This window comes from Roseovarius pelagicus (assembly GCF_025639885.1).
GTDB classification, from domain to species: domain Bacteria; phylum Pseudomonadota; class Alphaproteobacteria; order Rhodobacterales; family Rhodobacteraceae; genus Roseovarius; species Roseovarius pelagicus.
In genome coordinates, this window is sequence record NZ_CP106738.1 from 1,824,412 (window position 1) to 1,882,082 (window position 57,671).

Here is a 57,671-nt window from a genome sequence, read left to right on the forward strand (position 1 = left end):
GCGCTTTGGCGCGCAGCCGGGTCGCCCTCTCTTCGGAAGGATGCTCTAAATTAACGTTACCGGCTCGGACGACGCCAAGGTTGAATTGGGTATTTGTCCCAAGAAAAAGCCAAAGGATAGGACTTGTAGTGCACGTCCCGCCCGCGTTTGACGTAAGGCAGGACGTGACCGAGAAGCGTGCGGTCTTCGCACGGCTTTTCCTTGGGCGGTCATCGGCTCCCCAGCCTGTACCGCCTGATCAGGCTATCACCATTAAGATTAACGTTCGGTTACTGCGGCCTGTTGCCCGTTTTTCTTAGTCAAAGATCGGTCACTGGGGCGCCACACGCATTTTTTTCTTGGTTAAAATACCCAAATCCCGTCGGTCGCCGCGCAGAGCCTCACTCGCCGAGTTTCGCGTGCACCTCGTCCAGATCAATCTCGCCCACGGGCATTTTGTTGGACGGATCGGCAGCATCGTATTTGAACAGTTCAAAATCACGCTTGTAGATTTCATAGACCAGATGCATCGCCAGATCGTCGAAGTAATCCTCGACCGGGTGGGCGCGTTTGGGTCCGTGCCCTTCGCTTTCGTTGAAGCGCGGGATGCTGGACAGATCAACGGCTTGTGGCGTCTTGATCGCGCTCAGCACATCCTGCATTCCGTCGTTGAACGCCTCGGTCCAGAAAATCCGGTCATAGGTGCCGCCGTTCACGATAAAGGTGCTGACGTGGCCTGCCTGCGCAGACCAGTGGATATCGGGCTCCATGGGGCGCCGCCAGCGAATGGTGTCGCGGGCAAAGAGTAGAAAGCGGCGGAAGCTGGCAATCTGGTCAAATTCTTCCTTGCCGTCCTCGCCGCCGACCTCAATGCCGTATTTCTGCACCAGAAGCGGGACCAGCTTGCCGCGGTACCGCTTGCCGTTGCGCTGAATGCCGCAAATCTTGTCAAAGAACGAACTGAGGATGCGGGTATAGGGATTGCGCACACACGTGAACGCATAGGATTGATGCGCCGTCACGTTGGCTGTGATCAGCGGCTGGCTTTCGTCCAGCGCCCATTTATGCAGGCCTGACTTGGCGTCATGGATGTCGCCATCGAAAAATTCACCGTGATCGGAATAATAGAGTATCTGACCGATGGTCGAACATGCGCATTTGGGGACCACCCGATACACAACGCTTTCGCTTTCGGTCATCCATGTACCCGGAAAACCCATGCCTGCCTCTCCAAACCTCAACTGCCCTGTTTAGAGCCTCTTGCGCCTACCGTAACTCTGGAAACGCGGAAAAGGATCTAACCCCTTCTGGGTTGTGGGCGCTTTGCATCAAATCTGCAACACAGATCAAAAGCAAAACGCTTTAGGGTCTATTGGTCATATTCGCGCTAAAAAACCAGATAATGCCTGTTTATTCAACGCTTCATCACGACTATCACTGTAAACAATCACTCTCACAAGGGCTAGTCTGTTTCCCGCATGGCAAAAATCGCCTACATCCTTTTATGCCACAAAGGCCCCGAGGCAATCATCGGGCAGGCAGAGATGCTGACTGCTGCTGGCGATTACATCGCGATCCATTTCGATGGCCGTGCAAAGCCCGAGGATTTTCAGCAAATCAAGGCGGCGCTGGCGGACAATCCCAACGTTACCTTTGCCCGCAAACGCATAAAATGCGGCTGGGGCGAATGGAGTCTGGTGCAGGCGACACTTCTGGCGGTCGAGGCCGCGGTGCAGGCGTTTCCGCGAGCCACGCATTTCTACATGCTATCGGGTGATTGTGCGGCGATCAAATCGGCCCGCTATGCGCATGACTTTCTCGATGCCGAGGACGTGGATTACATCGAGAGTTTCGATTATTTCGACAGTGATTGGATCAAGACCGGGATGAAGGAAGAGCGGCTGATTTATCGCCACTTCTTTAACGAGCGTAAACACAAGTGGTTGTTCGATACATCCTTTCACCTACAGCAGCGGTTTGGCCTGAAACGCGATATTCCGCATGACATTCAGGTTCAGATTGGCAGCCAGTGGTGGTGCCTGCGCCGCCGCACCGTGGAATGGATTCTGGACTTCACCCGCAAGCGGCGTGACGTGATGCGGTTCTTTCGGACCACCTGGATTCCGGACGAGACGTTCTTTCAAACCGTAGTGCGGCATCTGGTGCCGGACAGCGAGATCCGTACGCGCACGCTGACCTTTTTGATGTTCACTGAATACGGGATGCCCCAGACCTTCTATAACGATCACTATGATCTGCTCTTGGGACAGGATTTTCTCTTTGCGCGCAAGATCAGTCCCGAGGCGATTGAGCTGAAACAGCGGCTGGGCGCGCTGTACTCGAACGACAAGGCAGAGTTCAAGATATCGAACGAGGGCACCAGCCTGTTCAAGTTCTTGACAGGCCGCGGCCGGATCGGCCGCCGCTTTGCCAGTCGGTTCTGGGAAACGGAAAGCACACTGGGACGTCAGCGCGAGCTGATGATCGTGATCTGCAAGAAATGGCATGTGGCTAAGCGGCTGCTGGAGCAGATCCGGCAGGTTACCAACGTTCCTGCGATCGAATATCTCTTTAACGAAGAGCATACCGATCTGCCCGATCTGGGAGGCATTCAGACCAGTCTGGGCAAACGGACACGTCACCGCCGGGCGCTGATGCGTATGCTGTTCGACTATTACGAGACCGATCAGATGATTGTCTGCATGGACCCCAGCGCGCTGGACCTGTTGCAGGATTTCGCCAGCGACCGGTCCACGACCCGCATGTTGGAAGTGCAATGTGTGTTCTCGGACGAGTATCTGATCGGGCACGCCATGCGCGTCGGCCTCGCGGGGGAACAGACCAGCGCCGAAACGCTGGAGCGGTTGCTGCCCACTATCCGAGGTGACATGACGTTCGAGAGCGATAAAATTCGCGATGCCGAGTTCGAGCATCACTACATCATCAATGAAGCGCGCGACGCAGAGGAAAACGCCGCGCCATTGTCAAACTTTCTGGACATCTCGCATGACAAGGCGCGTCAGATTGCGCAGTCCGACCACCTGTTTGCCGATTAGCGCCTTTTGATATGAGGCTTATGGCACGATAGTTTGGCCGCGCGCATGAAACGCTTGTGTATTGCGCGGCGTTTCGCGATGTCTGCGACATCGCTTTTGCAACAGAATACGCATTGAGGACGAACATGCCCTACGCCTATGACGACCAGAACATTTTTGCCAAAATCCTGCGCGGCGAAATTCCCAATACAACTGTGCTGGAAACCGAACATACGCTGGCCTTTGAGGATATCGCACCCGAAGCGCCGGTGCATACGTTGGTAATCCCGAAGGGGCCATATGTCACCTATGACCATTTCGCGTCAGAGGCATCGGACGCCGAGATCGTCGATTTCACCCGCGCGATCGCCGAGGTGTGCCGGATCAAGGGCGTGGTTCCCGGCGACGATCAGGGTGGCTACAGGATGATTGCCAATTCCGGTGAGAACGGCGTGCAGGACGTACCGCATCTGCATGTGCATATTCTGGGCGGGCGTAACATGGGTCCGATGATTCCGCTTAAAACCTAAGGCGTGCGCGCAGCACGTGACCTGTCTGTGGCGCGTCAGCCCTCAGGGCGGCACTGTCAGCGGCTGCGCGTCAGTTCCAGAAATACATCCTGTAGGTCGGCCTGTTCGGTGCGCACGTCGCGGATGCGGATACCTGCATCACGCACACTGGCCAGCACCGCCTCGGCGTTGGTCTGGCCCGCGTGATAGGTCAGAGCAATCGCACCGTCAGGGCGCTCAGTCACCTCGATCCCGTCACCGGTGGGCAGTGTATCGGTTGGGCCTTCGGGCACGATGATCATCATGCGCGCATCAAGCCGCGCCAGCAGATTTGCGGTGCTGTCGCGCGCGACGACCTGACCATGATTGATAATCGCGATCTGGTCGCACATCTCCTCGGCCTCTTCGAGGTAATGCGTGGTCAGGATGATGGTCATGCCTTCGGCGTTCAGCCGACGTATGTTTTCCCACAGCATCTGGCGCAGTTCGATATCGACCCCCGCCGTCGGCTCGTCCAGCACCAGCACATGCGGGGCATGGACCAGCGCCTTGCCCAGCAAGAGCCGCCGCCGCATACCGCCTGACAGCGTACGCGCATACGCCTGCGCCTTGTCCTCCAGCCCGATCAGACGCAGAATTTCGTCGCTGCGACGCTGCGATTTCGGCACACCGTACAGACCCGCCTGCACCTCCAGCGCGCCGCGGGGGGTAAAGAACGGATCCAGATTCAACTCTTGCGGCATGACGCCAATGGCAGCGCGGCTCTGGCGCGGATTGACGTCCTGATCAAAGCCCCAGATGTTCACCCTGCCCGCCGTTTTGATCACCAGCCCGGCAAGGATATTGATCAGCGTCGATTTGCCCGCGCCATTCGGTCCGAGCAGACCGAAAACCGACCCGGCAGGAATATCCAGATCGACGCCGCCCAGCGCCTCCTTGCCCGGCGCGCCACGACGCCCGGCATAGGTCTTGCGCAGGCCCCGGATTTCAATCGCGTTCGCGGTCATGGTGCTCTTGCTCCTGCGGTTCGGATCGCTCATAACTGGACCTAGGATATGTGACGGCAAAAGGAAACGCCCGGATGGTAACGCAAGCCCCCGAAACGCGGATTGTGGACAAATACCGTGTCGCCTGTGACGGCAGTGAAGGTGCGTTGGGTCATCCGCGCGTCTGGCTTCAGATCCCGACCGAACTCGGCTGGGTCGAATGCCCCTATTGCGACTGCAAGATCATCCACGAAGATTTCAAGGACAAGGTCTAGGTCCTGCCGGAACCCAGCACGCCGTCTGATTACGAAAGCCCCCCTACATGAGCAGCAACACCCGCGTCGTCCTGTCCAGTGATCACGCAGGCATCGTCCTGCGTCAGGCGGTGGCCGATCATGTTGCCGCGCAGGGCTGGGAGGTCGTCGATATCGGGCCGACCTCATTTGAAAGTACGCATTACCCTCTACACGGGGCGGCCGCGGCACGGCGTGTGGCCTCGGGCGAATGTCGGTTAGGCATTGTTGTATGCGGCACCGGGCAGGGCATTATGATGGCGGCCAACAAGGTGGCGGGCGTACGCTGCGGCGTGTGTTCAGATACGTTTTCGGCCCGGATGATCCGCGAACATAATGATGCCAACATGCTGTCACTGGGCGCGCGCGTTGTGGGCGAAGGGCTAGCACTAGAGATTGTGGACGCCTTTCTGACCGCCCAGTTCGAAGGCGGACGTCATGCGACACGTGTCGACATGATAGAAGCGCCCGAATAGCCAAGCGCCGAACAACGGATGACCGTATGCCTGAAAATGACGGTGGTCCCCTGACGCGCGCCGTGGCAATACGGTCAGGCACACACCGTGGGAGGGATGCATGTCATTCGGAAAAGGCCATCACCTGCACCTGATCGACGGCTCTGCCTTCATCTTTCGCGCGTATCATGCGTTGCCGCCGCTGACGCGCAAATCGGACGGGCTGCCCATCGGCGCGGTCGCCGGGTTCTGCAACATGCTGCAACGCTACATTGATGATAATGCGGGGCCGGATGCGCCAACACATGTGGCAGTGATCTTTGATAAGGGCAGTCACACGTTCCGCAATGACCTTTATCCCGAGTACAAGGCCAACCGCGAGGCAATGCCAGAGGATCTGCGCCCGCAGATGCCGCTGACGCGGCGCGCGACAGAAGCGTTCAACATCGCCTGCAAGGAAATCGAAGGTTATGAGGCAGACGACATCATCGCAACGCTCAGCTGTCAGGCGCGTGACGCCGGCGGGCGGGTGACGATCATCAGCTCGGACAAGGATCTGATGCAGTTGGTTGGCGGCGGCGTCGAGATGCTGGATGCGATGAAGAACAAGCGCATTGATGTGGAGGGCGTCGAAGAAAAGTTTGGCGTTGGCCCCGACCGGGTGGTGGACGTGCAGGCGCTGGCCGGCGATTCGGTCGATAACGTTCCCGGTGCGCCGGGGATCGGGATCAAGACCGCCGCATTGCTGATCAACGAATACGGCGATCTGGACACGTTGCTGGAACGCGCAGGCGAGATCAAACAGCCAAAGCGCCGCGAGACGCTGATCGAGAAGGCCGACCAGATCCGGCTGTCGCGCCAATTGGTGCAGTTGGATTGTGCCACGCCGCTGGATTTCGGGCTCGACGATCTGGAAGTGCGCGACGCGGAGCCGGATGTATTGCTGGCATTTCTGGCCGAGATGGAATTTCGGACGCTGACCAAGCGTGTCGCCGAAGCGATGGACGCAGAACCGCCGGTTATTGCCGACAACCCACAGCAAGGGGCGAAAGAGGCCGCACCCGAATGGCCCGCGATTGCGCCTGAGAGCTATGAAAAGGTTACCGATATGGCCGCGTTACAGGTCTGGATCGACCGGATTATGGCGCGTGGATATGTGGCGGTGGATACCGAGACGACGTCACTCAATGAAATGCAGGCCGATCTGGTCGGAATCAGTCTGGCCGTGGTGCCGGGACAGGCCTGTTACATCCCGTTGTCTCACAAGGAGGGCGGGGCGGATGATCTCTTTGGCTCGGACAAGCTGGCTGAGGACCAGCTAGGTCTGGAGGCCGTGCTGGCGGCACTGAAGCCGCTGCTGGAGGATGCCAGCATCCTCAAGATCGGCCAGAACATGAAATACGACGCCAAGATTTTTGCCGGTCACGGGATCACTGTTGCCCCCGTCGACGACACGATGTTGATGTCTTATGCGCTGAATGCCGGGTTGCACAATCATGGCATGGACACCCTTGCAGATCGCTATCTGGGACATACGCCCATCCCGATCAAATCACTGCTGGGCACCGGTAAATCCGCGATCACCTTTGACCGTGTACCAGTGGACGAGGCGGTGGGTTACGCTGCCGAGGATGCCGACATCACCTTGCGCCTGTGGCACACGTTCAAACCGATGCTGCACCGCGAAGCGGTCACAACTGTCTATGAAACGCTAGAGCGCCCGCTGGTGCCGGTGCTGGCCCAGATGGAGCGCAACGGAATACTGGTGGATCGCGACGTTCTCAGCCGGATGTCCAATGCCTTTGCCCAGAAAATGGCAGGGCTGGAGGCCGAGATACACGAGCTGGCCGGTCGCAGTTTCAACGTCGGATCACCCAAGCAACTGGGGGAAATCCTGTTCGACGAAATGGCGCTGGAAGGCGGCAAAAAGGGCAAAACCGGCGCCTATGCCACTGGTGCGGACGTGCTGGAGGATCTCGCGACCGAGCATGAGTTGCCCGCACGGGTGCTGGACTGGCGACAGTTGAGCAAGCTGAAATCGACCTACACAGACGCGTTGCAGGATCATATCGACCCGGACACTGGGCGCGTGCACACGTCCTATGTCCAGACCGGGGCCAGCACCGGACGGCTGGCATCGACCGATCCCAACTTGCAAAACATTCCGGTGCGCACCGAGGAAGGACGCCGTATTCGCGAGGCGTTCATCGCCCCCGAAGGGCGCACACTGGTCAGTCTCGACTACAGCCAGATCGAGCTGCGCATTCTGGCGCATGTGGCCGATATTGCCGCGCTCAAGGATGCTTTCCGCGACGGTCAGGACATTCACGCCATGACCGCATCAGAGATGTTCGACGTGCCGATGGACGAAATGACACCAGAGGTGCGGCGTCGCGCCAAGGCGATCAACTTTGGCGTCATCTACGGGATTTCCGGCTTTGGCCTTGCGCGAAATCTGCGGATTCCACGGGCCGAGGCGCAGGGGTTCATCGACCGGTATTTCGAGCGGTTCCCCGGTATCCGGACCTATATGGACGCGACGGTGGAATACGCCAAGGAACACGGCCATGTGCAGACCCTCTTTGGCCGCAAGATCCACACGCCCGAGATTGCCGCCAAAGGGCCGCGCGCCGGGTTCGCCAAACGCGCCGCGATCAACGCGCCGATCCAAGGCACCGCTGCCGATGTTATACGCCGTGCAATGATCCGCATGCCTGCCGCGATTGCGGGATTGCCCTGCCGTATGCTGCTACAAGTGCATGACGAATTGCTGTTCGAGGTCGACAAGGGCGCCGTGGACGACGTGATTGCCGCCGCGCGCGAAGTCATGGAGGGAGCATCTGACCCTGCTGTGCGTCTGGATGTGCCGCTGATCGTTGATGCCGGACAAGGAGCCAACTGGGCCGAGGCACACTAGCCTCGACCGCGCGTTCATCCGAATTCGCGCCGGAGTACTGCGCCGTGCTGATCCAACGCGGGGACTGGCCCGTAATCTGCAACGGCCTCTCCTGCCACGGCGGCACCCGAGGCCAGCATCGCCACTGGTCCGCCCGTCAACGGGATATCTGCAAAACGGCTTTGCGGGTGTTCAACCAGATCCTGCATACTGGACAACCGCCCGTAGGCGATCCGCACAGTATCGAGCAGGGCTGCCGTCTCTTCGCGGCTCTGGCCGCCCAGCAAGTCCTGCACCAGAGCATCCACGGCGGGGCGGTTGGCCACGCGGTCGTCATTGGTGGCGAACCCGTCCGCCGAAATATATTCGGGGACGCCAAACGCACGCATCAAGGCTGCCCATTCGCGATCGTTCTGGATGGAGATCAGCAATTCCTGTCCATCGCCGCAGGTGAACAGCCCGTAGGGGGCAATCGTGGGATGGCGCAGCCCCTCGCGGGCTGGCGTCTTGCCACCGTATCGGTGCTGTAAGTAGGGCACGTTCAGCCACTCGGCCATCACTTGATACATTGATACTTCGATATGCCGCCCCCTGCCCGTCAGGCCACGCCCGATGAGCGCCTCCAGGATAGCGGTGTATGCCGTCATGCCAGCGGTAATATCGACAACAGATGTTCCGACACGCGCCGGACCGTGCGGCGTTCCGGTAATACCTGATAAACCGCTTTCGGCCTGAATCAGCAGATCATACGCCTTTTGCCGGGCGCGCGGCCCGGTCCGACCGTAGCCCGAGATAGAGCACCCGATCAACGCAGGGAATTCAGCACATAGATCATCCAGCCCGAATCCCAGCCGCTCCATCACGCCGGGGCCGAGGTTCTGAATCACGATATCCGCGGCCGCAATCATCCGGCGCAATATCGCCTTGTCCGCGTCTGATTTCAGGTCCAGCGCAATCGATTCCTTACCGCCATTCAGCCACACGAAATATGAGCTTTGCCCGGCGACAAGCGAATCGTAGCCTCGGGCGAAATCGCCCTCGGGCCGCTCCACCTTGATCACCCGCGCGCCCGCATCAGCCAGTTTACGCGAGGCAAATGGTGCCGCCACCGCATGTTCGACCGATACGACTGTCAGACCCTTGAGATCCTGCATGTTCACGCGCTCCATTCTCGATCCTTGCACAATGACCCGGTGTGGGTATGTCGGCAAATACCTTGTTTCTCGTGGCGCAATAGGTTCAACCTATACGGACATCAACACAATTGCAGTCAGAGGCCATTGGTATGGATTCACGGCAGCTGAAACATTTTCGCAAAATTATCGAACACGGATCGATGAGCGCCGCCGCGCGCAGTCTGGGGATCGCGCAGCCCTCTTTGTCGCAACTGGTCCGCACCCTTGAGGGCACACTGGGTGTTGAACTGCTGATGCGCTCGGCCCGTGGTGTTCTGGCGACTGAGGCGGGTGAACAGCTATATCACTATGCTTGCCGCATCGAGACGCTGCTGGAGGATGCGCGCAGCGACGTAGTCAACGTTGGTTCGCGCCCCGCGGGACGGGTCACATTCGGTATGCCGCCATCAATCTCGATGGCATTGTCGATCCCGATGGCCGAAACCCTGCGCGTGGAAATGCCCGACATCCAGTTCTGTGCGACCGAGGCGATGAGCGGGCATTTGCGCGAATGGGTGATGAGCGGCGAAATTGACCTGGCGATCCTTTACGACAATGCCGGGCTGGGTGATTGCGTCTCCGAACTCCTGCTGACCGAAGAGTTGTGGGTTTATTCCGCACCCGAGGACTGGCCGTTCGGGACACCACCGGGCGCACCGGTCGACCTACGCGACGTGATCGCGCAGGATCTGGTGCTGCCATCCCGGCGTCATGGGCTGCGCACGTTCATTGATCAGGCGGCGCGCAGTGAACAGGCCGAGCCCTATGTCACCATTGAGATGGATTCATTGCCGCAAATCCTGTCGTTGGTCGCGCGGGGCAGTGCCTATACGATCATTTCGCCCGCCGCCGTGTTCGAGATGGTCAACGAGGGCAAGCTGATCGGAAGCCCGATCCAGAATCCACGCCTGAGCCGCAAGCTATATCTCGTGCGATCCGCCTCTGCCCGGATCACTGCCGCCAGTCGCGCGACAGAGGCGTGCTGCCGCGAGGTGGTCGGTGATCTGGTCACGCGCGGGTTCTGGCAGGCGCAGCTACCACAGGTGGAATAGGCAGACGCTATTACCCCTCCTTCCGCGCAGTTATTGGCCTTGGCCTGCGCGCGAGCCTAGTATCAAGCCGACCGAGACAAGGAGCACCGCCCATGACGATCCAAACCGGCAAACTAACCGATGATGTGCGCGCCGAGTGCGAGGCTGCCATCGGCCGCACCCGCGTCGTTGCTGACAGCATGGCACCTGAACCGGCTGCGAAAATGGCGGTGCTGATGGGATGCGCCGCCCCCGATCTGGCGCTGCCGCCGATGTGGCACTGGATCTATTTCAACATCGGAATCGCAGCCGAACATCAGGGCCGCGATCTGCACGAGGAAACCGGGCGTTTCCTGCCCGCCGCACCCTTTCCGCGCCGGATGTGGGCCGCTGGGGACGTCACGGTGCATGAACCGCTGAGGATCGGCATGCCCGCCGAGCGGCGCAGCAAAGTGACCGATGTGACATTCAAAGAGGGTAAATCGGGGGCGATGTGCTTTGTCACGATCACGCACAAGATCAGTCAGGACGACGCGCTGGCCATCGAGGAAAAACAGACTGTCGTTTACCGGGATCGCGGGGCACCCGATCCGGGTCTGCGTGGTCCGGGTGATCCGGTGCCCGATGGGTATATGCTTCACACCGAAAGCCAGCTCTACTTTTATTCCGCCGTCACCCATAACGGCCATCGCATTCACTGGGACCGCGACTTTTGCAGGGTCGAAGAAGGCTATCCCGACCTCGTGGTGCATGGCCCGCTGATGGCAACCAGGTTGTGCATGCAGATGCACGAGGGCAGCTATCCCTACCGTTTCAGGTTCCGGGCGCAAGCGCCGGTATTCCTGACGACGCCAGTGCGGTACCTGCCGGGCGAGGCGGGAACCCCGCGCGAGGGTCGCATCGAACGGTCTGATGGTGTCACGTCAATGAGCGGAACACTGACGACGCCTTGAGCAAAGCCACACTTTGGTTACCAGTCGTCCACGACCCGCGTGATACCCACGGCGCTGCCGATCAGACCAAGGATGGTGCGCACGTTGGTTACCGGCGATTCCGTCGCAATAATCGTGTCACCGGGATGTATCTGGAACTGCCGCGCCGCAAAGAGGCCATCGGCGCTGGTGAGGTCGATGGTAAAGACGACCTGTGACCGCGTCGGCCCGTGAACGCCGTTGGCAACCTGTTTCGCGTGATAATCACGCAGCACCAGCACGCCCTTGGGATCGGCCCGCGTATCGGCCAGCCCGCCCATCTCCGAGAGCGCCTCCATCGCGGTCATCCGGTCTTTTTCAAAGTAGATCACTCGTTCACTGCCCGCCGCACCCAGCGCATTGAAACTGCGGGTATCCTCGACCACCGTAATCTGATCGCCGCCGCGCACCAGCGCATTGGCCGATGCCGTGGCCAGCAATCGTTCGGCGCGAATTTCATAGGTGTGCGAGCCTCGAATCAGGCGCACCAGAGGATGCCGTAGATCGCTGTCGATCCCGCCGCCCTGCGCCAGAACGCTGAGGATGCCGGTATCACGGTTTTCCAGCGTGTAGCGTCCTGGCGAACCCACACCACTGACCAGATCGACGGCATTGTTGCGCCCCGATGCCACGTTCAACTGCACCTGCGCAGAGGCCGATATATCAGCCAGCCGTTCCTGTATGCGATCGCGCGCCTGATCGGGCGTCAGACCGCGCACAAGAACTTTGCCCACATAGGGCATAAAAATCTCACCCGTTGCGGAAACCGTCATCTTGGGCAGCGCCGTGTTCCGGCCCCCGGTCCCGATCAGAAGCGAATTTTCGTCCGCGTCCCAGACATAGATATCCAGCGTATCGCCGGTACGGATGATCGCGGAATCAGGGCCACGCCCTGCCTTGAGCCAGTGATAGCCACCCGCCCATCCGGTCATCGGCCATGACTTGATTTGCACCATCGCGGCACGGGTGACAGGCACCACGGCAAAGGTGGGGTCCGGCGCGTCCTTTTCCGTTAATATCTCCGATTGAAGGGCTGCCCCGCGCGGCAGACTGCATGCGGCCAACAGCACGCTCATACCAAGAATGGCAAGCAATCGCAGGAGCGCAGGCACAGGCGAATTTCCCCAAGTCAAAACAACCTTGAGTCAGATAGCCTATACAGCGTCCGAATCACAAATGAAAAATCTTAATAACCTGAGTGTGTTGCAGGTCCCTCTTGCAGCGCGTCAATCGCCCAGATCAATCGGACCCATCTGTGGATAAGCCTCGCCCGGCCCCGGATTGCTGGGGTGGGACTGCCCGCCAAAGTGGTGCATCACGCCCCAGACTGCATTCAGGGCTGTCTGTACCGCGCCCTCGACCCATGCCGGCGTCCAGCTGATCCCATCCCCGGCGAGGAAAAGGCCGCGCTGTTCGGCTGGCATGTCATCTTGCATGAAATGGCCGTACATCCGGTGATTATAGCGATAGTGACCGGGCAGCGCGCCCTTGAAAGCCCCAAGGAAATTCGGGTCATTTTCCCAACTCACGGTGATCGGATTGCCGATAATGTGCCTGCCGATATCGACCCCCGGATAGATTTTCGACAGGGCAGCCAGTGCCAGATCAACCCGCTGTTCGACCGGCAAAGGCGCCATTTTCAGCGCGTCCGACATCCACGAATAAGTCAGGCAGATCACGGCAGGCTTGTCCGGGCCATTCTCGAACAGATACGTCCCCCGCGTCATCCGGTCGGTCAGTGTGACGCTCATAGTCTCGCGGTTCGTCTGCGGATCGCGGTCGCGCCAGAACGGGCGGTCGACCATCACAAAGGTTTTGGACGATTGCATGTAGCGGGTACGATCCAGCGCCATCCACATGTCCTGACTCAGCAGACGTTCATCCACATCCATCGCCGTGGTCAGCAGCCAGCTTTGGCAGGTAGCGACGACAGCGCCATAGCGTTTTGTGCGACCCCAGCGATCGGTGACCTCGAAATCACCCTCTCCGTCACGATGGATGCGCACGACACCCGGCAGCGGCGCGCCGCTGTGGAGTTTCTCCAGCGTGGTGCCCTGCGGCCAGTGCACGATACGTTCCGGCGCATGCGACCACAGCCCGCGCGGTACGCTTTCTACCCCACCGACCATATAGCGTTGATCGTCGTCCAGACGCAGCGCGTTCACCCGCAGGATTTCCAGCATCGAGTTGGGAAAGTCGCTGTCCCAGCCACCAGTGCCAAAGCCCACCTGACCGAATACTTCACGGTGACGAAAGCTCAGTTTCCTGAACGCATCGGATTGGGCGACAAAATCGTAAAAGCTGCGCTCATCCCAGCCTTTGACGATCGGATTCCAGATTTCTTTGACGGCATTTGCATCACGCCGCCCGATCGCCGCCTGAAGGTCCGAGAAACGCGCGCCGTCCTCCAGCGCCTGATCGTAGGCGTCGGCCACTTCGCGAAAGAGGGCCGGCAGATCATCCAGACTTTCAGCATAAAGCGGCTTGCCCTCAAGGTCGATCACGGTCGACCCCGCCGCCGCGCTCAGCGGGTTGGGAAACGGACGTGACTGTACGCCAAGCTTGTCCACGTAGTGATAAAATCCCGTGGACGAGATCGGAAAGCGCATACCGCCCAATTCGGCGATCACGTCCTCTGTGCCCTCGAACGTTTCGGACCGCAGACGACCGCCGAATTTGCCGGATTCGTAGATCACCGGCTTCAGCCCCAGCTTCATCAGTTCATAGGCTGTCACCACCCCGGCCATGCCTGCTCCGATAACCGCGACTTCCTGACCATGCTGATCTGCGGGGACCTGCCCCAGACCGTCTGGGTGGGTGATCCAGTCGTCAAAGGCGAACGTGAAATCCGGGCCAAAGGCGGTGATGGGCGCGTCGGTCATGTTTCTCTCGCGGGTTGGGGCATCGTCAATGCGGCATATAAATCAGGGCGTCTGTCTGCCAGATGTGCCCCTTCGTGGGCGCGTCTATCGGGCAATTCGGCCATGATCAACACCGGGTCACGCGGCAAGGCGCGGGCCAGATCGCGCCCACCCGGATCGACGATACAAGATCTGCCACAATAGATGAAATCCCCCTCTTCGCCGATGTAATTGGCATAAGCGATGGCAATGCCGTTTTCCTCGGCTCGGGCCGGCACGATGCGCGTGCAAACGCTATCGTAGGGAACCATATTAGCCGTCGGAGTGATCACCAGATCAGCGCCGGCCAATGCGTAGGCGCGTACCAGTTCGGGGAACTCAATGTCATAGCAGATTGCCAAGGCGATACGCAGACCGCCCAGTGATACCACCTCTGACAATGTGGCACCGGCGGTGAACTGCATGCGATCCACATCCCCATATAGATGCGTTTTTCGATAGGTCGTCAGCGCCGTGCCGTCGGCGGTCACCAGTTGCACGCTGTTGTAAACCGCGCCGTCCCCGCCGCGTTCGGGGAACCCGTATGCGATGGCGATCTTATTGGCGCGGCATATATCGGCGATAGCGGTATAATAGGCCCCGTCCGCCGGTTCCGCCAGTGCTGCTACGACATCAGGTCCCAGCGCATAGCCGGTCACAGCCATCTCCGGCGTCACTAATACGGTCGCTCCGTCCTTTGCCGCGTATGCTGCGGCATCGGCGATCTGCAACAGGCCGCGTTCGGGGTCGGCGGGCGGTGGTGGGCATTGCAACAGGGCGATTTTCATGGGGCTGCTCCATCATTTCGCTCAGGTTGCCATGCTTTGTGCCGTGGTGCCACAGAGGTGTCAGCGCGAAATCAGTAATCTTTCTGGAAAAAGATGCCCAGCTTACTTTCGTTTTCACTATCGACAGAACCACTCGCTGTCACCGAGGGGCTGAGATCAATGTTCAGGGATACTTCGCCTCCACCACCGCTGGAGGTGGTCACGTCAGTATAAACCTTCTCTGAAATATATTTCCCGACCCGCAATCCCGTGTTGCCCTCTTCGTCCGTCGTGATGTCCAGATCATCCACGCCGATCTTGCGGCGAATAGTACCGACCAGACCCTCGCCCCCCTTACCGGCGAGCGTAGCAACGGCGCTGGCCAGTTGTGCGGCTTGCAATGGGGACAGCTGTGTCAGATCACGCCGGAAGAAAATCTGCGACAGCACCTCGTCTTGTGGCGCATCAGGCACCGCACCGAAACGCACCTCGGGCGAGGATGCAGGACCCTCGATGGTCACGCTGGCGGTGCCTTCGCCAGTCTCTGTTCGAGCAACGAACACCAGATAGGGATCGAAATCCCCCTGCAACAACACGCGGCCTTCATCCAGGTCAAATCGTTTTTCCAGCACATCAAGCCGTCCCCGGATCAGATCGAAGCGTCCGGCCGAAATGATATCGGAGGTGGTGCCTGTTAGGCGCAATTCTCCGCCCAGTTCTGCGTCCAGACCACGCCCGCGCACATAGATACGCGACGGTGCAGAAATCGTTACGTCCAGCGGATAGCCCGGTCCTGAAGCACCTGCATCGCCACCCGAACCCGGCCCGACGCCCGCACGCTTTTGGGTATCGCGGACAGCGGCGGATGTATTCACATGGGTAATCGGCGGCAGCGATCCGAAACTGGTGATGCCTGTCGAGGGAATGCTGATACTGGTTTTGCCCAAGCTCAGCCGCCCAGCGATGCGTGCCCCCCCCAAAAGCGGGCCGTTGATCCCCAGACTACCGGATATCCGCGTGTGATAGATCAGTGCATCGGTCACGACCACCTCGGCCAATGACACCTTTAGATCAGCGGGCATCGCCCCGGACAGTTGCACAGGTCCGCTGACAGACAGCCGCCCACCATTCGAGACATTGGCGCTGAGCGACAGATTTGCGCGGCCATTGGTGATGTCTGCACGCGCGTCGATCCCTGTTAAGGCGACCAGCAGCTTGGGCGCTGAGAACCGCGCACCGGTGGTACTGATCGTGCCGGAGAGCGCGCCAAGCGTCGGCGCACCGTTCAGCGCCAGATCAAAGTTTGCCTGCCCCTGCAGGCTGCGGGGACGCAGGAATGGTTCACTCAGACCCAATGGTGCGGAACCTCGGGCGGTCAGGTTCATCTGGTCGCCACTGGCAATGGTGCCCGCGATCTTGGCATTGGTGCCGCCCGGTCCGGTCAGTGCGGTGTCGATCTGCCACGCGCCTGCGGCCTGTTGCGCCGTTCCATCGAGGGTGAGCGCGCCACCAATTTCGGGAACAAAGGAACGTATATCAGGCAAGCGCGCTGTGTAGCGAAAGGCAGGCGCATCACCTGTCACGGTCCCTTCGACATCGGCCACAATACCGTAGGGTCCGCGAAGATCGGTATCAATCAACCAACCCTGCGACGCCTCTACCAACGTTCCGGTTACGGCGAGTGGACCGGAATACGCCGGCACCAGAGGACGCACATCCGGCAGCTTGGCATCAAAGCGAATGTTTCGCCCGTCGCCAGTTATGCGCCCGGCGACGTCGGCTGTCAGGCTATAAGGTCCGTTGAGATCCGTGTCGATCAGCCATCCCTCCGAGGCCTGTTGCAATGTTCCCGTCATCGCGAGCGGGCCGGTGTAGGCAGGCACGATCGGGCGAATATCGGGCAACCGTGCGTCGTAGCGAAAGTTCGGGTTCTCGCCGGTTAGGCGTCCATCCACCTCGGCCGTTAGCCCATATGGTCCGCTGAGATCGGTATCAATCAACCAGCCCTCGGGCGACTGTGCTAACGTCCCGTTGAGTGCGACAGCACCGGAATACGCGGGCACCAGCGGGCGGATATCTGGCAGCCCCGCATCGAATCGGATGCGAGCATTCGGTCCTGTCACCAGCCCGGCAATTTTGGCGCGCGCGTCCAACGGTCCCGCCGCCGTCAGATCGACACGCCAACCCACTGCATCCTTCACTGCTTTGCCATGTGCGGTCAGCGGACCGGGCAACCGTGGGTCGATCTGCGAAAACTCGGCGATGCGCAACGCATAAGACGCCTCGGACGCTTCGGATGCAAAGGTGCCGGTCGCCGACAGCGTCATCTGGTCGTTGACGATCTCGGCACGCTCCAACGTGATCCCTAGAGTGTTGCGGCGCGCCACGATGTCGAGCTCCGTCTGTCCCCGCAGCAACGGATCAACCTGTGGCTGGCCCAATGCCAGGTCGGTCGAGGTGCCGGACACGGCCATGTCGAACTGCCCGCCCAGCGCGGTGGTGCCCGTCAATGACACCTCTGCCGCACCGGTTAAGGGTTGCCCCACCAGTTTCGAGAATTTTGACAAATCGCTGGTGGTCAGCTTGGCTTGTAAATCGGTCTCGAACCCGCTTTTCAGTGTGTCGACCTCTGCCGCACCGGTCAGTTGCGCAGATGGGCTCCGCAAATCGAGGTCGCTCAGCACCAACGGCTCATCCTCGGTGTAATCCATGCGGAATGTTCCGACCAGACTGCTGCCCACTGCCTCGGCCAGTGCGGGATCGGCGAACGACAGCTCCTCTGCCGCAAAGCGCACATCGGCGGTCACGCGGCCCAGCGTGCCAACATCCCCCTCCAGAACGCCGCCCGCGCTGAGCTGCAACGCACCGATGCCAATTCCCGCCCGAGCAAGCTCGGAAATATCAAAGCGCGCTGTCCATTCATTGGATTGATCGGCGGAATAGGTGATGTTCAGTGCGGCACGGCTGACTTTGGTCTGCGGTCCGGTGATCGGCAGTATCACAGGCCCACGCCCACCCAATTCCGCCTCTAGTGCGATCTGGGTTGGCCATTGGTCCGCATTGAGCGTGATAGCGCCCGACAGCGCCAGTTCCTGCGCCTTCAGAGTCAGTTCACTGACTTCCAACGCCCCGTCCGGTTCTCGCTGACCCGCGACGCGCAGAGACACTTCGTCACCAAAGAAGCGGTGGTATCTGGGTGCAAAAAGAGGCGTCACATCGCCGCCAAGCTCCGCCGAAAACCGGCGCGCCGGATCATCGCCGCCAGCGCGGGCTTTGACTGCGCCCAGCGTTACCTTGCCAGTCAAACGCTCCTGACCGTCGGTCTTTAGCGCGATATCGCTGGTAAATTCGTCCAGCGGCCCGTTACCCGCGATGGTCAAATCTACGCTGGGTTGGCCCGGCAGATCGAGCAACTTAACCGCGATCCCGTCTTCTGCCTCGCCCAGAGCGAGGTCTAGGCCCAACATCTGGGTCGCTTCAACAAAGCTGGCCTTAATGTGAAATGTCCCGCGCTTGTCATCCACCCGCCGGGCCGTGATGTCCACCGATGCGTCACCCCCAGCCAATGCCGCCGACCCTTTGAGGCTCAGGCGCAGTTCTTCGCCCAATATCGGCGCTCCAATCGTGATCTGGTCCACCTTGAGCGTATCCAAATTGATTGCAACCGGAAGTTCGGGCAGTGAAAACGGAGCGGCCTCCGGGGCGGGCAGTCCATCATCCTGTTCCTTGGGGGCACGGGCCAGCGTGATCGTTTTGGCGCTTAGGGTCTGCACGTCGAATTCCCCGCGCAACAAGGCAGAGCGGGTCCATTGCAATGTAAGATCCGTCAGCGTCAGCCAGACGCCCTCTTTGTCCGCGACGGTTATCTTGTCGATCGTCGCTTCGCTGCTCAGTGCGCCTTCGAAACCTGTGATATCGACCACACGTCCTTCACCACCCAGACTGTCCTGTAACAGTCGGGTCAGGTATCCTTTGTCATCGTCGCTATCCTGCGCGGACAGAATACCCGGCACGCACAACACCAGCGCGATCAGTATGTAACGCAGCCAGATCAAAACGCTTGTCCTATTCCAACGTAAATCTCAAAGCCCGAGTTGCTGCCCGGCCCGTCCACCGGCACCGCTACATCCAGTCGCACCGGACCTATCCCCGTGTCATAGCGAATGCCGAGGCCAGCACCGCTTTGCCACTTGCCAGAGCTGCCATCGGGGAAGCCTTCGGCACCGATGTATCCGGTGTCATAGAACCCGACGAGGCTTAGCTTGTCGGTTGTCTGCACACGAACCTCGCCCGACAACCCGAGGAAAGACCGCCCGCCCGTCTCTTGGCCTCCGCCAAGTGTGACACCCAACGACTGATAACTCTGGCCCCGGACTGTACCGCCGCCGCCAGAATAATAGAGGAAATCCGCAGGGGCCTGCGCCAAGTTCGGCCCGATCAACGACCCCACCTGTCCGCGCACAGCAAATGTCAGACGTTTTTGTTCACCGGCGCTGTAATATGCACGCATATCCAGCTTGCTTCGCAAACCATCCTCGGTGCCAAAGAGGTTGACGAAGGGCATTGTGTTGGCCTCAACGAAATAGCCCGATTTTGCGTTAAGAGGATCATCGCGGTAGTCATACTTCGCGCTCAGCGGCAGCGTCAGGATCGAGTAGGATCGCGCACCGAACGCATCCACCGTATCCGAAAGCCGGTACCCCAGACCGTACGAAAATTCGCGATGCTCGGATGCGTAGTGTGTGATGCCGGTTTCCAACGCAAATGTCGTGGCGTTGAACGCCGCTTCGTCCAGTTCTTCGAATTCGAACTCAAGATAAAAATCCATATCCGAATGGAAGGTCGCAGGCCGTTCGAACCGTGCGCCAAGTCGGTAATCTATCCCGCCCGTGTCGCCACCGATCCCGCTGACTTCGCCATCCAGCCGGAACCGTTCTGCCCCGCCAAAGACATTGCGATGCATCCACATCGCCGACATACCCAACCCTTCAAGCGAAGAAAGCTCTGCACCAAAGCGGAATCGGCGCGGCGGTGCCTCTGTGATCTGTGCGGTGACATCAAGAGTGTCACCCGGCCCGACCTCGTCAGCCTCGCGCAGGGTCGCGACGCTGAATGCGCCGCTGCGGCGCAAGCGTTCGGTGGCTTGTTCCAGTGTCTTGGGGGAATAGATCTGGCCCTTTGGCAAACCTGCGATCTCTTTGATCCGCTTGGTGCGCACGTCTTCGTTGCCCGTGACCAACAGATCGCCAAAACGCAGCAGCGGGCCCGGCTCCAGCATGATCGCCGCGTTGATCCGGGCTTGCTCGTGACGGGCTGTGATCTGTTGCGCGCCAACCGTTGCCTTGGCATGTCCAACCGCGCGCCAACTGTCTACACCCGCCTCGGCGGCGTCCTTTAGCAAATCGACGCCGGCCACCTGTCCGGGCACGAACCCCTCCGGCAATTCGGTACGAGGCGCTAACGGAGCAACACGTAACTCACCAAAACGAAACAGCGGGCCGGGGTCGACCCGGATCACCGCCCGCCGCACGTCGCCCAACGGCGCGACCGGTGACACCGCCGCCGCCTCGCGCCCGTCGAGCGTGATATTGATCACCGGCGCATAATAGGCCTGTTCATACAGTGCGGTCAGGATGCGCTGATAATCTGCGCGCGCTGCGGCCACTACATCCTGCGTGGCGATATCCTTGCGCGCCTGCAACGTCATTAATAGCGAAGCAGCACCCAGTGTCTCGTTCAGGGCAGCATTCTCGCGGGGGGTGGATATCTGAACCTCAAGCGCCGATGCCCCCGAAGGCATGCCCACGGACCCGACCACAAGCATCAGAACACAGAGCAAATGTCGGTACACTTTTCGGCGCGCTTCTCGGCGTATGTCGGGCACGTTTCCGTCCTGTTCCGTGTCATCAAGGATGAGCGATTTTTCCATGAGGGCGACGCCGTATGACCAACGCCAATGCCCCATACTTACTAAAGGTGAGTCTAGGGCCATGCGCAGGTAAATCAAACCGTCCTTTTGCCCTCAATTACCTTGATCAGCGACTTTCCGACCATATCCGGCACGCGCACTCCGCAAGAATGTAAAATGACATGCGTTTTGCCCGTGATGAGGTCTGTTTGATGTTGAAAATCGACACTCCGATCGCCGCAGCGTCCCAGCGCATCAGTAATGCAAACGCCCCTACCGCCGCTGTGAAATGACTGTCGCCCAGCGCAACCCGGTGCATGTGGTCGGCCTTTCGCTGCGCGAAAGTCCTTTGGTGCGGTCGGAGAGACTCGAACTCTCACGGGTGTTACCCCACAGCGACCTCAACGCTGCGCGTCTACCATTCCGCCACGACCGCAATCCGTGATGGTCAGAGGCGTTTAGCCGACCGCACGCGGTTTGTGAAGGCCAAATTCGCACTGGCTGCGGTGGCTTTTCAAGCGGCGGTGCGCGCTGTATCAGACAGGCATGGTGGAATGGGTTATCTCTTCGGGTTTGACGGATTACGCGCAGGCGCTGCGCGTGATGGAAGAGCGCGCCGAGGCCATCGCACGTGATGACGCCGACGAGATGATTTGGCTGATCGAGCACCCGCCGCTCTACACCGCCGGCACGTCAGCCAATCCCGCCGATCTGACCGACCCGGACCGCTTTCCTGTCCATGAGGCGCGGCGCGGCGGGCAATATACTTACCACGGCCCCGGCCAACGTGTCGTCTATGTCATGCTCGACGTGGGGCGGCGCGGGCGCGATGTGCGCGCCTTTGTCAAACAGCTGGAGGCATGGGTGATTGCCACGCTTGAGCGTTTCAATGTGCACGGCGAAATCCGCGAGGGCCGCGTAGGCGTCTGGGTCGAACGCCCCGAGAAGCCGCGCATGGCATCCGGCACAATTGCCGAGGACAAGATCGCAGCCATCGGCATCCGCCTGCGCAGATGGGTCAGCTTTCACGGTATCTCGATCAATGTTGAACCGGATCTGGAGCATTTCAGTGGCATCGTGCCCTGCGGGATCACCGACCACGGCGTCACCAGCCTTGTCGATCTGGGACTACCTGTGTCGATGGCGGATGTGGATGTGGCGCTACAGCAGACTTTCGGTGATGTATTCGGCCGAGAATAGCATCCGGCACAACCTGATAGCGGCATGGAATCCGACACTGAACGCGCGCGACAGTGAGGGCGCAGTCAGCGCGTTATGTCAGCAAAAACCTTGCAATACGCCCGCCAAACAGGCAGTTTTCCGGCAATGATCCAGAAAATGGACTTAGAGCAGAGGCGGAACAATGGCAGAAATCACCGATCCGGACACAATAAATGCATTCCTTGAATACCCGCTCCCGAGCGTGGCCAAGGGATTTCCCAATGGCTGGATGTCAGCCAGCGACCTTCAGACGATTTATAACGCGGCGCGGCGCACCACTGGCGACGTGTTGGAAGTCGGTCCGTGGCTGGGGCGTTCAAGCACCGCAATCGCCGCCGGTTTGCGCGATCGCGAAGCGGAAGGCGGTGCGCGCGTCAAATATGACATCATCGACTTTGGCATCGCCAGCGCCGAGGAATGGCAGCAGCGGTTCAACCAGAAACTGCGCCTGAACCACGATAACGGCCGTGTGGCAGAGGCTGTCCTGCATCCCGGCGGATCAAATGCCGTTATGGTCAATAATCTGAAAATGAACGATCTTCTGGGTTATACCACCACGATTATGCGCGGCGATATCGTCGACAGTCCGATCCAGCGCAAATACAGCATGATCTTTTGTGACGCGCTACATGACATTGCCGAAATCGAGCGCAACATGCCGCGAATGGCCGAATTGGTCGCGCCGGGCTGTATTTTTGTCGCCGATGACGTCGTGACCGACGAGACAGCAGAATGCGTGCGCAGCTATCTGGACGTTAAAGAATTCTTCTTTACCAAGACAATCCGGCGCAAGCGCAGCAAGCTCTGCGTCTTTCAGATCGCGGATGTGGAGAAACCTAATAGTGTCGGCACGATCGGCAAGACGGTAAAGGCGGCGACCGGGTCCAAGACCAAGATTGCAAAGAAATCGACGGCCAAGCCAAAGACCAAGACAACAGCCAAGAAGACGCGCAGCACCGAAACAGCAAGCGCCTGACGACCCCAAAAAGCGAAAGGCCCGGCAGATGCCGGGCCTTTTTTAGATCAGAACGATGGATGTTCTGTTATTCGGTTTTCTCGGATGGGTGCAGCGCCTCAGCCGCGTCGGATACCATCATCTCGGGGTTTTCCGCGCAGGTTTCCACAACAAATGCGTGGACCACTTTCGGGTCTTCATTTGCCAGCATCTCGGCGCGATCGGCGTCGTCACCGCTCATCCGTTCCCGTGCGGCCTCGCGACCTGTTTCTGTGGCTGTCATCTGATCAGCTTCTTCAAGTACAAGGTAGTCGCTGCATGCCATGTCGCCATGTGCTTCGGCGAATGCGCCTTGGGCAAGTACACTCAGACCGAATGCTGCGGCTGTCATCTTAGCTGTGTTCAACGAAATCATACTGTAATCTCCTCATTCTCTTTGTCGCGGGCGGATCGCGCTGGTATCCGATCATTCGGCCAGCCGATCCATCCCGTTGATAGGTAAACGCCGAGGTGGCGATCCGGTTCCCAACGCCAATGAATTTTTCGGCGACAGAACGGACATGCTGCCGTCTGCCCTTACGTAAGACAGGTAGATATCAAGAGGGGTGCGACAATATTTATTGCGCATAAGTTGACTCTGACATTGCCGCCGTCGCAAGGGCACATTAAAACCTGATGTGAGTCAGGGTGCCCGCGATCTATTGCGGCGTATCCGGCAACAGATCCACTTAGGAGGCACCCAATGGCAGATGCAGCCATTCATGGCCAGGACCACCACGACGAGCGCGGCTTCTTTACGCGCTGGTTCATGTCCACGAACCACAAGGATATCGGTATCCTTTACCTTGTCAGCTCGGCTCTTGTCGGTCTGATTTCGGTCATGTTCACCGTCTATATGCGGCTTGAACTGATGGAACCCGGCGTTCAATACATGTGCCTCGAAGGCGCGCGTTTCATCGCTGACGCAGCGAGCGACTGTACGCCGAACGGGCATCTCTGGAACGTGATGATTACCTATCACGGCGTCCTGATGATGTTCTTTGTCGTTATTCCGGCGCTTTTTGGCGGCTTCGGCAACTTCTTCATGCCGTTGCAGATCGGTGCGCCGGACATGGCGTTCCCACGGATGAACAACCTGTCATTCTGGCTGTATATCGCGGGTACGTCGCTGGGCGTTGCGTCATTGTTGGCCCCCGGCGGTAACGGGCAGCTTGGATCCGGGGTCGGCTGGGTGCTCTATCCACCGCTGTCGACCACCGAGGCAGGCATTTCGATGGATTTGGCGATTTTTGCCGTTCACTTGTCCGGTGCAAGCTCGATCCTTGGTGCGATCAACATGATCACAACGTTCCTGAACATGCGCGCACCCGGCATGACACTGTTCAAGGTTCCGCTGTTCAGCTGGTCGATCTTTGTCACGGCGTGGATGATCCTTCTGGCGCTGCCGGTTCTGGCTGGCGCGATCACGATGCTGCTGACCGACCGGAACTTTGGCACGACGTTCTTTGATCCGGCAGGCGGGGGCGATCCGATCCTCTATCAACACATCCTGTGGTTCTTTGGCCACCCGGAAGTGTACATTATCATCCTGCCCGGTTTTGGCATCATCAGCCACGTCATCGCCACCTTCGCGCGCAAACCGATCTTTGGCTACCTGCCGATGGTCTGGGCATTGATCGCCATTGGTGCGTTGGGTTTTGTCGTCTGGGCACACCACATGTACACGGTGGGCATGTCGCTGACGCAGCAAAGCTACTTTATGCTGGCAACGATGGTGATCGCCGTTCCGACCGGGGTGAAGGTGTTTAGCTGGATCGCAACGATGTGGAGCGGTTCCATTGAATTCAAAACGCCAATGCTATGGGCGTTTGGGTTCCTGTTCCTCTTTACCGTGGGCGGTGTGACCGGTGTTGTGCTGGCGCAGGCCGGGCTGGACCGGGCGTATCACGACACTTATTACGTCGTGGCGCACTTCCACTATGTGATGAGCCTTGGGGCGATCTTTGCGATCTTTGCCGGTATCTATTTCTACTTTGGCAAGATCACAGGGCGTCAGTACCCTGAATGGGCGGGTAAACTGCACTTCTGGGCGATGTTCATCGGTGCGAACCTGACGTTCTTCCCTCAGCACTTCTTGGGTCGTCAGGGCATGCCGCGCCGCTACATCGACTATCCCGAAGCGTTTGCGACATGGAACTGGTGGTCCTCGATGGGCGCGTTCCTGAGCTTTGCCAGCTTCGTATTCTTCTTTGGTATCGTGATCTATTCGCTCTTGCGCGGCGCAAAAGTGACCGAGAACAACTATTGGAATGAATACGCCGATACGCTGGAATGGACGGTCTCATCGCCGCCACCAGAGCATACGTTCGAAATCCTGCCCAAGCAGGAAGACTGGGACAAGAGCCACGCACACTAAGCAGTGACCAGTAAAATGAACCGAGACCCCGGAGAACTCCGGGGTCTTTTTTCGTTGCAGATGTTTCCTCGGCTTTACCACGCCTGCATGGTACTGATTGTCGTGGCTCTGCTTGCGCAGGGCTATCTTCGAATTGACCCATGAGCAGAAAGCTGGAAAATAGCTGAACCGCAATAGAATTGTCGGCATTAGAACAGGGCGGCACATGGAAGCGCAGAAACACCCACAACAGGACGCGCGACTAAAGCGGCTGCGTAGCTATGATGTTCTCGACACCGAGCGCGAAGCAGACTTTGACGACATTGCGAAACTTGCCTCGCAAATCTGTGGTACAGCGATCTCTGTCGTCAATCTGATCGACGCCGAACGCCAGTGGTTCAAGGCCGAAACCGGCCTTGGTGTACGCGAAACGCCATTGTCTACGTCCATTTGCTCGCACGTCATTCTGGGGGATGATTTCGTCGAAATCCCCGACACATTGCTAGACCCGCGCATGGCGGACAACCCGCTATGCTTGGGTAATCCGGGGCTGAGGTTCTATGCGGGTGCGCTATTGAAATCCCAAGATGGGCTACCGCTGGGTACGCTCTGCGTTCTGGACTACGAGCCTCGGGAACTGACCCCACTTCAGCGCGAAACGTTGCGGGTGTTATCGCGACAGGTCATGGTCCAGCTAGAGATGCGCAAGGCGCTAAAGGCCAACCGTCTGCTACGCCAAGAGGTGGATCACAGGGTTAAGAACTCGCTGCAATCGCTGGCATCGTTGGTGCGTGTGCAGGAAAGATGTGTCGTTTCGGAAGAAGCCCGTTCCGCGCTGGCCTCGGTCCATTCTCGGATCGACGCCGTCGCGCAACTGCACGCGTTACTCTATCGCGCTGACAGCGGGCCGGTGATTAGCGTCAAGGATTATACCGACAAGCTGATCAAACACTTGGATTCAATCGCGCCCAGCAATGTGGCGCTCTCAATGTCAGTGCAAGATTTTCAAATCCCCTCTAACGAGGCGGTCGCCGTAGGCACGCTGATCAACGAATTTGTGGCCAACTCATTCAAACACGCCTTTCCGAATGATCGCGCGGGCGAGGTTTCGATTCGCATCGATAGCGGAGATGCACCGGACAGTGTGCGAGTGACATGTAGCGACAATGGTGTCGGCCTGCCAAACGATGTCGCGCCAGAATCGGGCGGGCTGGGTCTGTTGATCGCAGAGGTCGTCAGCGCCGAGCTGCAATCTGATATGGATGTTGTTTCGTCCGAGAAGGGCCTGTCGATCAGCATCGAGTTCGTGACGAGCCAGCCGCAGGAATAGCCGACGCATCGTCAAACCATCGAACCAGCGTCCGGTCCTAACGTCCGTGGCTGCCATCGTAGCCGTTCGTTGCCGGACTCTTCCACCCCTCTAGCGCGCCATCCTGCGGGGCGAAGACCTCTACCCGCAATGGATAACAGACCGCCACATCACTGGTGTGTTCAGCCGAGCAATCACCACCCGGACAGGCGCTGAGTGCTCCTAACAAGTCGATCTCGGCAAAGAACTCCAGATAGTCGCCGGGGCGTACCGGGCTCGCCTTCATAAAGTACTGGCCGGTATCGCGAGTGAACCCGGTGCACATGAACACGTTGAGCACGTCATGTACGTGGCTCTCGGCCTCATTCAGGGTCATCCCTGTCTCATCCGCCAGCGCGCGTGTCAGATTCGAGTGACAGCAGTGGTGATACTGCGCACCCGATAACAGGTTACCCGTGTAGGGGTCGCACCGCGTACCGATCACATCATGTACAGAACCGCCAAAAGTATCCATTCCATACCAATCCAGAGTGTCGCTGGTGATGGTCGCCATCGGGCGCAGATGGGGGAAGCACGACCACATCCGCTCTCCGGTGGTCAGGTGGGTGCCATGCAGCGCACGGGATTTTCCCGAATAGAACCGTTCGGACAGATCACGCGCATTCCACAGGTTCAGATCGCCAACCTGTGGTCCCTCGACCGAAGAGATACGAAAAAACTGCCCCGCGTCCACGCGAAAGCAGGCAGCATCGCGTGGGGAAACTGTCACTTCGCCGACCTTCACTGCGCCCTCTCGGGCTTGGGCATAGAGGGGCAAATCAGGCACCGGCAGCGTCTCATTGGGATAACAAATCACAGGTGCTATGGCGCGTCGGGCAGCAGCATCGGTCGGTTCAGACATGACATTCTCACAGATCAACGGAGTTTCTCTGACAATCCAAAGGGGGTTTGCCATTAGTTGTAAAGGCTTCTGCCCCGCAGGCCATGCACCGATAGCATCTGGCGCGTCCCACATCAGCCGCCCGATCCTCTCGCCAGCGACAGTTACGGGTGCGCCGGTTCGAAAAGACCAGCACCAGCACGAAGGCGGCGAGCAACCCGACGACGATGACCATGAACTGCCTCCTGATCGCTTCTTCTATGCAACCCGATCTAGAGCCGCTTTGCCATGTGCTCAAGCGATCATGTCGGTGGGAGGGCGGCGGCACCGGCGGCTTGGCGCTTACGGTCGAAAAACGACCCCTTTAACCACACCCGTACGCGCTCTATAAGGACGACGGTTCGCTCCTCCCGGAGTCGCGGACCCGAAATGCTATTCACCACAGGATCACGGCCTCATGTCGATACTGAGCAGAATACCCGGCCTATTTACATCCGACATGGCCATTGACCTCGGAACGGCGAATACGCTGGTCTACGTTAAAGGGCGCGGTGTGATCTTGAGCGAACCGTCGGTCGTGGCCTATCACGTCAAGGATGGCGTCAAGAAGGTGCTGGCCGTCGGCGAGGATGCCAAGCTGATGCTGGGGCGCACCCCCGGTAGCATCGAGGCGATTCGCCCCATGCGCGAGGGTGTGATTGCCGATTTTGAGGCTGCCGAGGCGATGATCAAGCATTTCATCCGCAAAGTGCATAAACGCTCCACCTTCTCAAAGCCCAAGATCATCGTCTGTGTGCCACATGGTGCGACGCCGGTGGAAAAGCGCGCGATTCGAACGTCTGTGCTCAGCGCTGGCGCGCGTCGCGCGGGCCTGATCGCTGAACCGATTGCAGCAGCAATCGGCGCTGGCATGCCGATTACGGACCCCACCGGCAACATGGTCGTGGATATCGGCGGCGGGACCACCGAGGTCGCCGTTCTCAGCCTCGGCGATATCGTCTATGCCCGCTCGGTCCGAGTAGGTGGCGACCGGATGGATGAGGCGATCATCAACTATCTGCGCCGTCAGCAGAACCTTTTGGTCGGCGATTCGACTGCTGAACGCATCAAGACCTCTATTGGTACGGCCCGCATGCCCGATGACGGGCGCGGCACTTCGATGCAGGTGCGCGGACGCGACCTGCTGAATGGTGTGCCGAAAGAAACTGAAATCAGCCAAGCCCAGATCGCCGAAGCGCTGGCCGAACCGGTGCAGCAAATCTGCGAGGCCGTTATGACCGCCCTCGAGGCGACACCGCCCGATCTGGCGGCAGACATTGTGGATCGGGGCGTGATGCTGACCGGAGGGGGCGCTCTCTTGGGTGATCTCGACCTTGCGCTGCGCGAACAGACCGGCCTTGCGGTTTCGATCGCCGACGAAAGCCTGAACTGCGTGGCTCTGGGCACCGGCAAGGCGCTGGAATTCGAGAAACAATTGCGCCACGCCATCGACTACGACAGCTGAGGCCGTTTGGAGTCCGCCATTCGGAGGCACCTGACAAACCACGCTCAAAGATTCTGCACTGGCTGGAATTCGTGCTATTTGTGGCACGACAGGCCGAACCGCCGTCACCACTGACCCCAAGAGGCACCTGTTGGCCAAGGACAGGACACAAAGCGACGATTTCACCGGCCCGGTCAAACGACTGCTGACGGGGGTTCTGCTGGTGTGCCTGTTGGGTCTGTTTCTGCTATGGCGGATCGATAGCCCAAGGGTCGAACGTTTCCGCGCGCAGGTGGTCGATACTTTCGTGCCAAATTTTGACTGGGTCATGGCCCCTGTCACCGGCTTCGTGAACGTGGTGCGCGATTTTCAGAGCTACGACCGCATCTACAAACAAAATCAGGAGCTGCGCCGCGAACTGCAGCAGATGAAAGCGTGGAAAGAAGCCGCGCTGCAACTGGAGCAGGAAAATGCCCGCTTGCTTGACCTCAACAACGTGCGGCTCGACCCCCGGCTGACTTTTGTGACTGGCGTAGTCAGCGCCGACAGTGGGTCGCCTTTCCGTCAATCCGTGGTGCTGAACGTCGGCGCAAGGGATGGCATTGTCGACGGCTGGGCTGCCATGGACGGGCTGGGGTTGGTTGGGCGCATTTCTGGCGTCGGGCAGAACACCGCGCGCGTTCTGCTGTTGACGGACACCTCGAGCCGGATTCCGGTGATCGTACAACCATCGGGACAATCGGCGCTGCTGATGGGCGACAACTCTGCCGCACCACTTATCGACTTTCTCGAGGATAGCGGTCAGGTGCGCCCCGGTGACCGGGTGATCACCTCTGGCGATGGCGGTGTCTTTCCGGCAGGATTGCTGGTGGGCAGCATTGCAGAGGATCCTGGCGGACGCAGACGGCTGCGCCTTGCTGCGGATTACGAACGGTTGGAGTTTCTGCGCGTGCTGCGCGATCATGGCAGCGAGCGGATCGAGACGCCCGGCGACATGATTGCCCCACTGGCACTGCCCGGAGGTGCCACCGCCCCCAAAGCGGCGGAAGAGGAGCGTAGCGATGGCTGAATTGACCCAAGCCCGGCTCTGGTCAATGCGCGCGCTCTTTGCCGCGCTGTGTCTGACGGTGATCTTCTGGCGCTTGCTACCAATCAATTTCCTGCCGCGCGGATGGGCTGGGCCGGATTTGATCCTGACCCTCGGCTGCGCATGGGTATTGCGGCGGCCAGAGTATGCGCCCGCGTTTCTGATCGCAGTGATGGTACTGCTGGCGGATTTTTTGTTCCAGCGGCCACCCGGGCTTTGGGCGGCGCTGGCCCTGATGGGCACCGAAACGCTAAAGTCACGCGCGCCGGGGTTGCGAGATATGGGGTTTGGTCCCGAATGGCTGACCGTCAGTATCATATTGGTCATGTTGACACTGGCAGAGCGGCTGACGCTGGCCATCCTGCTGGTCGATCAGGCACCACTCGGCCTGAGCCTGATGCAGTTGATTGGCACAATTCTGGCCTATCCGCTTGTTGTACTGGCATCGTCCCTCCTTTTGGGGGTGCGCAAGATCAAACCGGGTGAACTGGACAGCATGAGGCAGCGCGCATGAGACGTCCGGGACGCGAAACGATCCTCAGTCACAAACGGATCAGCCGCCGGGGTTTGATTCTCGGGGCGGGACAGGCCGGATTTCTGGGGCTGCTGGGCTGGCGCATGCGTTACCTTCAGGTCGAGGAAGCAGATCAATTCCGGCTTCTGGCCGAAGAGAACCGGATCAAGATTCGTCTGATCCCGCCTGCTCGTGGGGAGATTTTCGACCGCAATGGTCGGGTTGTGGCCGAAAACGTCCCATCCTACCGGATTATGATGGAGCGTGAAGAAGCCGGAGACGTCGAGGCAATCATTGCCCGGCTGTCACAACTGATTGAGCTTGACCCGGATGAATTGAACCGCGCGCGCGAAGAAATGCGACGTTCGGCCCTGCATCCCGTCACCATCGCCGACCGCGTAAGCTGGGAGGCACTGAGCCGTGTCGCGGTCAACGCACCCGCACTCCCCGGTGTGCGACCCGAAGTGGGTCTGTCACGCCGTTATCCGCTGCGCGACGAATATGCGCATCTGGTCGGCTATGTCGGCCCAGTCAGCGACTATGATCTCGAAAAGATCGACGCTCCCGATCAACTGTTGCTGATCCCGCGTTTTCAGATCGGCAAGGTCGGGCTGGAAAAGCAGCGCGAGGACATGCTGCGCGGCAAGGCTGGCACAAAGCGGGTCGAGCAAAATGCTGCAGGGCGCGTCATGCGCGAACTCAGCCGCCGCGAAGGCCAGCCGGGTAAAGATATCCAGATCACCACCGACAGCGCGTTGCAATCCTATGTTCATGCCCGCCTCAGCGGTGAAAGCGCCGCTGCGGTGGTAATTGACTGCGAGACCGGGGATATTCTGGCCAGCGTTTCTGCGCCCGGTTTTGATTCCAACCTGTTCGTGCGGGGCATTTCGGTCGCTGATTATCAGGCGCTACTCGATAACAAGTATCGCCCCCTGCCAAACAAGGCAGTGCAAGGTGTCTATCCGCCCGGATCCACCTTCAAAATGGTTACAGCGCTGGCGGCGATGGAGGACGGGCAGGCGCAGCCGGATGATACCGTCTATTGTCCTGGTCACCTTGAGGTCAGCGGTCGCAAGTTCCACTGCTGGAAACGTGCGGGGCATGGCAATGTCGATCTGCAACGAGCATTGCGTGAAAGTTGCGATGTCTATTTTTACGAAATGGCGCTGCGAACAGGGATCGAAAAGATCACGGCAATGGCAAACCGCCTTGGCCTCGGGGTGCAGCATGATCTGCCGATGACAAGCGTTGCGCAGGGCCTGATGCCAACCAAGGACTGGAAACGCAGCGCCCGTGGGCAGGAGTGGGTGATTGGCGACAGTGTGAACTCGTCCATCGGCCAAGGCTTCACGCTGGCCTCACCTCTGCAACTGGCCGTGATGACTGCGCGCATTGCGACAGGCCGAACCGTTGACCCTAGGCTGATCAAATCCATCGATGGCATCGAAACCCCTACCGGACGCGGTGATTCACTGGGCCTGAACGAAAACAACCTGCGTCAAATTCGCCGCGCGATGTTCGAGGTTTCCAATAATCGCCGTGGCACGGCCTATCGCAGTCGTATCGTTGAGGATGCATTTCGCATGGCCGGCAAAACTGGCACCAGTCAGGTCCGCAACATCACAGCCGCAGAACGGGCCGCTGGCGTCGTGCGCAACGAAGATTTGCCGTGGGAGCGGCGTGATCATGCGCTCTTTGTCAATTTCGCGCCGTTCGACGCACCAAAAATCGCTGTGTCGGTCGTGGTCGAGCATGGTGGTGGCGGATCCACCGCAGCAGCACCGATTGCGCGTGATATCACGCTACAGGCGCTCTATGGTAAGGATCCACCGTTAGAGGCCTACCCAAGCAGTGACCGCCCACGCATTCGGACGCAGCAAGAGAAATTGCGCGAAGATCAATTGAGCCGGGCCGAGACAAACGGGGATCGGGCGTGAGTTATCTAGAATATACCGTAAAGACCGTCCCGACCGGCCCACGCAAGATCCTCTATGTAAACTGGCCGCTTGCGCTGTTGCTTACCGCCGTCGCTTGTGTCGGATTTCTGATGCTCTATTCGGTCGCGGGCGGGTCATATACCCCGTGGACCGCTGCACAGATGAAACGTTTCGCCGTCGGGTTCGTCTTGATGATGAGCGTCGCAATGGTGCCGATCTGGTTCTGGCGCAACATCTCTGCCGTAGCTTATGCCGTTTCACTGGGGTTGCTGATAGCGGTCGAATTTTTCGGCAGCATCGGCATGGGGGCGCAACGGTGGATCGACCTTGGGTTCATGCGCCTGCAACCCTCCGAGTTGATGAAGATTACCTTGGTGATGCTGCTTGCCGGTTACTATGATTGGCTGCCTCTGGGGCGTACCTCTCGACCCCTTTGGGTGATCATCCCGGTCATCCTGATCATGGTGCCCGTCTATCTGGTGCTGAAACAGCCTGATCTGGGCACATCGATCCTGCTGATTGCCGCAGGGGGAATCATGATGTTTCTGGCGGGTGTGCATTGGGCCTATTTCGCCGCCGTCGCGGCGGCAGGAATCGGGTTGGTAACGGCGGTGTTCAAGAGCCGTGACACCGACTGGCAATTGCTGGCCAACTATCAGTTCCGCCGGATCGACACATTCCTCGACCCTTCCAGTGATCCGTTGGGGGCCGGGTATCACATCACACAATCCAAGATCGCGCTCGGCTCCGGCGGCTGGACCGGGCGCGGATTCATGCAAGGCACACAGTCGCGGCTGAACTTCTTGCCCGAAAAACATACCGATTTCATCTTCACCACGCTGGCAGAAGAATTCGGCTTTATCGGCGCGTTCTCCCTGTTGGGGCTTTATGCGTTGATCATCATCTTTTGTATCGCCTCCGCTTTGGCCAATCGCGACCGGTTTTCATCGCTGTTGACCCTTGGAATCGCGGCCACCTTCTTTTTGTTCTTTGCAGTCAACATGTCGATGGTCATGGGGTTGGCCCCGGTGGTCGGGGTCCCGCTGCCACTGGTCAGCTATGGCGGTTCGGCGATGCTTATCCTGCTTCTTGGCTTTGGCATGGTCCAAAGCGCCCATGTCCACAGACCAAGGTAAATCACCACGATGCCCACTAATGTCCTTTTTGCCGCCAAACCCGAACGCTGGCCAATGTACGAGGCACCGCTGAACGCGGCGTTTGCAGAGGTTGGGATCGAGGCCCATCTCGCGACGGACATCACCGCCGAACTGGTCGATTACATCGTCTATGCCCCCAACAGTACGGTGCAGGATTTTACGCCCTACACGCGCGCCAAGGCCGTGCTCACCCTTTGGGCCGGGGTGGAGGATGTGGTAGGCAACCAGACCCTGACGCAGCCGTTGGCGCGCATGGTTGATGACGGGCTGGCGCAAGGCATGGTCGAATGGGTGACAGGGCATGTGCTGCGGCACCATTTGGGGATAGACACCTATATTCACGGACAGGACGGCGAGTGGCGGAAATTAACCCCGCCGCTGGCATATGACCGGCCGGTGACAATTCTCGGCCTTGGGGAATTAGGCGCCGCGTGCGCGCAGGCATTGGCACGGCTCGGCTTTCCGGTGACGGGCTGGAGCCGATCAGAAAAATCCGTAGACGGCGTGACGTGCCTGCATGGTCCGGATGGCCTGCACCGGGCGCTCGGCTCGGCAGAGATTGTCGTGCTGCTGTTGCCCCAGACGCCCGGGACCGAAAACTTGCTGAACGCAGAAACCCTGCCATTGTTACCGCGCGGCGCGGTGATCGTGAACCCCGGACGCGGACCACTTATCCATGACGACGCGCTGCTGGCGGCCTTGGACAGCGGGCAGATCGGACATGCGACACTTGATGTATTTCGGGTTGAACCGTTGCCGGCGGGTCATCCTTACTGGAATCATCCCAGCGTCACGGTAACGCCCCACATCGCATCCGAAACCAGACCCCAAACTGCCTCTCGCGTGATTGCAGAGAACATCCGCCGGGGCGAAGCGGGCGAACCTTTCCTCTATCTCGTGGATCGCAAAGCCGGGTATTGACTCCGCGCATATCGGTCGGTCATTTCAAGATTGGCGGTCGGTCCGGGTTGGTACCGGGTGCGGCAGGGGTCGGGCGTTCCTGCGTTTCAGGCTTTGGCAAATCAAACCGCAGACCGACGCGCGCCAGCCGTGCCGACACTTCGTCATGCGACGCAACGAAGCCCACATCCAATGCCCCGGCTTCGATCCCGGAGAACACCAGCGCCTCGGAAATCGCCTGCACCAGCGCGGGCTCAGCTCCAGGCACGGCATCGACAAACGCCAGCAAATGCCCCTGCCCCGCGCCCGAAATCTGTAGACCCGCCAGATAGGCCGAATGCGCAAGCCCTCCAGTACGTGCAAGCGTGGCATCAAGCGCGGTCAGCAAAGCCTCTGGCAGGTCGCCGGGCGCGCCCACGGCCTCGGCCCGAACGTCAATCTGATCCGGTGCAGGCGCGTCTAATGTTTCGGCCAGCCATGTAACCGCGTCGGGCGGGATCAGAATAGACGATGACGCCACTTCCAGATTGACCCCTAATCCGATCTGCTGCGCAGCGAGCATCACCACCAGAACCCGTCCGGGCAAAGCGGCGAAGGGTGTGGTCCCCGGAGCAAACTCTGCCAATCTATCGGCGCTATCAAACACCAATGCATACTGCCCGTCCTCGACGGCAAACAGTTGCGGCGTGATCTGCGTCCCCTGTGCCTCGGTTTCGAGCAACAGGAAGAGCTCGGTGTCCGCCAGCAAATGGTAAAACGCCATACGAGGGCCAGCCGCCTCCGGCGTGGCCTGCATCGCGGCATGCGCAGTGTCGAGTGGTGTTTCATTCATCGTGCATCACTTCTTTGACCCGGGTACGCAGGGCCGGGATCAGCTCTGCTTCGAACCACGGATTTTTCCTTAGCCAATGCGTGTTACGCCATGACGGGTGCGGTAACACAAATGTGCCCGGCGCATGATCGCGCCAGCCGCGCACGGTATCGGTGACGGTGCCTGCCTTGTCCAGATGGTGTTTTTGCGCATATCCGCCCACCAGAATCCGTAGCTGCACACGGCTCAGGCAATCCATCACCCGATCATGCCATGTGCGGCGGCAGATGGCGGGCGGCGGCAGGTCAGCGCCCTTGGAATCATACCCCGGAAAGCAGAAGGCCATCGGCACGATCGCCACGCGGGTTCGGTCATAGAACTGATCCGGCGTCAGCCCGAGCCAATCGCGCAGTCGGTCGCCCGATGGATCGTCAAACGGCACACCCGATTTATGCACCCGCATCCCCGGTGCCTGCCCAGCGATCAGTATGCGCGCGCCGGGTGCGAACCACGCAACCGGGCGCGGCGCATGGCCTGTGGCCGTTTGTGCGAAACGATCGGCGCAGAGGCGGCAATCGGCGATGTCCTGTACCAGATTGGGCATGTGTCCTGATCGCCGGCGTCAGATCGCCGACCGGCGACATGCGCACTGGTCATTGCCTGTGTTGTTGTTACGATCCATCGGGTCGCCCTCCTGCTTTGGGACGCAAACAGCCTAGGCGGATTTTCAACAGGTTCAACCGTCCGGCAGGCTGCGCGCAGTTCATTTCGATAAAACTCGAAATAAGACTTGCGCCGGGCAAATCATTTTCATATTTCTAGAATCATGAAAATGATAGAACCCCACCCCCCCGAACTGACCCGCGCGGCAGCCACCTTTGCCGCATTGGGTAGTGAGCAACGTCTGATGGTGCTGAATGCACTGGTGCGTGCAGGCCCCGATGGGCTGAGCATCGGTGAGTTGGGCACGCGAACTGGCGTGAGCGGATCAACCCTGACACATCACATGAAAATCCTGTCACTGGCCGGTCTTGTCGCCCAAGAGCGCAAGGGGCGCAGCATCATCTGTGCCGCTGTCGCCTATGACGAACTGCGCCACCTTTCCGACTTCCTGTTGCGCGAATGCTGCGCAGACGTCCCTGAATCCCAACGAGGTCACGAACATGGCTGATATAGCTTCCCCTTCTCCGCGCCCGTCACTCTGGTCGCGTATCGGCAAAGTCTGGATCACGATGGCGTTGATCCTGGCTGTGGTTTGGGTGCTGGATCCACCACAACTCTGGCCGACGATCACATTCACCGCGAATGCGCTGCTGCACACCGCGCCCTTCATCGCCTTTGCCGTCTTTGCCGTGGCCTATCTCAAGGCGACCGGTGCCGAACGGTTGGTGGCAAAGGTGTTTCAGGGCAATCAGGTCCGCATGATTTTCATGGCCGCGCTAATGGGCGGGCTGTCCCCATTCTGTAGTTGCGAGGTGATCCCGTTCATCGCGGCGATGCTGGCGCTCGGTGCGCCGTTGGGGGCTGTCATGGCCTTTTGGCTGGCCTCCCCACTGATGGACCCGGCGATGTTTGCCATCACCAGCGGCACGCTCGGTTGGGAGTTTGCTGCGGCCAAGGCTGTGGCAGCTGTGGGGGTCGGCCTCTTTGGTGGCTTTGCGACCATGCTGACGGCACGTAGCGTGATCTTTGCCGAACCACTGAGAGAGAAACCGCAGATCGGCGGGTGCTGCGGGTCGAAAAGACCCTATGAAGGTGCGCCAGTCTGGCGGTTCTGGACCGAGGCGGATCGTCGAGACACTTTCCGCGCCACTGGTCTGGAAAACGCCGCGTTCCTGCTGAAATGGCTGACACTGGCATACATGATCGAGGCACTGATGCTGACCTATGTACCGGCTGATATGGTGGCTGGCGTGCTGGGCGGGTCCGGAATTGGCCCGATTATCCTCGGCGCATTGGTCGGGGCGCCTGCTTATCTTAACGGCTATGCTGCCGTGCCTTTAATTGACGCACTGCTGGCGCAAGGGATGAGCAACGGTGCCGCGATGAGCTTTGTCATCGCTGGCGGGGTTAGCTGTATACCTGCCGCGATTGCCGTCTGGGCATTGGTCAAACCACGGATATTCATTGCCTATCTGGGGTTTGCCTTTGTCGGGGCCGTGTTGGCGGGGCTTGCATGGCAGGCCATTGCCTGACGGGGGTTAGCCGCGAAAAGGCACACGTTAGGCGGGTAAATTTCCACATCACCCTCAAAACCGGCGCACATGCGCCGGTTTTTTTCTGCGCAGAGCATAATTTTGCCTTGATATCCTGTATAACGGTGACCTGATCCGCCATACTGGGCGAAATGAGGTTATCGCCACATAAATAAACCCCCGTTAAGAAGAGGGTGTGGGCAGCGTCGGAGCAAAGGAATGCTCGAATTTGAAAACGTCAGCAAGTCCTTCTGGACGGGCACACAGCGCAAGGTGATCCTTGATCGCGTCTCCTTTCGTGTGGAACTGGGCAAAAGCATGGGAATCCTTGCGCCCAACGGCACCGGCAAGACGACGCTGATCAACATGATGGCCGGGCTGGAAAAGCCTGACGAAGGCGACATTCGTCGAAACTGCCGCATCAGTTTCCCTCTTGGGTTCATGGGCGGGGTTATCGGCAAGATTTCGGCGATGGAAAACAGCCGGTATATCGCGCGGCTCTATGGCCTCGACCCCGATTACGTCGAGGCATTCTGCCGATGGATGTGTAATTTGGGAGAATATTTTGACCAGCCGCTGGGCACATATAGCTCGGGCATGAAGGCACGCTTTACCTTCGCGCTGATGCTGGCACTCGATTTTGACATTTATCTGATCGACGAGGGCATGCCCAATTCGACCGATGTGGAGTTCAATCGAAAGGCGGGCGAAATCCTGAAAGAGCGGCTGCGCACGACAACGGTCGTGATTGTCTCGCATCAGGCCAAGACGCTGGAAAAATTTGCGACCTCTGCCGCCGTGTTGATGGGTGGGCAGCTGTATATGTTTGATACCTTGGAAGAGGCAAAGCAACTCTATGACTACGAAACCCAAGGCTAGAAAATTCCGCATCAAGCGGTCCCCGACCGCTGCGCACCCTCAGGAAACCGCCCCGCAGGCACCTGAGGCAGTTGAATCGCGTCAAGCCGCGGCACCTCAGGCACAGGCGCCTCAGGCGGCAGCGCCACCTCAGGCACGTACTGGCGAAGTCAGCTCGCCCCAAGAGGTCAGCACAGGTCAGACTATCGACGAGATACGCCAAGAGGGTCTGACAGGTCGCCAATTACGCATGGCACGCCGCGTGGCACAGAAACACGGTCTGGCACCTACATCCGATTTCGACGCGGTGCGGCTGTTGCGTGCCAAGGGGATCGACCCATTTCAGCGCGCCAACATTCTGGAACTGGTGACCGCAGACAAAACCCCGGCGCATGCCGAGGGTCGAGACGTCGCCAAACCCAAGGTCCAACTGCCGCAGACTGTACCCACAGGCGCGCAGACCCTGCCATCGACTGAGTTGAGCCCAGCAGATCGTCGCAGCGAAGAAATCATGCGCATCCAGCGCGATATCGGCAAACGTCGCCGCCGCAAGCTGATGTTGTTGTTGTCTCGGCTGACGGCCTTTGTGCTGCTGCCGACGATGGTGGCCGGGTATTACTATTACGCCATTGCGACTCCGATGTATTCAACCAAATCCGAATTCCTGATCCTGTCGGCCGATGGCAGCGGGGGCGGTGGCGGCGGATTGGGTGGTCTGTTGCCCAGCCAGTTTGCTACCGGGCAGGATGCAATCGCGACACAATCCTACCTGTTGTCCAAAGACGCGATGCTGCGGCTTGATGCAGATGTCCATTTTCGCGATCATTTCAGCCAGCCTTGGATCGACCCGATCCAACGCCTGCACCCCAACGCCAGCAATGAAAAGGCCTATAAGGTTTACAAGAAGTTCGTGAAGATCGGCTATGATCCGACCGAAGGCGTGCTGCGCATGGAGGTGGCCACCGCCGATCCGGAAAAAAGCGCCGAATTTTCGGAAAAACTGATCGCTTATGCTGAAAACCGGGTTGATGAATTGAGCCAGCGCAAACGGCAGGACGGGGTGCGCACCGCAATTGAGAGCCTCGATCAGGCCAAGGCCGAACGACGCGCAGCGCAAGAGCGCATGGTCACTCTACAAGAGGGCAGCGTCCTCGATCCCGAGGGCGAGATCGGCAACATCCGGCAGTTGATCGGCAATGTCGAACTACAATTGCAGGAAAAGCAGCTGGCCCTGAACACCCAGTTGAACAACTCGCGCCCAAACCGCGCCAAGGTACAGGCGCTAACCAGCGAAATCGAAGTGTTGCAAGTCGAGCTGGACAAACAAAAAGCGCGCCTGACGCAAGCGACGGGCGGGCAGACATCGCTGGCATCACAGACCGCGGAAATCCAGATGGCGCAGGCCGATCTGGCTACGGCAGATTTGGTGTTGCAATCGGCATTGGAAAACAAACGTCAGGCCGAGATTCAGGCCAACAAGCAGGTGCGTTACCTGACAGTCAGCGTGCGACCCGTGGCATCGCAAGACGCATCGTTTCCGCGGGCGTTCGAGAATACGATCCTCGCATTCCTGATCTTTGCTGGTATGTATCTGATGATCTCGCTTACGGCGTCAATTTTAAGAGAACAGGTATCATCCTGATATGACCACTGTAGAATTTCGCGGTCTACGCGTCGGGAACGATCAACCGCTGACCATTATCGCCGGACCATGCCAACTGGAATCGACCGATCACGCCCAGATGATCGCAGGCCAGATGCAAGAAGTCTGCCGCAGTGCGGGCGCGCAGTTCGTCTTTAAGGGGTCGTTCGACAAGGCTAACCGCACCTCAATGAGCGGCAAGCGCGGCCTTGGCGTCGACGAAGGGCTAAAGGTGATGCACGCGGTCAAGGACGCGCTGGATGTGCCCGTCCTGACCGATGTCCACCTGCCTGACCAATGCGCCCCGGTGGCAGAGGTCTGCGACGTGCTGCAAATCCCTGCATTTTTGTGCCGTCAAACTGACCTGTTGATCGCGGCGGGCGAAACCGGCGCAGTCATCAATGTAAAAAAGGGGCAGTTTCTGGCCCCTTGGGATATGCCGAATGTCATTTCCAAGATCGAAAGCACCGGAAACACCCGTATCCTGCTGACCGAACGCGGCACATCCTTTGGCTATAACACCCTCGTCGCCGACATGCGGTCCCTGCCGCAGATGGCACAGACCGGCTATCCCGTCGTCATGGACGCGACGCATTCCGTGCAGCAACCCGGCGGTATGGGCGGCAGCAGTGGCGGTCAACGTGAGTTCGCTCCTGTGATGGCCCGCGCTGCGGTATCTCTGGGCATCGCTGCCGTGTTCATCGAAACCCACGAAGCGCCAGACACCGCCCCCTCGGACGGTCCCAACATGATCCCACTGGACCGGATGGACGCGCTGATTACATCGCTGATGGCGTTTGACCGGCTTGCTAAATCCGACCCCATGCAACTACAGAAGTAAGGAATTGCCGGTGATCAAACCTGCCCCTACCGTCACCCCCAACACCTGGGAATTCCTGCGCGACCCGATGATCGCACCCACCGGTTTCCGCGAATATGACGCACGCTGGCAGTACCCCGAGGCGATCAATCTGCCCGGCATCACCGCGCTTGGGCTGGGTCTGGGCACCCAGATGCGGCGACGCGGGATCGAACCGGTGATCGCCGTCGGCAACGACTATCGGGACTATTCGCTGTCGATCAAAAATGCGCTGATGCTTGGGCTGATGCAGGCAGGCATCCACGTTAAGGATATCGGCCCGGCGTTATCGCCAATGGCCTATTTCGCACAGTTCCATCTGGATGCACCCGCCGTGGCCATGGTCACGGCATCGCATAATCCCAACGGCTGGACCGGCGTGAAGATGGGCTTTGAACGTCCGTTGACCCACGGCCCCGATGAGATGGCCGAGTTGCGCGATATCGTACTGGAGGGACAAGGCCAATCGCACGAGGGTGGGCGCTATGAATTCGTCCCCGGCGTGCGCGAGGCCTATCTCGATGACCTCGTCGGCGATTTCAAAATGACCCGCAAGCTGAAGGTTGTCTGCGCCACCGGCAATGGCACCGCATCCGCATTTGCACCCGAACTGTTCAACCGGCTGGGTGTCGAGGTCGTGCCGTCGCATAACGCACTCGACTATACCTTTCCACACTACAACCCGAACCCTGAAGCGATGGAAATGCTCCGCGACATGAGCGCATCGGTCAAAGCATCGGGTGCCGATTTCGCCCTTGGCTTTGACGGTGACGGCGACCGTTGCGGCGTGGTGGACGATGAGGGAGAAGAGATTTTTGCCGACAAGGTTGGTGTGATCATGGCGCGGGATTTTGCCCGCCTTTATCCCGGCAGCACTTTTGTCGCAGATGTCAAATCCACCGGGCTCTTTGCGTCCGACCCGGAACTTCAGGCGCATGGGGCCAAGGCCGATTACTGGAAAACCGGTCATAGCCACATGAAACGGCGGGTCAAGGAAATCGGCGCGCTGGCGGGTTTTGAAAAATCCGGCCATTATTTTCTCGCCGAACCTGTGGGCCGTGGATACGATTGCGGCCTGCGCGTGGCTGTCGAAATTTGCAAGCTGATGGATCGCAACCCGGATAAATCCATGTCCGACCTGCGCCGTGCCTTGCCAGTGACATATGCCACGCCCACCATGTCGCCCTATTGTGCCGATACCGAAAAATACGACGTACTGGAGCGGCTGGTGTCCAAGCTGGTCGCCAAACACGATGCGGGCGAAACACTCGCCGGTCGCGCCATCGCGCAAGTTGTCACCGTCAACGGCGCACGCGTCATCCTCGACAATGGCAGTTGGGGTCTTGTTCGGGCGTCGTCGAATACGCCAAATCTGGTCGTGGTCTGCGAGAGCAGCGACAGCGAGGCAGAAATGCGGGCGATTTTTGCCGATATCGATGCCGTGATCCGGACCGAGCCATCCGTCGGAGACTATGATCAGACGATCTGACCTCTGAGCCGCCAGTTTCGCTGGAACGCCCTCGGTCACCCCGGTAGGGTCTGCGCATGACCCAGACCGCGCTTACATATTCCGAAGATCAGGCCGAAGCCCATGATCGTATTGTCGAGGCTTTGCGTGGCGCGGGCGTCGACCTGGAAAACGGCACGTTACTCCCCCCGAAAGAGGGCAAACAGAGCGTTCTGGCCGTCATCGGAAAGGCGGGTTCCGGCAAAACGTTGCTTTTGGCAGAACTCTACCGCGCGATGGAACAGGCCGGGGTTGATATCGTCTCGGGCGATTACGAAAGCCGCAAACGTCGCGATAAGCGCACGCTTGCGATCCTCGCCCCTACAAACAAAGCCGCCAGCGTCCTGCGCATGCGTGGCGTACCTGCGACCACCATCCACCGCATTCTCTATACCCCGGTCTACGATCCCGAATACGAAAAGATCGCCGAATGGTTGGCCGGAAATGGTGAGCGCCCTGAGATCGAGGGACTGACCGACGTGGCGCTGGATCGCGCCCACGCGTTCTATCAAACCAACAAATCTATTCCCGGTGCCTTGGCGGCGGCGGGGCTGCGCGGCAGTGATTTTATCACTGGCTGGAAACGCCGGGAGGAGCCACTCGATATCGGCTTTGTCGACGAGGCCAGCATGCTGGACGAACGCCAGATGGACGACCTGAAAGAGATTTTTCCAACGCTCCTGCTCTTTGGCGATCCCGCGCAGTTGGCTCCGGTCAATCAATCCGGTGCGATGGTTTTTGAGACATTGCCCGCCCCGGCCAAGCTGGAATTGCACCGCATACACCGACAGGACGCGGATAACCCCATCCTTGATCTGGCTCATGCGCTGGCTGATCCGGCGCTGGAGTTTTCTGACTTCGAACGCATGGTCGAAGAAAAATCACGCGTGGACGACCGTGTTCAGTTCGCCCAACGCGTCGAAGTCGACTTGATGGCACGCTCCCCGGTTCTGGTCTGGCGCAACGCCACGCGCATCCGGCTGATCACCGCATTCCGCGCCGTGCATGGCGCACCCGACACGGCACTGCTGGAGGGCGAGCCGCTGATCTGTGATGGGATCGAATTGCCGCTCAAGCACCGCAAGAAACGGCTCGATCTAGAGGCGCGCGGCCTGATCAAAGGCGCTCAGGTGATATACCTCGGGCCGGGTCGCAAACCAGGGTTTTCACGGCTGCATGTGATCGGTGCCGAAGACCCACAAGTGAGCGCCGCTAGCATTGTGAAAATCGAAAAGCCGGACGAAGAGGAACCCTTCATCCCCTTCGCGGCCAATATGGGTGCCACCTTTCTGCACGGCGCTGCGGTCACGATTCACAAGGCGCAGGGCAGCCAGTGGGAAACAGTGCAGGTCTTTGCGCCTGATCTCTATGTCGCTGCCCGCATGGGCCGGGTAGAGGCGGGCCAACCCCTGTGGAAGCGGCTGGCCTACGTTGCCATCACCCGCGCGCAGGAACGGCTGTGCTGGGTTGTGCGCAATCGTCTGTCCAAGCCCGAACACGCGCTGCGCGTCGACGACCTGCGCAGTGCGCCCGCCCCCCTCACCCTCGAAGCGGAGACACTGGAATGAAATCCATCCTGATCACCGGCGCCAGTTCCGGCATTGGACGCGCCACCGCCGATACCTTTTTGCAGGCTGGATGGCGCGTAGGACTGATCGCACGCCGCGCCGATCGGCTGCACGACATCGCTCAGGGTAATGCCCGCGCGATCCCCTTGCCCACGGACGTGACCGACCTCGACGCCATGAAAGAAGCGTTTGCGACCTTCCTGCAAACAGCCGGACGGCTGGATGTGTTGTTCAACAACGCCGGCACGTTCGGTCCCTCCGGCACCATCGACGAAATCCCGCTCGCCGGTTTCGACGAGGTTATCAGCGTCAACATTCGCGGCATGTTCATAGCGGCACAGCTCGCCTTTGCGCATATGCGGGCACAGGATCCGCAGGGCGGCCGGATCATCAATAACGGCTCGCTTTCGGCCCATAACCCGCGCCCCGGATCAATCTGTTACACCACCAGCAAACACGCGATCACCGGCATGACGCGATCCCTGTCATTGGACGGGCGGCCCTATGACATCGCCTGCGGGCAAATCGACATCGGCAACGCAAGAACAGAGCTGGTGGATGATCTGAACGCCCGCGCGCAGGCCGCCAATCCCGACGCCCCACTGATGCCGATGATGGATGTTCAGGACGCGGCTCGCTCGGTTCTGCACATGGCACAGATGCCACCCGGCGCGAACGTCCAGTTCATGACCGTGATGGCGACCAAGATGCCGTATATCGGGCGCGGTTGATCTAAACCTGCACCTTCTGGCAATGAATATCCCTGCCCGAGGCCCCGGCTGACAGCACGCGCACCCTATCTCTTTGCCCCGAACGGCTGCTGCATGCGTCAGAAAATTTGCAGAGTTTTCTCAGCCCTGACGCAACATGCGGAACGCGGCAGAGGCCCCCCAGCCTGCGGCGATGGCGATGGCCAGCGACATCAACCCGTAGAGCATCGACTGCTCGCGTGACAATGCGAACAGCCATCGCTCCATCCCGACCTTGCGCACGTCGATCACCGTTTCATACTGTGACACGACCTGCCCCGCACGGGTTAGGAATATCCTGGTGGTGTAGTCGCCTTCGGTCAGGTTCGCAGGCAACTTTACCGACGTCTGAAAGAGCGTGTCTTCTCGCAACTCCACTGCTCCTTCGTTGACCTTGTACGCGTTCTGCGCCTTGCGAATACGGATGACCGCATCCGTAAAACTTTGCGCATCCTTGACGTTGCTGGGCGCGCCCACTGACCGGATCGCGCGCGGGATCGAAATCCGGTGGCGCAGATCCTCGACATTCGACAATACATCCGACCATGGGCCACTTGTCGCCACCGCGTAAAAGCTGGGTGCCGCGTCCACTTCTACCGCATCAACATTGACCCAGATGCCAAACCGCCGTTCCTTGCGCCGCACGTTTAGTGACTGGGATGGGCCTGCAATGGTAACCACGACACCCAAATTGCCCTCTGGCATTGCACTCTCGCGCCGGATCGCGCCAAAGAGCAGAATCTCGGACCCATCAAACGTAGTGTTGATCTCGACCTGGTTCTTGCTGAGGCCCAACACGACATCCTCTGCCGCCTTGGCCGGCAACGTGACAAGCGTCAGTAGTATGAGTGCAATCCTGAACATCAGTGTCCCACCGCGGCGCCGATTGAATACAGCTCAGCAGGCTCGATCAGCAGATCCAGCCCCAGCTTGGCGCAGACCACCAGCACCATGATCGCCAGCAGAATACGCAACTGTTCCGCTTTCATCCGTGTGCCGATCACAGTGCCGATTTGTGCCCCGATGACCCCCCCGACCAGCAGCAGAACCGCAAGAACCACATCAACGGTATAGTTGGTAGTGGCGTGCAGCATCGTGGTAAACGCAGTGACAAAGATGATCTGAAACAGCGACGTACCGACAACGACCTTAGTCGGCATGCCCAACAGATAGATCATTGCAGGCACCATGATGAACCCGCCGCCAACACCCATGATCGCCGCCAGAACCCCCACGGCAACCCCAACCAAAAGCGGCGGTATGACGCTGATATACAGGCCCGACGTCCGAAACCGCATTTTGAAGGGTAGCTTGTGAATCCAGCTGTGCTTCTTGCGCTTGGCCGGTGGACCACCTGCGCGGGATTTCCGGATCGCGCGTAGGCTTTCGATGAACATCATGCCGCCGATGATCCCAAGGAACACCACATAGCAAAGCTTGACCAGCAGATCGACCTGACCCTGGGCCTTGAGGTAGTTAAAGACGACGACACCCAATGCAGCACCGGCCAGACCGCCGATCAGCAGCACCGTGCCCATCCTCAGATCGACAGTTCTACGCCGGAAATGCGCCAGCACACCAGAAAAGGACGAGGCGACAATCTGGTTTGCCTCGGTGGCGACGGCAACGGCAGGGGGAATTCCGATGAAAAACAGCAGCGGTGTCATTAGGAACCCGCCACCAACGCCGAACATCCCCGACAATACACCAACCATGCCACCAAGCCCGAGAAGCAGGAAAGCATTGACCGATACTTCGGCGATGGGCAGGTAGATATACATAATATCTGTTAGCGCCATGCCCCGCGCCTTGGCAAGCGTGCCGGGTCGCTCAAACCCGGTGGATGTATCACTTTTTTCGCTTTGGACTTATGACCGGGCCAATTTGGGCATATGAACGTGCGTGTCAGCGTTCTTTGACATATGGCTCGCCACCGGCACGCGGCGGGATCGCCTTGCCAACAAAACCAGCAAGGATCACAACCGTCAGGATGTAGGGCAACGCGTCCATGAATTGTACCGGGATCACTAGCCCTCCGATATCAATGTTCTGATAGCGCAGTGCAATGGCTTGCAAGAAGCCGAACAGTAGCGTCGCATAGAGCGCATACCACGGTCGCCACTTGGCAAAGATCAACGCGGCGAGTGCAATATAGCCACGCCCGGCGGTCATGTCCTTAACGAACCCGGCCTGTAACGCAGTCGCCAGATAGGCACCGGCAATCCCGCACAGCACTGCGCAGATGGTAACGGCGGCATAGCGGATGCCGATTACCGACACCCCTGCGGTATCCACCGCCGCCGGATTTTCACCCACCGCGCGCAAACGCAGTCCAAATCGTGTCCGAAACAGCACCCACCACGTAAGCGGGACGCAAAGGAACGCAATATAGACCGGCAGCGTATGCCCCGAAATCAGCCCGTGATAAATTGGCCCGAGGATCGGCACGTCTTGCAATGTGTCGGCCAGTGGTAATGTGATCGGCGAAAACCGCGCTTCGACAGGGAGCGACCGTGTCCGCCCACCCTCGGCAAACCAATCCTGCGCGATCAAAACTGTAAGGCCCGCCGCAAGGAAGTTGATCGCCACGCCGGAAATCAGTTGATTTCCGCGAAACGTGATCGACGCCAGCCCATGCAGCAATCCCAGTGCGATTGAGGACGCGATGCCAGACAATAGGCCCAGCCAGACTGACCCAGTCTCCACTGCAACGGCCGCACTAAAGAACGCGGCGATCAGCATCTTGCCCTCGAGCCCGATATCGAAAATCCCCGCGCGTTCACTGAACAGCCCGGCGAGACATGCCAGCAACAGTGGCGTAGCAAGGCGGATCGTGCTGTCGAGTACTTGGAGAACAGTAAGAAAATCCAATCTCAGCCCTCCGACGTGGCCAGCTTGAACGCGGCAAAGGTAAAGAAGCTGCCCAGCGTCAGTTCTACCCATCGACGCGCGCGCGTATAGACCCTCCGAACGGGTGCAGCAGACAGGGCCAGCGCCCATGCGCCGTGACAACTGAACGAGATCAGGAACGCCCCCACCACAAAGAGCGACACGATCCCGATTCCGCCACCTGCGGTCGCGCCGATCGATGCGATCGCGAGCCAGAAAACGATGGCCTTCGGGTTCGTGACCTGTAGCAAGAACCCGGCGACGAAGTGCCGCCACGGCGAACGCGGCACCGCCCCAGCGGCGCGCAATGCGGGCGGGTGCAGCGCCTTGCGGAACGCACCATAGGCAAGCCACAGAAGGTAGGCGGCACCGATCAGCTTCAGCCCCGTCATGGCCCATGCCGCCTGCGACAGGATCAGGCCAACGCCCAACAAGGTCAGGATGTTGATCACCACGCTGCCCATTGCAATCCCCAGAGTTGCGACCATGGCTGGTGCGCGCCCCTGATCCGTCGCGATCCCGATCAACATCGCCACCGATGGGCCGGGTGACGCCGCTCCGATCAGTAAAATCGCATAGGCAGCGATGAAACCGGGCAGGAAAGGCGCGAGGTCAATCATGTATTTCGTCCTTTTCTGATTGCCAGAAACACCCGCTCAATGGGAATGCGAACCATGTTGTCCAACGCGCCGGTAAAGAGGATCACCAGCGCCTGAATGACCACAATCAGTTCGCGTGGGATCGACGTCCATAGCGCCAGTTCACCGCCGCCCTGATACAGAAACCCGAACAGCAGGGCCGCCAGCAAAACCCCAAAGGGATGATTGCGCCCCATCAGCGCCACCGCAATCCCGATGAAACCTGCGCCCTCAACCGCATCCATGACCAGCCGCTCTGCTTCGCCCATGACATTATTGATCGCCATGCAGCCCGCCAAAGCACCCGAGATCATCATCGCAATCACGGTGATACGCACTGGGTTGATGCCAGCGTATTTCGCACCCGTTTCGGAATGGCCCAGCGCGCGTATCTCGTACCCCAGCCGCGTGCGCCAGATCAGCAGCCACACTAGGAAGCAGGCCGCCAACGCAATCAGCAGGCTGACATTGGCTGGGGCCGCCTTGGAAAACGAAATGCCCAAAGGGGCCAGCAGATCATGCAATGTGGGCAAATGGGTCGGCTCGGGGAATTTGGCAGTGGCCGGGTCCATCGCAGTGGGCGGGCGCAACACGTTGACCAACACATAGTTCAGCAAAGCGGCAGCGATAAAGTTGAACATGATCGTGGTTATCACGATATGGCTGCCGCGCTTGGCCTGCAAATAGGCTGGTATCAGCGCCCAGAGCGCACCGAATGCGGCGGATGCCACGATAGCAACGGCCAGTGCGATCGTCCAATGCGGCAAGGGCAGATAGAGACACGCCAGAGCCACACCAAGCCCGCCCAACATTGCTTGACCTTCGCCCCCGATGTTGAACAGGCGTGCGTGAAACGCGACAGCCACAGCAAGACCGGTAAAGAGGAAGTTGGTTGCGTAATAGAGCGTATAACCCCACGCGTATGTGGAGCCCAGCGCGCCTGACACCATCAGCCTGACCGCTGCAACCGGGTCTTCGCCGATGGCGAGGATAACCAACGCCGACAGGATCGCGGCCAGCAGAAGGCTGACCAACGGCACGAGGATCACATCAGCCCAGCCCGGCATCCTATCCATGCGCGACCTCCCGTGTGTCATCGTCGCTGATCCCCGCCATCAGCAGCCCCAGTTCGGTTTCGTCCGTTTCGCCCGGCAGGCGCTCCCCCATGATGCGCCCGTCGAACATCACGGCGATCCGATCCGACAGCGACATGATCTCGTCCAGTTCAACACTGACCAACAAGATCGCCTTGCCAGCATCGCGCAGGGCGATGATCTGCTGATGGATAAATTCGATTGCGCCGATGTCGACACCGCGTGTGGGCTGTCCGATCAACAACAGATCCGGTTCCTGCTCAATCTCACGTGCCAGTACGATCTTTTGCTGGTTGCCACCGCTGAAATTCTTTGCCGACAGTCGCGGGTTGGGCGGGCGCACATCAAAGCGTTCCATCTTGCGCATTGCATCAGTGCGGATCGCAGCGTTATTCATCAAAGGACCACGCCGAATGTCAGGGCGCAGGTGATAGCCAAACACGCTATTTTCCCACGCGGCAAATGGCATGATCAAACCCTCGCGCTGGCGATCCTCAGGAACGTGGCAGATACCGGCGCGGCGCCGGTTCTGGCCATCTGAATTCACCCCGCTGAGCGCCAGAGGCACACCATTCACCCGCACCGTACCGGTGCCCTCGCGCATACCGCCCAGCACTTCCAGCAGTTCGGACTGTCCGTTACCCACGACCCCGGCCAGGCCGAGGATTTCACCTGCTCGCACTGTCAGATCAATGCTTCGCAGCCGCTCGACCCCTTGGCTGTCTGTGACTGTCAGGCCCTCGACCTCCAGCACCGGTGCCCCGGCTTTTGCCGCGGACTTTTCAATCCTCAGCAATACTTTGCGACCAACCATCAGTTCTGCCAGATGCTCGGGACTTGACTCAGAGGTCTTGACCGTGGCTGTCATCTGCCCCTGCCGCATCACACTGACCGTATCTGTAATCTCCATGATCTCGCGTAGCTTGTGCGTAATCAGGATGATCGTCTTGCCCTCGCTGCGCAATCGCCCGAGGATGCGAAACAATTGATCCGCCTCTGATGGCGTCAGCACGCCTGTCGGCTCGTCCAGTATCAGGATCTCTGCCCGCCGATACAATGCCTTGAGGATCTCTACGCGTTGCTGCATGCCCACGCCGATATCCTCAATCTTGGCGTCGGGATCGACATTGAGGCCATACTCCGCTGCCAATTCCTTGAGGCTGTCGCGCGCCTTGGCAAGGCTGGGTTTGAGTAACCTGCCCTCCTCTGCGCCAAGGATAACATTCTCCAGCACGGTAAAATTTTCGACCAGTTTGAAATGCTGGAACACCATGCCGATACCCGCTGCGATGGCGGCCTGACTGTCGGGGATGCTGACCAGCCGCCCGCCGATGTGGATCGTGCCGCGATCTGCCTTATAGAACCCATAAAGGATCGACATCAGGGTGGACTTGCCCGCGCCGTTCTCGCCTATAATCCCATGAATGGTACCGGGCGCGACTCGCAGGCAAATGTCCCGGTTCGCCTGAACCGGACCGAACGACTTGGAAATACCGGTCAGTTCAATCGCCGGGGCAACGTCATGCTGCCCCGGTATTGCATCCTCATCCATGTCGGATCATTGCACCGGGCAGGTGTTGTCCGACATATAGTCATGTACAGACACGGAACCGTCACCGATTGCCGCAGCGGCCGTATCCACGGCTGCTTTCATGTCGTCTGTCACTAGGCTGGCGTTGTTGTCATCCAGCGCATAGGCCACACCATCATTATCGAGCCCCATCACGAAGAATCCTGCTTCCAGATCTTCGCCCGCGCTCATCGCATCATAAACGGCATTGTCGACACGTTTGACCATTGAGGTCAAAACCTTGCCGGGGTGCAGGTGATTCTGGTTGCTGTCCACGCCAATGCTGAGGATCTCCTCATCCGCGGCGGTTTGCAGTACACCGACGCCGGTGCCGCCCGCTGCGGCATAGACCACATCCGCGCCCTGACTGATCTGCGCCTTGGTCAACTCAGATCCCTTGACCGGGTCATTCCAAGCGGCAGGTGTCGTGCCAGTCATGTTCTGGATTACGGTCGCATCGGGCTTGACCGCCTTGACCCCCTGCACATAACCACAGGCAAATTTGCGGATCAGCGGGATGTCCATCCCACCAATGAACCCAACCGTGCCGGTCTCACTGGCCATGGCGGCCAACATGCCCACCAGATAGCTGCCTTCATGTTCGTTAAACACCACCGAGCGGACATTGGGGCTTTCGACCACCATGTCGATAATCGCGAATTTGGTGTCAGGGTATTCCGGCGCGATCTCTCCCAGCGCATCACCGAAGGCAAAACCGACCATCACAATCGGGTTGTTGCCGTTCTCGGCAAAACGACGCAGGGCCTGTTCGCGCTGTGCCGCCGATTGCAGCTCGACCTCGGCATAGCTGCCGCCGGTCTCGTCCGCCCAACGCTGTGCACCGTTGAACGCGCTTTCGTTAAAGGATTTGTCGAACTTACCCCCGAGATCAAAGATCAGGGCCGGTTCGGCGAGCGCGGCACCAGCGCCCAACGCCAATGTAGCCGCCGCACCCAAGAAGTTACGCAGAATCGTCATTATGGAATCTCCCGTTGGTTGTCGCCGCTGAGTGTCGGTCTCAAGGTCCGCCCGCGGTCATTATCGGATCGCCAGATTAGGCCGCAGCCTAGCGGGGGGGTCAACATGATTCGGCATGTGAACGTAGGGTCAGCCGACCTGATCCAGAGGCTTGGTCAGGATCAACGCATCAATCCGCGTGTCATCTGGACGTCGATAATACGCCCCCCGCCGCCCCGTCTCGACATAGTCACAACTGGCGTAGAGCGCCCGCGCCGCCATGTTGTCCTCGGCCACTTCGAGAAACTGCCGCACCGCGCCGCGGTCCCGTAGATCAGTTTCCAATGCCGCGAGGATGCGCCGTGCCGCCCCCTGTCTGCGTTCTGCCGGCAGCGTCGCCAACGTTAGCAGTTCGGCCTCGTCAGCGATCAGCCGCGATAATGAAAAAGACATATGATCTCCGACACAGATCACATGACCCGTGGCCATCAGATCAGCAAATTCTTCTTCGCGCCACGCACGCCCTTGGCCCGCGAACGCCAACGCATGGATGCGCGCCATGTCCGCAGGCAGGATCAATCTAGCAGCACTGGCGGTGCATCCCGCGCCGGGGCCGCATCCGCAGGCTTTAGGTAGAATGGCGCAGCGGGGGATATGTCATGCCCCCGGCGTAGGGCCGCAATACGCGCGATCGCCGATCCCGGCGCGTAGGGCGCAGGAACATGCGGCACGCCCAGACGCGCCGCGATTTCGCTTCCGGCGGACCCGATCGAGACCAGACCGGGTTCGGCTAGGTCGAGCTGCAAATCAGATATCGTCACCAGCGCCGGTGGAACGTTTTGTACCATACCGTGCCCCTGCACATAGGCCTGCCCGCGCGGCGCGGCGATAGAGCCTAGAACTGGCCCGCTGGTGCCGTGCGCCAATGCGTCCAGCAACGTAACGCCGATCACCGGCACCTCAAGCGCGAGTGCCAGACCCCGCATGGCAGACACTGAGATGCGAATGCCGGTAAAATTGCCCGGCCCTGTTCCAACGCCAATAGCGGACAGGTCACGCCATGTGGCGCCGCCACGCACCAGCAGGTCTTGGATAAGCGGAAACAGCGCCTCTGCTTGCCCCTTCGGCATGTCTTGGTAAACGTCAGAAAGAACCTCGCCGCCCTGCAAGAGGACGGCGCTGCAATACGAACCCGAAGTATCTACGCCCAGAACGAGCGGTTCAGACACCAACAGGGCGTACCTCGGTCACTTCGGGAATATAGTGGCGCAGCAGGTTCTCGATGCCCATCTTCAACGTGATGGTCGAGGATGGGCAACCGGCACAGGCACCCTGCATGTGCAGGTAAACAACGCCCCGGTCAAACCCGTGAAAGGTGATGTCGCCGCCATCCTGTGCCACAGCAGGACGCACACGGGTATCCAGCAACTCTTTGATTTGACCAACGATTTCGCCATCTTCCCCGTCATGATCGGCATGACCAGAAGCGGCGTCATTTCCATCGTGCATCACTGGTTGGCCGGATTGGTAATGCTCCATAATCGCGCCCAGAATCGCGGGTTTGATATGGTCCCATTCTACGCTGTCGCCTTTGGTCACAGTCACGAAGTCGGTGCCAAAGAATACGCCCGACACGCCATCAACGGCAAATATCCGCATCGCGAGTGGCGATTTATCCGCCCCTTCAGAGGTGGGGAAATCAGCAGTTCCAACAGGCAGGACGCTTTGGCCCGGCAGGAATTTCAATGTGGCAGGGTTGGGCGTGGATTCGGTCTGGATGAACATGTGATCAGTCCTTTTGTGCGTAGTTTCGATATGCGCGCACAGCGCCGCAGAGTCAAGGTTTGGAACGATTCTAAACTAGCGCCAAATCGGCGCACTCACTCGGGCTGTGAGCCTTCCAGCGCCTGCAGAGGCCCGATTATGCCGCCCAACAACCCTGCTCCCTCACACTCTTCTGGCCAACAGTATCCCCGTCGGAGGTTAGAAAATTCGCAGAGTTCTCTCTCGGTGCGGTCAGGTGATCGCCTCTAAACGCTCTTTGCTCAGATCACCGGGCACGATGGTAATCGGGATAGGCAGCGACCCGGCATTCTTGGTCAGTTGCGTGACCAGCGGTCCCGGCCCCTTGCGGTCCGTGGCCGCCCCCAGCACCAGAACGCCGACTTCGGGATCGGCGTTCACCTGCGCAATGATCTCTGTCACCGGCTCGCCTTCACGGATGACCAGTTCCGGGTCGACCCCTTGCTTGTCGCGCATCCACTTCGCGAACACCTCGAAATGCGCCTCAATCCGCTCTCGGTGTTCTTCGCGCATGATATCGCCGACACCGATCCAGTGATTGAACTCTTCGGGCGGAATGACCGACAGCACCTCGACGCCGCCTTGGGTATGCGCCGCACGCATCGCGGCAAAGCGCATGGCATTGAGGCATTCGCGGCTGTCATCCAGCACGACCATGAATTTCCGCATTTCGATGTCTCCCGGTTGCGCTCGCGATCATGGCGCAAGCGATCGGTTGGCGCAATAGAATGCGGGCCCGACCGATGCTGACAAAAGTCAGAGCCCGACGCCCACACCCATGGTGACTTTGCCGCTGAAGACCGAGACCTTGGTGCCGGTGTTCACGCCACTGTCGCCGACACCGACTGTCGTGGTGGTGGCAACCGTTGGCCGCTCGGGCGGGCCATCAACGCCGCAGGCCGCCAATGCGACCAGCGCGACGGCACATACTACAGTTCTCATCCCAGTACCTCCTGCCAGCGTTTCACCTGCGCACGTACCTGACTGGGCGCAGTGCCACCATAGCTGGTGCGGCTAGCAACCGAATTATGCACACCCAACACGTCAAACACATCCGCGTGGATCGCGCCATGCACCGATTGCATGTCCTCCAGACTGAGGTCGGGCAGGTCACATCCCTTACCCTCGGCCATGGCAACCAGCGCGCCGGTGACATGATGCGCCTCGCGGAACGGCATGTCCAGAACCCGCACCAGCCAATCTGCAAGGTCCGTGGCGGTAGAAAATCCACTGCCTGCCGCCGCTTCCAGCGATGCGCGGTTGGCTGACATATCGCGCACCATACCCTCCATTGCTGCAAGGGCCAGCATCAGGTTATCCGCGGCGTCGAACACCTGTTCCTTATCTTCCTGCATGTCCTTGGAATAGGCCAGCGGCAGCCCTTTCATCACCGTCATCAAGGCTACGTTTGCCCCGAAAATACGGCCGATCTTGGCGCGGATCAGTTCGGCGGCATCGGGGTTCTTCTTTTGTGGCATAATGCTGCTACCGGTCGAGAACCGATCACTTAGCGTCACAAAGCGGAACTGAGCCGAAGACCAGATCACCAGCTCTTCCGCCAGACGGCTAAGGTGCATCGCGCAGATACTGGCCGCACCGAGGAATTCCAGCGCAAAATCACGGTCACTGACGGCATCGAGGCTGTTGGCCGAAGGCCGATCAAAGCCCAGCACCTCGGCTGTCATATCCCGATCGATAGGAAAACTGGTGCCCGCCAACGCGGCGGCACCCAGCGGGCATTCGTTCATCCGTGCCCGCGCATCGCGCATCCGGCTCAGGTCACGGCCCAGCATTTCGACATAGGCCATCATGTGATGGCCCCACGTCACCGGCTGCGCAGTTTGCAGATGGGTAAATCCGGGCATCACCCAATCGGCGCCCGCCTCGGCCTGCGTCAGCAAGGCACGGCAGAGCGCAACGAGCGCAGCATCGGTTGCATCCAACTGGTCGCGCACCCACAGCTTGAAATCCGTTGCCACCTGATCGTTGCGCGACCGACCCGTGTGCAGCCGACCAGCAGGCGCGCCAATGATTTCCTTCAGCCGCGCCTCGACATTCATGTGAATGTCCTCAAGTGCGGCTGAAAATTCGAATGTTCCGCCCTCGATCTCTGACAAGACCGTGAGCAGCCCTTCCCTCATCGCGTCGGCATCACTATCACTCACGATGCCGGTGTGTGCCAACATGGCTGCATGGGCCCGCGATCCGGCGATGTCCTGTGCCGCCATCCGCTTGTCAAACCCGATCGAGGCGTTGATAGCCTCCATGATCGCATCGGGTCCGGCGGCGAAACGGCCACCCCACATCTGGTTCGAGGATTTGTCTGCCATTGCCTTGGTTCCCTTCGGAGGAAAAATGCCCCTGTCACGTTCCGCAATCGTTTATATCGGCGTTGGCCTCGTTGCAATTGCAGCCGTAGCCGTCCTGGCCCTGCGCGACCCATCCGGCGAAGGTGAGGCGGCTGGTCCCACAGTCAATTACAGCGCCTATCAGCAGATGCTGGAGGGCGACATGAAGAAACTGCAGTTCCACAAGGTGGCCAAGCCTGTCAGCGCGCTGCCCTTTACCACCGATGCCGGCGGCGAAGCGACGCTGGCGGATTACAAAGGTAGATTTGTTTTACTCAATTTCTGGGCCACATGGTGCGCGCCCTGCCGCAAGGAAATGCCGATGCTGTCGGAATTGCAGGCCGAATTTGGCGGTGATGATTTCGAGGTTTTGACTCTGGCGACGGGTCGCAATGCGGTGCCTGCGATGAAGGCGTTCTTTGCCGAGATCAGCGTCGACAATCTGCCGCTACACCGCGACCCGAAACAGGCGCTGGCCCGAGAGATGGGGGTTCTGGGTCTGCCGATCACTGTCCTGCTAGACCCTGAGGGGCGAGAGATTGCGCGCATGCAGGGTGATGCGGAATGGAACAGTGAAAGCGCGAAGGCGATGATTGCAAAGCTGATTACGCCTGACGGAAGTTAGCGGCAGAAGCCATTCAGTGAAGGCTGATTTGGGCTACGAAGGTCGTTTCCCATCCTTCAGAGATAGCCAGCATTTGCTTAGCAGAGTAAAGCAGGTGGTCGACAAAGGCGACGTAGACCCCACCGTCTTCTGAATCGATCAAATCGAATACGCCATTTGGTTGAGCGAATTCTGGCAAGGTCGCAGCAAGGGCAAGGTGTGTGCGATACGCATCACGCAGATTGTTCTGGTTGCAGACGGTCCGCGTTATCCAGTTGAACCGTGACGCCGACGAGGGCCGTCGCAGCGGCTGCAACAGCCTCAATCAAAGGCGCATTGCGCGACTTCCACGTCATACCGCTGGCATTTGTTGCGTGGCGCAATGAATACCGCCGCCCATCTCGCCCAGCGGGTCAACGTTCAACGTGACAATTTCGCGGTCTGGATAGTGGCGCGCCAAAGCGTCTTTGGCGATTTTATCTGTCTCGTTGTCTCCAAATTGCGCAGCGATGACACCCCCATTGCAGACATAGTAATTGGCATAGGATGCCACAAAGTCGATGCTACGCACCCGTCGACGGTGAGGCTCAGGGATAACCTCTATATCAAGCCCCGCAGCTACCAGTCGATCATATGTATCGAGGGCGGCTGCATGGAATGGGTCGTCCATGTCCGGCGCATCAGGCAGGTTGATCAGCACCCGATTGGGTCCGGTGAAACGCGCGAGACTGTCGATGTGATAATCTGTAATGTCTTCGCCCCAAACCCCCTCAGACCATATCATACGATTTGCTCCATAAGCCTTGAGTAGCCGCGCTTCGATCTCTGCCCGCGAC

53 protein-coding genes and 1 tRNA gene (1 of these 54 running past the window's edge) are annotated in these 57,671 nt (G+C 59.3%); 26 read left to right on the forward strand and 28 right to left on the reverse strand.

All coding sequences use genetic code 11. The features are described from left to right. Window positions 1–380: 380 nt before the first annotated feature. Window positions 381–1,199 carry a sulfotransferase family protein gene (locus N7U68_RS10170; RefSeq protein WP_165195846.1) on the reverse strand — a complete coding sequence of 273 codons (819 nt, stop codon included), beginning with the start codon at window positions 1,197–1,199 and terminating at the stop codon, window positions 381–383. A gap of 258 nt (window positions 1,200–1,457) precedes the next feature. Between N7U68_RS10170 and N7U68_RS10175 the strand changes: the two genes are divergently transcribed. Both N7U68_RS10175 and N7U68_RS10180 read left to right on the forward strand, forming a co-directional pair. Then, window positions 1,458–3,035: a DUF5928 domain-containing protein gene (locus N7U68_RS10175; RefSeq protein ID WP_263049032.1), complete on the forward strand. Its 1,578-nt coding sequence runs from the start codon at window positions 1,458–1,460 to the stop codon at window positions 3,033–3,035. Window positions 3,036–3,160: 125 nt separating this feature from the next. Then, the gene (locus N7U68_RS10180; RefSeq protein ID WP_263049033.1) at window positions 3,161–3,544 is read left to right on the forward strand and encodes an HIT domain-containing protein; all 384 of its coding nucleotides are present in this window, start codon (window positions 3,161–3,163) and stop codon (window positions 3,542–3,544) included. Between the two features lie 56 nt (window positions 3,545–3,600). On the opposite strand, the gene N7U68_RS10185 is transcribed toward N7U68_RS10180, so the two are convergent. Next, window positions 3,601–4,530, reverse strand: coding sequence for an ABC transporter ATP-binding protein (locus N7U68_RS10185; RefSeq protein ID WP_263049034.1), 930 nt, complete (start codon window positions 4,528–4,530; stop codon window positions 3,601–3,603). A gap of 74 nt (window positions 4,531–4,604) precedes the next feature. Between N7U68_RS10185 and N7U68_RS10190 the strand changes: the two genes are divergently transcribed. The 3 genes from N7U68_RS10190 to polA all read left to right on the forward strand — a co-directional run bounded on the left by N7U68_RS10190 (window position 4,605) and on the right by polA (window position 8,174). Next, on the forward strand, window positions 4,605–4,784 hold the full coding sequence (locus tag N7U68_RS10190) for a zinc-finger domain-containing protein (protein ID WP_165195839.1): 180 nt from the start codon (window positions 4,605–4,607) through the stop codon (window positions 4,782–4,784). 47 nt (window positions 4,785–4,831) lie between these two features. Continuing rightward, window positions 4,832–5,278: a ribose 5-phosphate isomerase B gene (gene rpiB / locus N7U68_RS10195; RefSeq protein ID WP_263049035.1), complete on the forward strand. Its 447-nt coding sequence runs from the start codon at window positions 4,832–4,834 to the stop codon at window positions 5,276–5,278. 100 nt (window positions 5,279–5,378) lie between these two features. Beyond that, window positions 5,379–8,174, forward strand: a complete 2,796-nt coding sequence (gene polA, locus N7U68_RS10200) for a DNA polymerase I (protein ID WP_263049036.1) — start codon at window positions 5,379–5,381, stop codon at window positions 8,172–8,174. A gap of 14 nt (window positions 8,175–8,188) precedes the next feature. On the opposite strand, the gene N7U68_RS10205 is transcribed toward polA, so the two are convergent. Continuing rightward, window positions 8,189–9,307 (reverse strand): CaiB/BaiF CoA transferase family protein, encoded by a 1,119-nt coding sequence (locus N7U68_RS10205; RefSeq protein ID WP_263049037.1) that lies wholly within the window; start codon window positions 9,305–9,307, stop codon window positions 8,189–8,191. 131 nt (window positions 9,308–9,438) lie between these two features. Between N7U68_RS10205 and N7U68_RS10210 the strand changes: the two genes are divergently transcribed. Together N7U68_RS10210 and N7U68_RS10215 are read left to right on the forward strand one after the other, a co-directional pair. Beyond that, the gene (locus tag N7U68_RS10210; RefSeq protein ID WP_165195831.1) at window positions 9,439–10,380 is read left to right on the forward strand and encodes a LysR family transcriptional regulator; all 942 of its coding nucleotides are present in this window, start codon (window positions 9,439–9,441) and stop codon (window positions 10,378–10,380) included. A 92-nt stretch (window positions 10,381–10,472) separates the two neighbouring features. Continuing rightward, a complete protein-coding gene (locus N7U68_RS10215; RefSeq protein ID WP_263049038.1) occupies window positions 10,473–11,312 on the forward strand; it encodes an HTD2 family dehydratase in 840 nt (279 codons plus the stop codon). A 17-nt stretch (window positions 11,313–11,329) separates the two neighbouring features. On the opposite strand, the gene N7U68_RS10220 is transcribed toward N7U68_RS10215, so the two are convergent. From N7U68_RS10220 to N7U68_RS10245, 6 genes are all read right to left on the reverse strand, one after another. Further along, complete coding sequence (locus tag N7U68_RS10220; protein ID WP_263049039.1) at window positions 11,330–12,442, reverse strand: polysaccharide biosynthesis/export family protein; 1,113 nt, start codon at window positions 12,440–12,442, stop codon at window positions 11,330–11,332. A gap of 114 nt (window positions 12,443–12,556) precedes the next feature. Then, window positions 12,557–14,212, reverse strand: a complete 1,656-nt coding sequence (locus N7U68_RS10225) for a flavin monoamine oxidase family protein (RefSeq protein WP_263049040.1) — start codon at window positions 14,210–14,212, stop codon at window positions 12,557–12,559. Then, complete coding sequence (locus N7U68_RS10230; RefSeq protein WP_263049041.1) at window positions 14,209–15,018, reverse strand: carbon-nitrogen hydrolase family protein; 810 nt, start codon at window positions 15,016–15,018, stop codon at window positions 14,209–14,211. Before N7U68_RS10230 ends, N7U68_RS10225 begins: the two co-directional genes overlap by 4 nt. A gap of 71 nt (window positions 15,019–15,089) precedes the next feature. Continuing rightward, window positions 15,090–19,052 (reverse strand): translocation/assembly module TamB domain-containing protein, encoded by a 3,963-nt coding sequence (locus N7U68_RS10235; protein WP_263049042.1) that lies wholly within the window; start codon window positions 19,050–19,052, stop codon window positions 15,090–15,092. Beyond that, complete coding sequence (locus N7U68_RS10240; RefSeq protein ID WP_263049043.1) at window positions 19,049–20,926, reverse strand: autotransporter assembly complex protein TamA; 1,878 nt, start codon at window positions 20,924–20,926, stop codon at window positions 19,049–19,051. Before N7U68_RS10240 ends, N7U68_RS10235 begins: the two co-directional genes overlap by 4 nt. A gap of 329 nt (window positions 20,927–21,255) precedes the next feature. Next, window positions 21,256–21,341 (reverse strand) — tRNA-Leu (locus N7U68_RS10245). A 110-nt stretch (window positions 21,342–21,451) separates the two neighbouring features. Between N7U68_RS10245 and lipB the strand changes: the two genes are divergently transcribed. Then, the gene (gene lipB / locus N7U68_RS10250) at window positions 21,452–22,105 is read left to right on the forward strand and encodes a lipoyl(octanoyl) transferase LipB (protein ID WP_263049044.1); all 654 of its coding nucleotides are present in this window, start codon (window positions 21,452–21,454) and stop codon (window positions 22,103–22,105) included. A 163-nt stretch (window positions 22,106–22,268) separates the two neighbouring features. After that, window positions 22,269–23,102, forward strand: a complete 834-nt coding sequence (locus N7U68_RS10255; protein WP_263049045.1) for a class I SAM-dependent methyltransferase — start codon at window positions 22,269–22,271, stop codon at window positions 23,100–23,102. 67 nt (window positions 23,103–23,169) lie between these two features. Here N7U68_RS10255 and N7U68_RS10260 read toward each other — a convergent pair whose 3' ends face one another. Further along, a complete protein-coding gene (locus N7U68_RS10260) occupies window positions 23,170–23,496 on the reverse strand; it encodes a hypothetical protein (RefSeq protein WP_165195815.1) in 327 nt (108 codons plus the stop codon). Between the two features lie 327 nt (window positions 23,497–23,823). Here N7U68_RS10260 and ctaD point away from each other — a divergent pair, with 327 nt between their 5' ends. Further along, a complete protein-coding gene (gene ctaD / locus N7U68_RS10265) occupies window positions 23,824–25,497 on the forward strand; it encodes a cytochrome c oxidase subunit I (protein WP_165195813.1) in 1,674 nt (557 codons plus the stop codon). A gap of 205 nt (window positions 25,498–25,702) precedes the next feature. Beyond that, a complete protein-coding gene (locus tag N7U68_RS10270; protein ID WP_263049046.1) occupies window positions 25,703–26,806 on the forward strand; it encodes a sensor histidine kinase in 1,104 nt (367 codons plus the stop codon). A gap of 37 nt (window positions 26,807–26,843) precedes the next feature. On the opposite strand, the gene N7U68_RS10275 is transcribed toward N7U68_RS10270, so the two are convergent. Next, window positions 26,844–27,686: an urea carboxylase-associated family protein gene (locus N7U68_RS10275; protein ID WP_263049047.1), complete on the reverse strand. Its 843-nt coding sequence runs from the start codon at window positions 27,684–27,686 to the stop codon at window positions 26,844–26,846. 7 nt (window positions 27,687–27,693) lie between these two features. Beyond that, on the reverse strand, window positions 27,694–27,900 hold the full coding sequence (locus N7U68_RS10280) for a hypothetical protein (protein WP_165195807.1): 207 nt from the start codon (window positions 27,898–27,900) through the stop codon (window positions 27,694–27,696). Between the two features lie 222 nt (window positions 27,901–28,122). Here N7U68_RS10280 and N7U68_RS10285 point away from each other — a divergent pair, with 222 nt between their 5' ends. The 6 genes from N7U68_RS10285 (at window position 28,123) to N7U68_RS10310 (ending at window position 34,764) form a co-directional block, all read left to right on the forward strand. Then, window positions 28,123–29,169 carry a rod shape-determining protein gene (locus N7U68_RS10285; protein WP_165195805.1) on the forward strand — a complete coding sequence of 349 codons (1,047 nt, stop codon included), beginning with the start codon at window positions 28,123–28,125 and terminating at the stop codon, window positions 29,167–29,169. 130 nt (window positions 29,170–29,299) lie between these two features. Then, the gene (gene mreC, locus N7U68_RS10290; protein WP_263049048.1) at window positions 29,300–30,217 is read left to right on the forward strand and encodes a rod shape-determining protein MreC; all 918 of its coding nucleotides are present in this window, start codon (window positions 29,300–29,302) and stop codon (window positions 30,215–30,217) included. Further along, window positions 30,210–30,749, forward strand: a complete 540-nt coding sequence (locus tag N7U68_RS10295) for a rod shape-determining protein MreD (RefSeq protein ID WP_263049049.1) — start codon at window positions 30,210–30,212, stop codon at window positions 30,747–30,749. Before mreC ends, N7U68_RS10295 begins: the two co-directional genes overlap by 8 nt. Continuing rightward, window positions 30,746–32,686: a penicillin-binding protein 2 gene (mrdA, locus tag N7U68_RS10300; protein ID WP_263049050.1), complete on the forward strand. Its 1,941-nt coding sequence runs from the start codon at window positions 30,746–30,748 to the stop codon at window positions 32,684–32,686. Before N7U68_RS10295 ends, mrdA begins: the two co-directional genes overlap by 4 nt. Then, window positions 32,683–33,822: a rod shape-determining protein RodA gene (gene rodA / locus N7U68_RS10305; protein WP_263049051.1), complete on the forward strand. Its 1,140-nt coding sequence runs from the start codon at window positions 32,683–32,685 to the stop codon at window positions 33,820–33,822. The genes mrdA and rodA overlap by 4 nt, the downstream gene beginning before the upstream one ends. 9 nt (window positions 33,823–33,831) lie before the next feature. Beyond that, the gene (locus tag N7U68_RS10310) at window positions 33,832–34,764 is read left to right on the forward strand and encodes a 2-hydroxyacid dehydrogenase (RefSeq protein WP_263049052.1); all 933 of its coding nucleotides are present in this window, start codon (window positions 33,832–33,834) and stop codon (window positions 34,762–34,764) included. 19 nt (window positions 34,765–34,783) lie between these two features. Here the strand turns inward: N7U68_RS10310 and N7U68_RS10315 are convergent, their stop codons facing one another. Both N7U68_RS10315 and N7U68_RS10320 read right to left on the reverse strand, forming a co-directional pair. Further along, window positions 34,784–35,575, reverse strand: coding sequence for an SseB family protein (locus N7U68_RS10315; protein WP_165195793.1), 792 nt, complete (start codon window positions 35,573–35,575; stop codon window positions 34,784–34,786). Next, window positions 35,568–36,158 carry a uracil-DNA glycosylase family protein gene (locus N7U68_RS10320; protein WP_263049053.1) on the reverse strand — a complete coding sequence of 197 codons (591 nt, stop codon included), beginning with the start codon at window positions 36,156–36,158 and terminating at the stop codon, window positions 35,568–35,570. Before N7U68_RS10320 ends, N7U68_RS10315 begins: the two co-directional genes overlap by 8 nt. A 222-nt stretch (window positions 36,159–36,380) precedes the next feature. Here N7U68_RS10320 and N7U68_RS10325 point away from each other — a divergent pair, with 222 nt between their 5' ends. The 8 genes from N7U68_RS10325 (at window position 36,381) to N7U68_RS10360 (ending at window position 44,914) form a co-directional block, all read left to right on the forward strand. Then, on the forward strand, window positions 36,381–36,725 hold the full coding sequence (locus N7U68_RS10325; protein WP_165195789.1) for an ArsR/SmtB family transcription factor: 345 nt from the start codon (window positions 36,381–36,383) through the stop codon (window positions 36,723–36,725). Continuing rightward, complete coding sequence (locus tag N7U68_RS10330) at window positions 36,718–37,749, forward strand: permease (protein ID WP_263049054.1); 1,032 nt, start codon at window positions 36,718–36,720, stop codon at window positions 37,747–37,749. Before N7U68_RS10325 ends, N7U68_RS10330 begins: the two co-directional genes overlap by 8 nt. A gap of 219 nt (window positions 37,750–37,968) precedes the next feature. Beyond that, on the forward strand, window positions 37,969–38,628 hold the full coding sequence (locus N7U68_RS10335; RefSeq protein ID WP_165195785.1) for an ABC transporter ATP-binding protein: 660 nt from the start codon (window positions 37,969–37,971) through the stop codon (window positions 38,626–38,628). Then, window positions 38,606–40,249, forward strand: a complete 1,644-nt coding sequence (locus N7U68_RS10340) for a KpsE/RkpR family capsule polysaccharide export protein (protein WP_263049055.1) — start codon at window positions 38,606–38,608, stop codon at window positions 40,247–40,249. The genes N7U68_RS10335 and N7U68_RS10340 overlap by 23 nt, the downstream gene beginning before the upstream one ends. A 1-nt stretch (window position 40,250) precedes the next feature. Continuing rightward, window positions 40,251–41,090: a 3-deoxy-8-phosphooctulonate synthase gene (kdsA, locus tag N7U68_RS10345; protein ID WP_263049056.1), complete on the forward strand. Its 840-nt coding sequence runs from the start codon at window positions 40,251–40,253 to the stop codon at window positions 41,088–41,090. Window positions 41,091–41,157: 67 nt separating this feature from the next. After that, window positions 41,158–42,597 carry a phosphomannomutase/phosphoglucomutase gene (locus N7U68_RS10350; protein WP_263049140.1) on the forward strand — a complete coding sequence of 480 codons (1,440 nt, stop codon included), beginning with the start codon at window positions 41,158–41,160 and terminating at the stop codon, window positions 42,595–42,597. A 56-nt stretch (window positions 42,598–42,653) separates the two neighbouring features. Further along, window positions 42,654–44,183, forward strand: coding sequence for an ATP-dependent DNA helicase (locus tag N7U68_RS10355; protein WP_263049057.1), 1,530 nt, complete (start codon window positions 42,654–42,656; stop codon window positions 44,181–44,183). Continuing rightward, window positions 44,180–44,914 carry an SDR family oxidoreductase gene (locus N7U68_RS10360; protein WP_263049058.1) on the forward strand — a complete coding sequence of 245 codons (735 nt, stop codon included), beginning with the start codon at window positions 44,180–44,182 and terminating at the stop codon, window positions 44,912–44,914. The genes N7U68_RS10355 and N7U68_RS10360 overlap by 4 nt, the downstream gene beginning before the upstream one ends. A 120-nt stretch (window positions 44,915–45,034) precedes the next feature. On the opposite strand, the gene N7U68_RS10365 is transcribed toward N7U68_RS10360, so the two are convergent. From N7U68_RS10365 to argH, 13 genes are all read right to left on the reverse strand, one after another. Continuing rightward, window positions 45,035–45,796: a TIGR02186 family protein gene (locus N7U68_RS10365; protein WP_165195775.1), complete on the reverse strand. Its 762-nt coding sequence runs from the start codon at window positions 45,794–45,796 to the stop codon at window positions 45,035–45,037. Then, complete coding sequence (locus N7U68_RS10370) at window positions 45,796–46,713, reverse strand: sulfite exporter TauE/SafE family protein (protein WP_165197920.1); 918 nt, start codon at window positions 46,711–46,713, stop codon at window positions 45,796–45,798. Before N7U68_RS10370 ends, N7U68_RS10365 begins: the two co-directional genes overlap by 1 nt. Window positions 46,714–46,837: 124 nt before the next feature. Next, window positions 46,838–47,803 (reverse strand): ABC transporter permease, encoded by a 966-nt coding sequence (locus N7U68_RS10375; protein ID WP_263049059.1) that lies wholly within the window; start codon window positions 47,801–47,803, stop codon window positions 46,838–46,840. A gap of 2 nt (window positions 47,804–47,805) precedes the next feature. Further along, a complete protein-coding gene (locus N7U68_RS10380) occupies window positions 47,806–48,441 on the reverse strand; it encodes a LysE family translocator (protein WP_263049060.1) in 636 nt (211 codons plus the stop codon). Further along, a complete protein-coding gene (locus N7U68_RS10385; protein WP_165195769.1) occupies window positions 48,438–49,535 on the reverse strand; it encodes an ABC transporter permease in 1,098 nt (365 codons plus the stop codon). Before N7U68_RS10385 ends, N7U68_RS10380 begins: the two co-directional genes overlap by 4 nt. Beyond that, window positions 49,528–51,105 (reverse strand): ABC transporter ATP-binding protein, encoded by a 1,578-nt coding sequence (locus N7U68_RS10390; protein ID WP_263049061.1) that lies wholly within the window; start codon window positions 51,103–51,105, stop codon window positions 49,528–49,530. The genes N7U68_RS10385 and N7U68_RS10390 overlap by 8 nt, the downstream gene beginning before the upstream one ends. A 6-nt stretch (window positions 51,106–51,111) precedes the next feature. Further along, window positions 51,112–52,101, reverse strand: a complete 990-nt coding sequence (locus tag N7U68_RS10395; protein WP_263049062.1) for a BMP family lipoprotein — start codon at window positions 52,099–52,101, stop codon at window positions 51,112–51,114. Between the two features lie 129 nt (window positions 52,102–52,230). After that, complete coding sequence (locus N7U68_RS10400; protein WP_263049063.1) at window positions 52,231–52,659, reverse strand: GNAT family N-acetyltransferase; 429 nt, start codon at window positions 52,657–52,659, stop codon at window positions 52,231–52,233. Continuing rightward, entirely contained in the window at window positions 52,656–53,309 is a 654-nt protein-coding gene (gene tsaB / locus N7U68_RS10405; protein ID WP_308446180.1) for a tRNA (adenosine(37)-N6)-threonylcarbamoyltransferase complex dimerization subunit type 1 TsaB, read from the reverse strand. Before tsaB ends, N7U68_RS10400 begins: the two co-directional genes overlap by 4 nt. Beyond that, window positions 53,302–53,865, reverse strand: coding sequence for a NifU family protein (locus N7U68_RS10410; RefSeq protein ID WP_165195761.1), 564 nt, complete (start codon window positions 53,863–53,865; stop codon window positions 53,302–53,304). The genes tsaB and N7U68_RS10410 overlap by 8 nt, the downstream gene beginning before the upstream one ends. Window positions 53,866–54,096: 231 nt before the next feature. After that, entirely contained in the window at window positions 54,097–54,552 is a 456-nt protein-coding gene (locus N7U68_RS10415; RefSeq protein ID WP_165195759.1) for a universal stress protein, read from the reverse strand. A gap of 87 nt (window positions 54,553–54,639) precedes the next feature. Beyond that, on the reverse strand, window positions 54,640–54,825 hold the full coding sequence (locus tag N7U68_RS10420) for a lipoprotein (protein ID WP_263049065.1): 186 nt from the start codon (window positions 54,823–54,825) through the stop codon (window positions 54,640–54,642). Continuing rightward, window positions 54,822–56,213 carry an argininosuccinate lyase gene (gene argH, locus N7U68_RS10425; RefSeq protein ID WP_263049066.1) on the reverse strand — a complete coding sequence of 464 codons (1,392 nt, stop codon included), beginning with the start codon at window positions 56,211–56,213 and terminating at the stop codon, window positions 54,822–54,824. Before argH ends, N7U68_RS10420 begins: the two co-directional genes overlap by 4 nt. Window positions 56,214–56,238: 25 nt before the next feature. Here argH and N7U68_RS10430 point away from each other — a divergent pair, with 25 nt between their 5' ends. Then, complete coding sequence (locus N7U68_RS10430) at window positions 56,239–56,856, forward strand: TlpA family protein disulfide reductase (RefSeq protein ID WP_263049067.1); 618 nt, start codon at window positions 56,239–56,241, stop codon at window positions 56,854–56,856. Window positions 56,857–57,187: 331 nt separating this feature from the next. Here the strand turns inward: N7U68_RS10430 and N7U68_RS10435 are convergent, their stop codons facing one another. After that, a protein-coding gene (locus N7U68_RS10435) for an agmatine deiminase family protein (RefSeq protein ID WP_263049068.1) crosses the window boundary here: on the reverse strand, window positions 57,188–57,671 show its end. The gene runs 587 nt beyond the window's last position; only the last 484 of its 1,071 coding nucleotides appear in the window; its start codon lies beyond the right edge, outside the window; it ends in the stop codon at window positions 57,188–57,190.

What these genes read in the sequence shown, in the direction of transcription:
- N7U68_RS10415 (WP_165195759.1), bottom strand. Translation starts at nt 54,552, where the DNA reads ATGCGGAAATTCATGGTCGTGCTGGATGACAGCCGCGAATGCCTCAAT.
- N7U68_RS10395 (WP_263049062.1), bottom strand. Translation starts at nt 52,101, where the DNA reads ATGACGATTCTGCGTAACTTCTTGGGTGCGGCGGCTACATTGGCGTTG.
- lipB (WP_263049044.1), top strand. Translation starts at nt 21,452, where the DNA reads ATGGTGGAATGGGTTATCTCTTCGGGTTTGACGGATTACGCGCAGGCG.
- ctaD (WP_165195813.1), top strand. Translation starts at nt 23,824, where the DNA reads ATGGCAGATGCAGCCATTCATGGCCAGGACCACCACGACGAGCGCGGC.
- N7U68_RS10295 (WP_263049049.1), top strand. Translation starts at nt 30,210, where the DNA reads ATGGCTGAATTGACCCAAGCCCGGCTCTGGTCAATGCGCGCGCTCTTT.
- N7U68_RS10355 (WP_263049057.1), top strand. Translation starts at nt 42,654, where the DNA reads ATGACCCAGACCGCGCTTACATATTCCGAAGATCAGGCCGAAGCCCAT.
- N7U68_RS10410 (WP_165195761.1), bottom strand. Translation starts at nt 53,865, where the DNA reads ATGTTCATCCAGACCGAATCCACGCCCAACCCTGCCACATTGAAATTC.
- N7U68_RS10320 (WP_263049053.1), bottom strand. Translation starts at nt 36,158, where the DNA reads ATGCCCAATCTGGTACAGGACATCGCCGATTGCCGCCTCTGCGCCGAT.
- N7U68_RS10255 (WP_263049045.1), top strand. Translation starts at nt 22,269, where the DNA reads ATGGCAGAAATCACCGATCCGGACACAATAAATGCATTCCTTGAATAC.
- kdsA (WP_263049056.1), top strand. Translation starts at nt 40,251, where the DNA reads ATGACCACTGTAGAATTTCGCGGTCTACGCGTCGGGAACGATCAACCG.
- N7U68_RS10370 (WP_165197920.1), bottom strand. Translation starts at nt 46,713, where the DNA reads ATGTATATCTACCTGCCCATCGCCGAAGTATCGGTCAATGCTTTCCTG.
- N7U68_RS10390 (WP_263049061.1), bottom strand. Translation starts at nt 51,105, where the DNA reads ATGGATGAGGATGCAATACCGGGGCAGCATGACGTTGCCCCGGCGATT.
- N7U68_RS10275 (WP_263049047.1), bottom strand. Translation starts at nt 27,686, where the DNA reads ATGTCTGAACCGACCGATGCTGCTGCCCGACGCGCCATAGCACCTGTG.
- polA (WP_263049036.1), top strand. Translation starts at nt 5,379, where the DNA reads ATGTCATTCGGAAAAGGCCATCACCTGCACCTGATCGACGGCTCTGCC.
- N7U68_RS10240 (WP_263049043.1), bottom strand. Translation starts at nt 20,926, where the DNA reads ATGGAAAAATCGCTCATCCTTGATGACACGGAACAGGACGGAAACGTG.
- N7U68_RS10280 (WP_165195807.1), bottom strand. Translation starts at nt 27,900, where the DNA reads ATGGTCATCGTCGTCGGGTTGCTCGCCGCCTTCGTGCTGGTGCTGGTC.
- N7U68_RS10205 (WP_263049037.1), bottom strand. Translation starts at nt 9,307, where the DNA reads ATGCAGGATCTCAAGGGTCTGACAGTCGTATCGGTCGAACATGCGGTG.
- N7U68_RS10190 (WP_165195839.1), top strand. Translation starts at nt 4,605, where the DNA reads ATGGTAACGCAAGCCCCCGAAACGCGGATTGTGGACAAATACCGTGTC.
- N7U68_RS10180 (WP_263049033.1), top strand. Translation starts at nt 3,161, where the DNA reads ATGCCCTACGCCTATGACGACCAGAACATTTTTGCCAAAATCCTGCGC.
- N7U68_RS10270 (WP_263049046.1), top strand. Translation starts at nt 25,703, where the DNA reads ATGGAAGCGCAGAAACACCCACAACAGGACGCGCGACTAAAGCGGCTG.
- argH (WP_263049066.1), bottom strand. Translation starts at nt 56,213, where the DNA reads ATGGCAGACAAATCCTCGAACCAGATGTGGGGTGGCCGTTTCGCCGCC.
- N7U68_RS10210 (WP_165195831.1), top strand. Translation starts at nt 9,439, where the DNA reads ATGGATTCACGGCAGCTGAAACATTTTCGCAAAATTATCGAACACGGA.
- N7U68_RS10420 (WP_263049065.1), bottom strand. Translation starts at nt 54,825, where the DNA reads ATGAGAACTGTAGTATGTGCCGTCGCGCTGGTCGCATTGGCGGCCTGC.
- N7U68_RS10335 (WP_165195785.1), top strand. Translation starts at nt 37,969, where the DNA reads ATGCTCGAATTTGAAAACGTCAGCAAGTCCTTCTGGACGGGCACACAG.
- N7U68_RS10385 (WP_165195769.1), bottom strand. Translation starts at nt 49,535, where the DNA reads ATGGATAGGATGCCGGGCTGGGCTGATGTGATCCTCGTGCCGTTGGTC.
- N7U68_RS10360 (WP_263049058.1), top strand. Translation starts at nt 44,180, where the DNA reads ATGAAATCCATCCTGATCACCGGCGCCAGTTCCGGCATTGGACGCGCC.
- N7U68_RS10340 (WP_263049055.1), top strand. Translation starts at nt 38,606, where the DNA reads ATGACTACGAAACCCAAGGCTAGAAAATTCCGCATCAAGCGGTCCCCG.
- N7U68_RS10325 (WP_165195789.1), top strand. Translation starts at nt 36,381, where the DNA reads ATGAAAATGATAGAACCCCACCCCCCCGAACTGACCCGCGCGGCAGCC.
- N7U68_RS10185 (WP_263049034.1), bottom strand. Translation starts at nt 4,530, where the DNA reads ATGACCGCGAACGCGATTGAAATCCGGGGCCTGCGCAAGACCTATGCC.
- N7U68_RS10380 (WP_263049060.1), bottom strand. Translation starts at nt 48,441, where the DNA reads ATGATTGACCTCGCGCCTTTCCTGCCCGGTTTCATCGCTGCCTATGCG.
- N7U68_RS10260 (WP_165195815.1), bottom strand. Translation starts at nt 23,496, where the DNA reads ATGATTTCGTTGAACACAGCTAAGATGACAGCCGCAGCATTCGGTCTG.
- N7U68_RS10330 (WP_263049054.1), top strand. Translation starts at nt 36,718, where the DNA reads ATGGCTGATATAGCTTCCCCTTCTCCGCGCCCGTCACTCTGGTCGCGT.
- N7U68_RS10430 (WP_263049067.1), top strand. Translation starts at nt 56,239, where the DNA reads ATGCCCCTGTCACGTTCCGCAATCGTTTATATCGGCGTTGGCCTCGTT.
- rpiB (WP_263049035.1), top strand. Translation starts at nt 4,832, where the DNA reads ATGAGCAGCAACACCCGCGTCGTCCTGTCCAGTGATCACGCAGGCATC.
- mrdA (WP_263049050.1), top strand. Translation starts at nt 30,746, where the DNA reads ATGAGACGTCCGGGACGCGAAACGATCCTCAGTCACAAACGGATCAGC.
- N7U68_RS10175 (WP_263049032.1), top strand. Translation starts at nt 1,458, where the DNA reads ATGGCAAAAATCGCCTACATCCTTTTATGCCACAAAGGCCCCGAGGCA.
- N7U68_RS10285 (WP_165195805.1), top strand. Translation starts at nt 28,123, where the DNA reads ATGTCGATACTGAGCAGAATACCCGGCCTATTTACATCCGACATGGCC.
- N7U68_RS10365 (WP_165195775.1), bottom strand. Translation starts at nt 45,796, where the DNA reads ATGTTCAGGATTGCACTCATACTACTGACGCTTGTCACGTTGCCGGCC.
- N7U68_RS10225 (WP_263049040.1), bottom strand. Translation starts at nt 14,212, where the DNA reads ATGACCGACGCGCCCATCACCGCCTTTGGCCCGGATTTCACGTTCGCC.
- N7U68_RS10315 (WP_165195793.1), bottom strand. Translation starts at nt 35,575, where the DNA reads ATGAATGAAACACCACTCGACACTGCGCATGCCGCGATGCAGGCCACG.
- N7U68_RS10310 (WP_263049052.1), top strand. Translation starts at nt 33,832, where the DNA reads ATGCCCACTAATGTCCTTTTTGCCGCCAAACCCGAACGCTGGCCAATG.
- N7U68_RS10230 (WP_263049041.1), bottom strand. Translation starts at nt 15,018, where the DNA reads ATGAAAATCGCCCTGTTGCAATGCCCACCACCGCCCGCCGACCCCGAA.
- N7U68_RS10215 (WP_263049038.1), top strand. Translation starts at nt 10,473, where the DNA reads ATGACGATCCAAACCGGCAAACTAACCGATGATGTGCGCGCCGAGTGC.
- N7U68_RS10170 (WP_165195846.1), bottom strand. Translation starts at nt 1,199, where the DNA reads ATGGGTTTTCCGGGTACATGGATGACCGAAAGCGAAAGCGTTGTGTAT.
- N7U68_RS10350 (WP_263049140.1), top strand. Translation starts at nt 41,158, where the DNA reads ATGATCGCACCCACCGGTTTCCGCGAATATGACGCACGCTGGCAGTAC.